Origin of the sequence: Paraburkholderia fungorum, assembly GCF_046027605.1 — a bacterium.
Classification (GTDB): domain Bacteria; phylum Pseudomonadota; class Gammaproteobacteria; order Burkholderiales; family Burkholderiaceae; genus Paraburkholderia; species Paraburkholderia fungorum_F.
On the sequence record NZ_JAQQEF010000025.1, the window covers coordinates 1 to 57671 of the forward strand.

At 60.9% G+C, this 57671-nt stretch carries 46 protein-coding genes and 1 pseudogene; 34 read left to right on the top strand and 13 right to left on the bottom strand.

Annotation, left to right across the window (positions count from 1 at the left end):
* The 8 genes from PQR53_RS30310 to PQR53_RS30345 all read left to right on the top strand — a co-directional run.
* Positions 1-148, top strand: a 148-nt coding sequence (locus PQR53_RS30310; RefSeq protein ID WP_408462673.1) for a phosphate acyltransferase, incomplete at its 5' end; no start/stop codon positions are given.
* 702 nt (positions 149-850) lie between these two features.
* Positions 851-1726, top strand: a complete 876-nt coding sequence (locus tag PQR53_RS30315) for an FAD binding domain-containing protein (protein WP_408462434.1) — start codon at positions 851-853, stop codon at positions 1724-1726.
* A gap of 3 nt (positions 1727-1729) precedes the next feature.
* Positions 1730-2218, top strand: a complete 489-nt coding sequence (locus tag PQR53_RS30320; protein WP_408462436.1) for a (2Fe-2S)-binding protein — start codon at positions 1730-1732, stop codon at positions 2216-2218.
* Positions 2211-4565 carry a xanthine dehydrogenase family protein molybdopterin-binding subunit gene (locus tag PQR53_RS30325; protein ID WP_408462438.1) on the top strand — a complete coding sequence of 785 codons (2355 nt, stop codon included), beginning with the start codon at positions 2211-2213 and terminating at the stop codon, positions 4563-4565. The genes PQR53_RS30320 and PQR53_RS30325 overlap by 8 nt, the downstream gene beginning before the upstream one ends.
* A 14-nt stretch (positions 4566-4579) precedes the next feature.
* Positions 4580-5461, top strand: coding sequence for an NAD(P)-dependent oxidoreductase (locus PQR53_RS30330; RefSeq protein WP_408462440.1), 882 nt, complete (start codon positions 4580-4582; stop codon positions 5459-5461).
* Positions 5462-5470: 9 nt separating this feature from the next.
* Positions 5471-6136: an SRPBCC family protein gene (locus PQR53_RS30335; RefSeq protein ID WP_408462442.1), complete on the top strand. Its 666-nt coding sequence runs from the start codon at positions 5471-5473 to the stop codon at positions 6134-6136.
* A gap of 68 nt (positions 6137-6204) precedes the next feature.
* Positions 6205-6516 (top strand): NIPSNAP family protein, encoded by a 312-nt coding sequence (locus PQR53_RS30340; protein ID WP_408351148.1) that lies wholly within the window; start codon positions 6205-6207, stop codon positions 6514-6516.
* Positions 6517-6597: 81 nt separating this feature from the next.
* A complete protein-coding gene (locus tag PQR53_RS30345) occupies positions 6598-7755 on the top strand; it encodes a M20 aminoacylase family protein (RefSeq protein WP_408462444.1) in 1158 nt (385 codons plus the stop codon).
* A 70-nt stretch (positions 7756-7825) separates the two neighbouring features.
* Here PQR53_RS30345 and PQR53_RS30350 read toward each other — a convergent pair whose 3' ends face one another.
* Positions 7826-8623, bottom strand: coding sequence for a DeoR/GlpR family DNA-binding transcription regulator (locus tag PQR53_RS30350; protein ID WP_408462446.1), 798 nt, complete (start codon positions 8621-8623; stop codon positions 7826-7828).
* 342 nt (positions 8624-8965) lie between these two features.
* Between PQR53_RS30350 and PQR53_RS30355 the strand changes: the two genes are divergently transcribed.
* The 6 genes from PQR53_RS30355 to PQR53_RS30380 all read left to right on the top strand — a co-directional run bounded on the left by PQR53_RS30355 (position 8966) and on the right by PQR53_RS30380 (position 15192).
* Positions 8966-9961 carry a 2-keto-3-deoxygluconate permease gene (locus PQR53_RS30355; RefSeq protein ID WP_408462449.1) on the top strand — a complete coding sequence of 332 codons (996 nt, stop codon included), beginning with the start codon at positions 8966-8968 and terminating at the stop codon, positions 9959-9961.
* Positions 9958-11307 (top strand): four-carbon acid sugar kinase family protein, encoded by a 1350-nt coding sequence (locus tag PQR53_RS30360; RefSeq protein WP_408462451.1) that lies wholly within the window; start codon positions 9958-9960, stop codon positions 11305-11307. Before PQR53_RS30355 ends, PQR53_RS30360 begins: the two co-directional genes overlap by 4 nt.
* Entirely contained in the window at positions 11304-12305 is a 1002-nt protein-coding gene (gene pdxA / locus PQR53_RS30365; protein ID WP_408462454.1) for a 4-hydroxythreonine-4-phosphate dehydrogenase PdxA, read from the top strand. Before PQR53_RS30360 ends, pdxA begins: the two co-directional genes overlap by 4 nt.
* 85 nt (positions 12306-12390) lie before the next feature.
* Entirely contained in the window at positions 12391-12993 is a 603-nt protein-coding gene (locus PQR53_RS30370; protein ID WP_408462457.1) for a TetR/AcrR family transcriptional regulator, read from the top strand.
* Between the two features lie 99 nt (positions 12994-13092).
* Positions 13093-14247, top strand: coding sequence for an alcohol dehydrogenase (gene yqhD, locus PQR53_RS30375; RefSeq protein WP_408462460.1), 1155 nt, complete (start codon positions 13093-13095; stop codon positions 14245-14247).
* Between the two features lie 42 nt (positions 14248-14289).
* Positions 14290-15192 carry an NAD(P)-dependent oxidoreductase gene (locus PQR53_RS30380; protein WP_408462462.1) on the top strand — a complete coding sequence of 301 codons (903 nt, stop codon included), beginning with the start codon at positions 14290-14292 and terminating at the stop codon, positions 15190-15192.
* A gap of 104 nt (positions 15193-15296) precedes the next feature.
* Here PQR53_RS30380 and PQR53_RS30385 read toward each other — a convergent pair whose 3' ends face one another.
* Positions 15297-16592, bottom strand: a complete 1296-nt coding sequence (locus PQR53_RS30385) for an MFS transporter (protein ID WP_408462465.1) — start codon at positions 16590-16592, stop codon at positions 15297-15299.
* A gap of 83 nt (positions 16593-16675) precedes the next feature.
* Positions 16676-17491, bottom strand: a complete 816-nt coding sequence (locus PQR53_RS30390) for an N-acyl homoserine lactonase family protein (protein WP_408462468.1) — start codon at positions 17489-17491, stop codon at positions 16676-16678.
* Between the two features lie 226 nt (positions 17492-17717).
* Between PQR53_RS30390 and PQR53_RS30395 the strand changes: the two genes are divergently transcribed.
* The 4 genes from PQR53_RS30395 to bamA all read left to right on the top strand — a co-directional run bounded on the left by PQR53_RS30395 (position 17718) and on the right by bamA (position 22354).
* Positions 17718-18593, top strand: a complete 876-nt coding sequence (locus PQR53_RS30395; RefSeq protein ID WP_408462472.1) for a LysR substrate-binding domain-containing protein — start codon at positions 17718-17720, stop codon at positions 18591-18593.
* Between the two features lie 206 nt (positions 18594-18799).
* The gene (locus tag PQR53_RS30400; protein ID WP_408462474.1) at positions 18800-19261 is read left to right on the top strand and encodes a hypothetical protein; all 462 of its coding nucleotides are present in this window, start codon (positions 18800-18802) and stop codon (positions 19259-19261) included.
* 267 nt (positions 19262-19528) lie between these two features.
* Entirely contained in the window at positions 19529-19927 is a 399-nt protein-coding gene (locus PQR53_RS30405; RefSeq protein WP_179742196.1) for a hypothetical protein, read from the top strand.
* A gap of 117 nt (positions 19928-20044) precedes the next feature.
* Complete coding sequence (gene bamA, locus PQR53_RS30410; RefSeq protein ID WP_408462476.1) at positions 20045-22354, top strand: outer membrane protein assembly factor BamA; 2310 nt, start codon at positions 20045-20047, stop codon at positions 22352-22354.
* Positions 22355-22389: 35 nt separating this feature from the next.
* Here bamA and PQR53_RS30415 read toward each other — a convergent pair whose 3' ends face one another.
* A complete protein-coding gene (locus PQR53_RS30415; RefSeq protein WP_408462479.1) occupies positions 22390-23379 on the bottom strand; it encodes a LysR family transcriptional regulator in 990 nt (329 codons plus the stop codon).
* 158 nt (positions 23380-23537) lie between these two features.
* On the opposite strand from PQR53_RS30415, the gene PQR53_RS30420 reads away from it, so the two are divergent.
* From PQR53_RS30420 to PQR53_RS30435, 4 genes are all read left to right on the top strand, one after another.
* Positions 23538-24758 (top strand): fumarylacetoacetate hydrolase family protein, encoded by a 1221-nt coding sequence (locus tag PQR53_RS30420; protein WP_408462481.1) that lies wholly within the window; start codon positions 23538-23540, stop codon positions 24756-24758.
* A gap of 69 nt (positions 24759-24827) precedes the next feature.
* On the top strand, positions 24828-26165 hold the full coding sequence (locus PQR53_RS30425; RefSeq protein WP_408462484.1) for an MFS transporter: 1338 nt from the start codon (positions 24828-24830) through the stop codon (positions 26163-26165).
* Between the two features lie 194 nt (positions 26166-26359).
* Positions 26360-27901: a UxaA family hydrolase gene (locus tag PQR53_RS30430; protein ID WP_408462486.1), complete on the top strand. Its 1542-nt coding sequence runs from the start codon at positions 26360-26362 to the stop codon at positions 27899-27901.
* A gap of 714 nt (positions 27902-28615) precedes the next feature.
* On the top strand, positions 28616-31171 hold the full coding sequence (locus PQR53_RS30435) for a tetratricopeptide repeat protein (protein WP_408462488.1): 2556 nt from the start codon (positions 28616-28618) through the stop codon (positions 31169-31171).
* An 81-nt stretch (positions 31172-31252) separates the two neighbouring features.
* Here the strand turns inward: PQR53_RS30435 and PQR53_RS30440 are convergent, their stop codons facing one another.
* The 3 genes from PQR53_RS30440 to PQR53_RS30450 form a co-directional block, all read right to left on the bottom strand.
* Positions 31253-32599: an MFS transporter gene (locus tag PQR53_RS30440; protein ID WP_408462491.1), complete on the bottom strand. Its 1347-nt coding sequence runs from the start codon at positions 32597-32599 to the stop codon at positions 31253-31255.
* Positions 32600-32679: 80 nt separating this feature from the next.
* Positions 32680-33759, bottom strand: a complete 1080-nt coding sequence (locus PQR53_RS30445; RefSeq protein WP_408462493.1) for a Gfo/Idh/MocA family protein — start codon at positions 33757-33759, stop codon at positions 32680-32682.
* Between the two features lie 288 nt (positions 33760-34047).
* Positions 34048-35103, bottom strand: coding sequence for an aldo/keto reductase (locus PQR53_RS30450; protein WP_408462495.1), 1056 nt, complete (start codon positions 35101-35103; stop codon positions 34048-34050).
* 203 nt (positions 35104-35306) lie between these two features.
* Here PQR53_RS30450 and PQR53_RS30455 point away from each other — a divergent pair, with 203 nt between their 5' ends.
* The 3 genes from PQR53_RS30455 (at position 35307) to PQR53_RS30465 (ending at position 38204) form a co-directional block, all read left to right on the top strand.
* Positions 35307-36221, top strand: coding sequence for a LysR family transcriptional regulator (locus PQR53_RS30455; protein WP_408462498.1), 915 nt, complete (start codon positions 35307-35309; stop codon positions 36219-36221).
* A gap of 176 nt (positions 36222-36397) precedes the next feature.
* Positions 36398-37252, top strand: a complete 855-nt coding sequence (locus tag PQR53_RS30460; protein WP_408462501.1) for an SDR family NAD(P)-dependent oxidoreductase — start codon at positions 36398-36400, stop codon at positions 37250-37252.
* A gap of 16 nt (positions 37253-37268) precedes the next feature.
* Positions 37269-38204, top strand: a complete 936-nt coding sequence (locus PQR53_RS30465) for an SMP-30/gluconolactonase/LRE family protein (RefSeq protein ID WP_408462504.1) — start codon at positions 37269-37271, stop codon at positions 38202-38204.
* 78 nt (positions 38205-38282) lie between these two features.
* On the opposite strand, the gene PQR53_RS30470 is transcribed toward PQR53_RS30465, so the two are convergent.
* Positions 38283-38480, bottom strand: coding sequence for a tautomerase family protein (locus PQR53_RS30470; protein WP_408462507.1), 198 nt, complete (start codon positions 38478-38480; stop codon positions 38283-38285).
* Positions 38481-38661: 181 nt separating this feature from the next.
* Complete coding sequence (locus PQR53_RS30475; protein ID WP_408462510.1) at positions 38662-39084, bottom strand: hypothetical protein; 423 nt, start codon at positions 39082-39084, stop codon at positions 38662-38664.
* Positions 39085-39904: 820 nt separating this feature from the next.
* Here PQR53_RS30475 and PQR53_RS30480 point away from each other — a divergent pair.
* On the top strand, positions 39905-41455 hold the full coding sequence (locus tag PQR53_RS30480; protein ID WP_408462513.1) for a methyl-accepting chemotaxis protein: 1551 nt from the start codon (positions 39905-39907) through the stop codon (positions 41453-41455).
* Positions 41456-41533: 78 nt separating this feature from the next.
* On the opposite strand, the gene PQR53_RS30485 is transcribed toward PQR53_RS30480, so the two are convergent.
* Together PQR53_RS30485 and PQR53_RS30490 are read right to left on the bottom strand one after the other, a co-directional pair.
* Entirely contained in the window at positions 41534-42931 is a 1398-nt protein-coding gene (locus tag PQR53_RS30485) for an amidase (RefSeq protein WP_408462516.1), read from the bottom strand.
* Between the two features lie 77 nt (positions 42932-43008).
* Positions 43009-43854: an ABC transporter substrate-binding protein gene (locus tag PQR53_RS30490; protein ID WP_408462519.1), complete on the bottom strand. Its 846-nt coding sequence runs from the start codon at positions 43852-43854 to the stop codon at positions 43009-43011.
* A 491-nt stretch (positions 43855-44345) separates the two neighbouring features.
* Here PQR53_RS30490 and ggt point away from each other — a divergent pair, with 491 nt between their 5' ends.
* The gene (gene ggt / locus PQR53_RS30495; protein WP_408462522.1) at positions 44346-45953 is read left to right on the top strand and encodes a gamma-glutamyltransferase; all 1608 of its coding nucleotides are present in this window, start codon (positions 44346-44348) and stop codon (positions 45951-45953) included.
* A gap of 202 nt (positions 45954-46155) precedes the next feature.
* Positions 46156-47211 carry a threonine aldolase family protein gene (locus tag PQR53_RS30500; RefSeq protein WP_408462525.1) on the top strand — a complete coding sequence of 352 codons (1056 nt, stop codon included), beginning with the start codon at positions 46156-46158 and terminating at the stop codon, positions 47209-47211.
* A 192-nt stretch (positions 47212-47403) separates the two neighbouring features.
* On the opposite strand, the gene PQR53_RS30505 is transcribed toward PQR53_RS30500, so the two are convergent.
* Positions 47404-48354: an oxidoreductase gene (locus PQR53_RS30505; RefSeq protein WP_408462527.1), complete on the bottom strand. Its 951-nt coding sequence runs from the start codon at positions 48352-48354 to the stop codon at positions 47404-47406.
* A gap of 549 nt (positions 48355-48903) precedes the next feature.
* On the opposite strand from PQR53_RS30505, the gene PQR53_RS30510 reads away from it, so the two are divergent.
* From PQR53_RS30510 to PQR53_RS30535, 6 genes and pseudogenes are all read left to right on the top strand, one after another.
* Positions 48904-50211 (top strand): MFS transporter, encoded by a 1308-nt coding sequence (locus tag PQR53_RS30510; protein WP_408462530.1) that lies wholly within the window; start codon positions 48904-48906, stop codon positions 50209-50211.
* A 1-nt stretch (position 50212) separates the two neighbouring features.
* On the top strand, positions 50213-51268 hold the full coding sequence (locus PQR53_RS30515; RefSeq protein ID WP_408462533.1) for an amidohydrolase family protein: 1056 nt from the start codon (positions 50213-50215) through the stop codon (positions 51266-51268).
* A gap of 208 nt (positions 51269-51476) precedes the next feature.
* Positions 51477-51620: pseudogene (locus tag PQR53_RS30520) on the top strand (transposase); the annotation flags it as partial.
* 216 nt (positions 51621-51836) lie between these two features.
* Positions 51837-53459, top strand: a complete 1623-nt coding sequence (locus PQR53_RS30525) for a gamma-glutamyltransferase family protein (RefSeq protein ID WP_408462536.1) — start codon at positions 51837-51839, stop codon at positions 53457-53459.
* Positions 53460-53584: 125 nt separating this feature from the next.
* On the top strand, positions 53585-55081 hold the full coding sequence (locus PQR53_RS30530) for an ABC transporter substrate-binding protein (protein ID WP_408462539.1): 1497 nt from the start codon (positions 53585-53587) through the stop codon (positions 55079-55081).
* A 313-nt stretch (positions 55082-55394) separates the two neighbouring features.
* Positions 55395-56579 carry a porin gene (locus PQR53_RS30535; protein WP_408462542.1) on the top strand — a complete coding sequence of 395 codons (1185 nt, stop codon included), beginning with the start codon at positions 55395-55397 and terminating at the stop codon, positions 56577-56579.
* Positions 56580-56631: 52 nt separating this feature from the next.
* On the opposite strand, the gene PQR53_RS30540 is transcribed toward PQR53_RS30535, so the two are convergent.
* Positions 56632-57648 (bottom strand): LysR substrate-binding domain-containing protein, encoded by a 1017-nt coding sequence (locus tag PQR53_RS30540; protein ID WP_408462545.1) that lies wholly within the window; start codon positions 57646-57648, stop codon positions 56632-56634.
* Between the last annotated feature and the right edge of the window lie 23 nt (positions 57649-57671).

The window sequence follows — 57671 nt, forward strand, 5'->3', positions numbered from 1 at the left end:
CGCGGGCAACAACATCGCGATTGGGCCGATGCTGCTGGGCGCGGCCAAACCGGTGCACGTGCTGACGGCTTCGGCCACCGTGCGCCGGATCGTCAACATGACGGCGCTGCTGGTGGCGGATGTTGTGGGCGCCCGCATGAACGGTTAATGGTTCGGCCGCGGTTTGATCACGCGGCGATACAGCAAAGCAATCACGCGTTGCACGATGCCCGCGAGGACACACTCGTTTCGGCAACGCGAGCTACATCTACTCGAACGACAATACGGTGCCCTCCGACGCGGTGATTGCGATGCTCGCCTTTCTACTCAGCATGCCTTCACTGCTGTCGGCGCCGGAACCCGGCTGAGCGTGGCGCGCTGCGCTCAGCCGATTTGGCGAATTCGGCGGCCCGCACATATCACTATCTAATCGCCTTCGTCGCGCCTGCGACTCACGTGCGTCCGCCCTGCGCGGCTCTCTGTGCGTGCCCGATCTCTGCAGAATTCCCACCACATTGCTCTCGTACAGCGCCTTCTGGTATCAAATCTTATCCTATCGATCGTCGCTTGACGATCACGCGTACTGTGATTGAACTGAGGGATCCGTCGGATGAAATGGCGGAAATACCCGGAAAAACAGTGAGATGTGGCTAGGCGCTCAGCGGTAACCTCAGACGAAAATTTTTTCGCATAAATTGTATGTCGTCAATTGACGATTTGTTTTCGTGCAGATATCGTTCGGGCAGTCGATGTTTTTTCGTATTGGCCAGGAGCGTTCCTGCAAGCTCGGTGAACGCGTGACCTGCCGATCAACCGCCGCCGTCTGCACCTTCGATCAGACGAGCGGTGTGACCCTGAAGGCGCCGAACGCATGAAACCCGCGGTATTTTCGTATCACCGGCCTCACACGCTTGAAGATGCGCTGTCGCTGCTCGCGCTGCACGGCTTTGACGCCAAAGTCATCGCAGGCGGCCAAAGCCTCGCCCCGATGATGAACATGCGCTTTGCGCAGCCGGCCCATCTGATCGACCTCAACGCATTGCCGCAACTCAGCGGCGTGACGCTTGCGGGTGAGTCGCTATCCATTGGCGCGATGACGCGGCATCACGAAGTGGCCACCAGCAGCACGGTGCGCGCCGCTTGCCCGCTGCTCGCGGATGCGGCCGCGACGATTGGACACTACGCGATCCGCCAGCGGGGCACGCTTGGGGGCAGTCTTGCGCATGCGGATCCGGCTGCGCAAATGCCGCTCATCGCCAGCACGCTGGGTGCGCGCATCGAAATTGTCGGACCGGACGGTAGCCGTGAGGTGCCGGCCGCAGCGTTCCTGATTGCGGTGATGACGACCGATCTCGCTGCTGAAGAAATCATTCGAGCCGTGCATTTCCCGGTTGCACGCCCGGGCGAGCGGCACGCATTTGAAATCTTTAGCAGGCGGCACGGCGACTTCGCGATTGCGGCTTGCGCACTCACCGCTGTGCTCGACGGTAACCGATTCTCCAGCCTGCGCATCGGCCTTGGCGGCGTGGCGGACGCCCCGCTAGTGCTGGACGAACTCGCGGCGGGCTTCGCCGGCGCTCCGGTCGATGCGCCGACTCTTGCCGCCATCGCCGACGCGGCGGCCGGCGCTATCGATCCATACGATCAACCGGACATCAGCGCCGCTTACCGGCGCGATCTCGTCAAGGTACTCACGGCGCGCGCGTTGCAACGCGCGACGCAGCCGGTCCGCACGACCTCGAATTGAGTCATGGAAAAGAAAACTATTTATCTCACTGTGAACGGCACCCGTCACGAAGTGCATTGCGAACCTCGCAAGCTCCTTTCGGATGTGCTTCGTGAAGATTGCCGTCTGACCGGCACGCACGTCGGCTGCGAGCACGGCGTTTGCGGCGCATGCACCGTGCTGATCGACGGCCGTCCGTCGCGCTCGTGCCTCGCCTACGCCGTTCAGATGGACGAAGCGCAGATCACCACGATCGAATCCGTCGCGCAGGATGGCCGACTCTCGGCGCTGCAGCAGGCGATGCATGAGTGTCATGGCCTGCAATGCGGCTTTTGCACGCCGGGCATCGTGATGACCTTCGAGGCTTATCTGCGCGAGCACCCACGCCCATCCGAGGCCGAGGTGCGTGAGGCGCTGTCCGGCAACCTGTGCCGCTGCACCGGGTACCAGAACATCGTACGGGCGATCCTGCTGGCGGCTGCGCGGATGCGCGGGGAGACCGCCGATGTCTGAGCCGACGTTTCGCTACCTCAACAAGGCGGTGCCGCGCACCGAAGACTATCGACTGCTGACAGGCTATGGTCGGTATCTCGACGATATCGAGATCGCGGGCGCTCTGCATGTGAGCTTCGTGCGTTCGCCGCATGCGCATGCGCGAATCGTTTCAGTGGATACCACGGCGGCCGCCGGCATGCCGGGTGTCGTGAGCGTCGTCACCGGACGGGAGCTAGCCCAGTGGACCACGCCGATGCGCGTCGCCGCGCCGGTCGAGGGCTTGTTGCCGGTCGAGTTCGCGACGATGCCGACCGACGTCGTGCGCTTTCAGGGCGATCTCGTGGCGTGTGTGGTTGCGACCGACCGCTATCTCGCGGAAGACGCGGCGGAACAGGTCATGGTCGAGTTCGAGCCGTTGCCTGTGGTGACCGATATGTGGCAAGCGCTCGAAGCCGATGCCGCGCAAGTCGACCCCGGCGTGCCCGGCAACCTGGTGTCGCACCAGACCTACTCGAACGGCGACCCGCAGCGCGTGATCCAGCACGCTTACCGCGTGGTCGAGGCGACCTTCCAGCAGCAGCGGCAGACCCATGTGCCCATCGAAACGCGCGGTTGCGCGGCAGTCTGGGACGCGGGGCGCGACCACCTGACGTTCCACATCGGAACCCAGGTGCCGCATCCTTTGCGCACGCAGCTCGCACAACGGCTCAGGCTCAGCGAGTCGCAAGTAACGGTGATCTCGCCTGACGTCGGGGGGTCGTTCGGTCAGAAGATCGCCTTGTATCGCGAAGAGCTGACCGTGGCCGCACTCGCACGTCATCTGAAGCGGCCGGTGCGCTGGCGCGAAGACCGCCTCGAGAATCTGACCGCGGCGGCCAATTCGCGCGAAGACTTCTGCCGCACGCGCGCCGCCGTGGATGAGCACGGCACGCTGCTCGCACTCGATCTGGAGATCCGCGAAGACTTCGGCGCGTATTGCTTCTTTCCGGCGAACTATCTCGCGCGCGTCGTCGCGATGGTGTTGAGCGGACCGTACCGGTTGCAGGACTACGCGTTCGACGTGAAGGTCGTGCTCAGTCACAAATGCGGCAACGCCCCCATGCGCGCGCCGATGTCCATCACCAGCTGGGTCATGGAAGGCACGATGGAAGCGATCGCGCGCGAACTGAAGCTGGATCCGGTCGACGTGCGCCGCCGCAACCTCTTGATGCCGGAAGAACTGCCGTACCGCACGGCCACCGGCGAATTGCTGGCCGACATCACGCCGTCCCAGACCTTCGAGGCGGTGCTGGAAGCCTTCGATTACGACGCGTTTCGCGCCCGCCAGCAGGCTGCGCGGGCGGCCGGCCGCTATCTTGGGCTTGGCCTGTGCAATGTGGTCGAGCCGACCACGTACGGCTCGCGCTTCTATAAATCGGCCGGTATTCCGGGCTCGGGCCACGAGGCAAGCTGGATCCGTATCGAGCCGAGTGGCGTCGTGAACGCGTCGGTGGGTCTCGGCCCCAGCGGGCAGGGCTATGAAAGCGCCATGGCCAATGCGGTGGCCGAAGGCCTGGGTGTGCTTCCTTCGAGCGTGCGTATTCAGATGGGTCACACGGATATCGCGCCCTACGGGATGGGCAGCCGGGGCGCCCGCAGCGGAACGGCGGGCGGCGGCGCGCTTTATTTGTGCGCGCTCGATGCACGCCGCAAGGTGCTCGCCATTGCCGCCGGTTGTCTCGAACTGCCTGATAGCGACGCGCTTCGGCTTGTCGATGCGCGCGTCGAGCGCCGTAGCGGCGACGCGTGGGTCGACACGGGTCTGACGCTCGCCGACGTGGCGCGGCGTGCCTATATGGATCCTACGGCGCTGCCGGAAGGCCTCACGCCTGGCCTCGAGTTTCACCTGACCTACGATCCGCCGCCGATGACCTACTCGAATTCGACGCATGGATGCGAGATCGAACTGGACGTGGCCACCGGTGCGATCCATTTTGCGCGCTACGTGATCGCCGAAGACTGCGGCACGCTGCTCAATCCCACCGTGGTGACAGGGCAACAACATGGCGCCGTGGCGATGGGGCTGTCCGGCGCGTTGTTCGAGCACACGCGCTACGACGAAACGGGACAGAACGTGACCGGCTCGCTGGCCGACTACCTGATCGCCACGTCGACTGAATTACCCAATTTCGAAATCATCCCGTTGCATACGCCTAGCCGCGCGACGGCGGCGGGCATCAAAGGGATGGCCGAAGGCGGCGTGATGGGCGCGCTCGGCGCCCTGACCAACGCCGTGAACGACGCGTTGGCGCCATTCGGCGTGGTGGCGGACCGTCATCCTTTGACACCCATGCTCTTGCGCGACCTGTTGCGCGACAAACTCTGACCGGATCAACAATCATGAATCAATCTGCAAGCAAACCCGCTGTCGGCTTTATCGGCCTCGGCATCATGGGCGCCTCGATGGCAGCGCGACTCGCCGCGGCCGGCTATCCGCTGCACGTCTATAACCGTACCCGCGCGAAGGCCGAGCCGCTCATCGAGGCGGGCGCAACCTGGCATGCCACCCCCAAGGCGCTCGCTGAAGCATCCGACGTGGTCATCACGATCGTCGGCATGCCGGACGACGTGCGCGCGCTGTACCTCGGCGACGACGGTCTGATCGCGAACGCGCGACCCGACGCCGTGCTGATCGACATGACGACTTCGAGCCCGCAACTGGCCGAAGAGTTAGCCGCGCACGCTGCAGCTCGCGGCGTGCAAATGCTGGACGCGCCGGTTTCGGGCGGCGATATCGGCGCGCGCGAGGGACGGCTGTCGATCATGGTGGGCGGCGCGGCTGACGCGCTCGCGCGCGTCGAGCCGATGCTGCGCTGCCTCGGCACGAACATCGTGCTGCAAGGCGGACCGGGCGCGGGTCAGCACACCAAGCTGTGCAATCAGATCGTGATCGCCTCGACGATGCTCGGCGTGTGCGAAGGCCTGGCCTATGCGCACAGCGCCGGACTGGATCCGCAGACCGTATTGAGCGCGATCGGCGGCGGCGCCGCTGGCGGCTTCCAGTTGAATAACCTGGGGCCGCGCATCGCCAAAGGCGATTTCGCGCCGGGCTTCTTTATCGAGCATTTCATCAAGGACATGCGGATCGCGCATGAGGAAGCCACGCACATGGGACGTGAGCTGCCGGGTCTGGACCTGGTGCGCGGTCTTTATCAGAAGCTCGCTGAGCAAGGCTTCACGCGGAACGGCACCCAGGCGCTCTTCAAACTCTACGAGCGCTGAGGTGCGCCCATGAAGTTAGCTGATCAGTGCATTCTCCCCGCGCCACCCGAAGCCGTGTGGCGTGCGCTGAACGATCCTGCCGTGCTGGAGGCGTGTCTGCCCGGGTGTAAATCGCTCGCGATGCTGGATGAGCGGCATTTCGAGTCAACCGTGCAGATTCGCGTGGGTCCGGTGGCGGCGACCTTCAAAAGCAATGTGGCGCTGTCGGATCTCGATCCACCCAGGGCTTACACGATTGTCGGCACAGGCAATGCGGGCGCGGTCGGCTTTGCCAAGGTCACTGCGCGCGTGCAACTCGAACCGGAAGGCGAGACGACCGTGCTCGCGTACGACGCGGATGTCGAAATTGGCGGAAAGCTGATGAGTGTGGGGTCGCGCCTGATTCAGTCCGCGGCGGGCAAGAATCTCGACGCCTTCTTTGGCGCGCTGAAGGCGCACATCGAAAAGGAGGCGGCGCCCGCGGCTGCTATCCAGGAGATCGAGCCGGCGCTGCAAACACGTCCGGACACCGCGCTACTGGCCGGCGGCGAGCAACCTCAGGTGCAGGGCGAGCCGAAGCCGTCCACCGTCACGCCCAAACCCGGCCCGACATCGGGTGCGCGGGTCTGGCTGGTCGGTGCGGGCTCGGGTCTGCTCGGCTTGCTGGTTGGATTTTTGATTGGGCACGCGGGCTGACGGTCCGCGTGACAGTGTGCCTGGCAGGCGTCGTTTTGTGAGCGGTTGATTTGCAACAGGAGGCAATCATGCTGGTGGAAATGCGTACGTATCAGATTACCGCAGGAAAGGTGGGTGAGTTTCTGCAAATCTACGAGCGCGAGGGACTCGAGATCATCAGTCAGTACGCACGGCTCAAGGGCTGCTGGACTAAAGACTCGGGCACGTTGAATTCGATCGTGTTCTGCTGGGGCTACGACGACTATGCGCATCGCGCCGCGCAGCGCGCAAAGCTCGCCGCCGATCCGCGTTGGCAGGCTTTCACGCCGCGCATCCTGCCGTATCTGGTGCATCAGGAGTCGGTATTCCTCGCGCCGGTACCGTTTTGCCCGGCGGACTGAAGCCGCAGAAGTGGTGCATTTTTTTGACCGCCGGACGGGCAACGTTGCTTGCCGTGCGACGGTCTGCTTGTGAGGTAATCAATGATTGAAGCTGAACTGCTCGACAGCATGGTGACGTGGCGTCGTGCATTGCATGCACACCCCGAGACCGCGTTCGAAGAAGTCTCGACAGCACGGCTGGTGGCATCGGTGCTGCGTGACTATGGTTATGAAGTGACCGAGGGTGTCGGAAAAACCGGTGTGGTCGGCACGCTGCGAAGGGGGAGTGGTCCCGCGCTTGGATTGCGTGCGGATATGGATGCGCTGCCGATGGTGGAGTACAACGAATTCGAGCATCGTTCGCAACACCGCGGAAAAATGCACGCGTGTGGTCACGACGGCCACACCGCGATGCTGCTGGGCGCCGCCGCATCGTTGAGCCGCGATACCGGTTGGCACGGCACGGTGCACGTGATCTTCCAGCCGGCCGAAGAAGTGGCGGGCGGCGGGCGCGTCATGGTCGAAGACGGGCTATTCGAGCGTTTCCCATGCGACGCGGTATTCGGTCTGCACAACTGGCCTGGTTTGCCGCTCGGCCATTTCGCGATCAACCGTGGCCCGATGATGGCTTCGTTCGATACCTTCGAGATTCTGGTGGACGGCAAAGGCTCGCACGCCGCGATGCCGGAAGAGGGGATCGACGCGCTGGTCTGCGCGAGCCACGTCGTGATCGCGCTGCAGACTATCGTGAGCCGGCGCGTCTCGCCGAAGGAAGCATGCGTGGTGAGCGTCACGCAGATTCATGGCGGCGAGGCGTGGAATGTGTTGCCCGATCGCGCCGTGATTCGCGGCACCGTTCGCTGCTTCGACGCCAACGTGCAGGAGCGCGTGCGGAGCTTGCTGGATGAAATTGGCACGCTCACCGCGCAGGCGCATGGCGCGAAAGCGACACTGTCTTACCGCTACGGCTACCCGGCAACGATCAATGCGCCCGCCGAAGCCGACGTCGCGCTCGATGCGGCGCGCGCGACCGTCGGCGCGCAGAGGGTGACGTTGGGCTGTAAGCCGTCGATGGCCTCGGAAGATTTCGCGTTCATGGCGCAGGCGAGGCCGGGTGCGTACGTCTGGATGGGTGTCGACGGACCCGAGCCTGGCGCTCCGCTTCACAACCCCCACTACGACTTCAATGACGACGCATTGGCTACCGGTGCGTCGTATTGGGTGAACGTCGTGAAGGCGTTTGGCGCGGCGCGTGTGTGACAGCTTCGCGGCCGTCGGGTGCGACCGCGTGGTCTGCAAGGGCCGTGCGGAGCCAACCCCGCAGGCCCTATCACTTTCCGTCAAGCAGGGGCTGGCGCGCCTGCTGCGCGGCGCTTTCGATCGTCACTTCGCTGTGCAGCAGGAACGTTGCCAATTCCGACGCGCCCGCTTGAGCATCGGTCACCAGGGTCCAGTCGCGCTCGAGGGGGGTCCAGTGCTGCTGGCTCGCGCGATCCAATTTGTGCGACGTCACCAGCACGAAGACATTGGCGGCCTGCCTGATGATGCATTCCTTCAGATAGGCCTGCTCGGCGGTCGCCTCGCAGAGCCCACGGCCGGCGACTACACCGTCCGCGCCAAGAAAGGCCTTGTCGACGGACAGGCGGTTCAACGCGATCTGCGCGAGCGGCCCGAGCGTGCTCATGCTCGAGGGCCGCAGGTCGCCGCCGATCAACGTGACCGGCACCTCGCTCGATGCGAGCAGGCCGATTGCCAGCAGGTTGTTGGTGACCACGCGAATGTCGCGGCGGCCGGCCAGCAGTCGGGCCATCGCAGCGGTGGTGGTGCCGCCGTCGAGAAAGATGGTGTCGCCATCCTGAACATGGCTCACCGCGACCTGCGCGATCGCATCCTTTTGCTCGCGGAAGCTTTCGCGCCGCAGATCGAGCGACTCCTCGGGTTCGTGAATCCCGACCGAGGCGGCCGCTCCCCCATACGTGCGCACGATGAGCCGTTCGTCGGCGAGCGCGCGCAGGTCGCGACGCACGGTGGCTTCGGACATGCCGAAATGCTCGCACAGCGCGCCTACGTCGTTCATGCCGGACAGGACGGCCTTCAGCATTGCCTCGCGGCGGTTCGTAACTTTCATGGTGATAGAGGGTAGCGGGTCGTCCGAATGGTGCGCGCAATAGACAGGAAAAGCGCCAACGGGCGTAAGTGTAATCAAACCGCCTGCTGGAGCAATGCTGGCGGCTCGCCGGCGCGGCACGCTTGCGTCTTCGTCGTGGCGACAAGCGCTGTGCGCGTTTTGATCGATTCGATCAATCTGGGTTCGTATCCCGTGTGGAGTCGCTTATTGCGGCGAATTTATGGGTCTGGATGGCTTGGTAATGATCGGATTGCGCATAGCCGTTGCGTCGAGTACACTCCGAATGATCGAATCAGTCAATTAATATGATTGAATCGGTCACTTTTCAAACAGGAGACAATGATGGCCCAACTTCCTATCAAACGCGCGATCGAACGCGTTCCGGGCGGGATGATGATCGTGCCGCTGCTGTTCGGCGCAATGGTCGCCACCTTCGTGCCGGACATGCCGAAGTTCTTCGGCTCGTTCACGAATGCGCTGTTTACCGGCGCGTTGCCGATTCTCGCCGTGTTCTATGTGTGCATGGGCGCGTCGATCGATGTAAAGGCGACGCCTTATCTGCTCAAGAAGGGCGGGGCGCTGTTCGCGGCGAAGGTGGGGTCGGCGATTGTGGTGGGTGTCGTACTGGGCCACTTTCTGGGTGAGCAGCCGGTTTCTTCCGGACTGTTCGCGGGAATGTCGACGCTGGCGGTGGTCGCCGCGATGAACGACACGAACGGCGGCCTCTACATGGCGTTAATGGGTCAATATGGCAGGTCTGAAGACGTCGGTGCTTACACGATCATGTCGCTCGAATCCGGCCCGTTCCTGACGATGGTCACGCTCGGCGTGGCCGGGCTATCGGCGTTTCCGTGGCAGACGCTGGTCGGCAGCATCCTCCCGCTCGCGGCCGGCATGCTGCTCGGCAATCTGGACCGTGAGATGCGCAGCTTTCTCGGCCGCGCTGTGCCCGTGATGATTCCGTTCTTCGCCTTGGCGCTGGGCGCGAGCCTCGACCTGCACAAAGTATGGCAAGCCGGCTTGCTCGGTATCGGCCTCGGCGTCGCGGTGGTGATTCTGACGGGCATCCCCCTGTATCTGACCGACCGGCTGACCGGCGGCACGGGTGTCGCCGGCGTGGCGGCAGCCAACACGGCAGGCAACGGAGCGGCGGTGCCGGCGCTGATTGCAGCGGCTAACCCGGTCTATGCCGAGGCCGCGAAGAGCGCGACCTTGCTGGTCGCCTCGTGCGTCGTCGTGACCGCGATCGTGTCGCCGATCCTCACCGCAGCCGTCGCAAAGCGGGTCGGCAAGCTTGCCGACGACCGCCGCGCGGCTGCATTGGAGGCGACCCGGTGAGCTGCACGAGCATTCTGATCATCGCCGACGACCTGTCCGGCGCCGCCGACTGCGCGATTGCATTTGCGGGTGCGGGACGCAGTACCGCGGTTACGCTGAACGCGTCACGCGCGATGGGCGCGGCGGAGGTGATCGCAGTGGATACGGATACCCGCCGCATGCCGCCGGCCGAAGCCGCACATTGCACCTGCGCCGCGTGGCTGGCGCAGCGCGGACCGGGTCGGCGTCTGTACAAGAAAATCGATTCAACCTTGCGTGGCAACTGGGCTGCGGAAGTCGCTGCATTGCAGCCCCTCGCGGGCCTCGCTATCGTCGCCACCGCTTTTCCTGCCACCGGGCGCACCGTGCATGAGGGCCGCGTATTCGTGCGCGGCGTGCCGCTCGAAAACACGGAAACGTGGAAGCTCGAACACGCCGCGCATTGCGCCGACCTCAATGCCATGGTCGAGGCCGCCGGCTTGCGCACCGCGGCTCTGGGTGTCGACGTACTGCGTGGCGATCCCACGGCATTGCGCAATGCCATTGCCGCGGTGGCGCGCGGCGGCGCGCAGGCGCTCATCGTCGATGCGGAAACGGACGCGGATTTGAGGGCACTCGCGCAGACGACGGCGTCGATGGACGAAGCCCTGTTCTGGGTCGGCTCAGGCGGTCTGGCTCGCGAACTGGCGTCGTTGAGCGACCTGTTCGATGTCGCCACGGAAGCAGCACAAGACGCGCCGCTGGCGCCGGAGCCGGAGCAGCAGAGAAGCGCGATCCTGATTCTGGTGGGCAGCCTCTCGGCCGTCTCGGAACAGCAATGCGCGATGCTGCGCGAGCGTGCGAGCGTGGACGAGCTGATCGTGCCGCCGGTCGTGTTGCGCACGGGCGCACTTCATCTGCAGTGGGCGGGCTGGCAAGCGCGCGTCGGCGCGCATCTGAGCGCGCACACCGATTTGCTGGTGCGGATTGGTCGCGACGATCTGTTCGATCCCGCCGAAGGCGCTCAACTGTCGGCGGCCCTCGCCTCGCTCGTCGCACCGTTTTTCACGCATCTGAGCGGCCTGATCGCGACGGGCGGCGAAACCGCGCGCGCGATGCTCGGTACCGCCGGCATCGACAGTCTGCAACTGCTTTCGGAAATCGAGCCGGGCGTGGCGGTGGGCCGCCCGCACGGCAACCCGCGCCTCACCGTCGTCACCAAAGCCGGCGCCTTTGGCAGCGAGCACGCGCTGTATGGCGCCTACCTTCATCTGCGGGGCACGCCGGAGTTCGCTCCCGGCGAGTCCGGAGCGGCTCACCCAGGCGGCGCAACGACAGCTTCGCCGGCTCGCGAAACGAACCAACGTCATTCAGGCAAAACATCATGAGCAACTATCTTCCAGTCATCGGCATCACGATGGGCGATGCAGCGGGCGTGGGTCCGGAAATTATCGTCAAGAGTTTGACGCACGAGTCCGTGTACCTGCAGTGCCGCCCGCTCGTCATCGGCGATGCGGCGCGACTTGAGCAGGCCAACCGGATTGTCGGCGGCAGCACGAAGGTGCGCCGCATCGCGAAGCCGGCGGATGCGTTATATGAACGCGGCACCATCGACTGCATCGACCTCGCGCTGATTCCCGCCGACTTGCCGTTCGGCGCACTGTCGGCGCTCGCGGGCGACGCTGCATATCAGTACATCGCGCGCGCCGTCGAACTCGCGAAGACCGACGAGATCGATGCGATCTGCACGGCGCCGCTGAATAAGGAAGCGTTGCACGCCGGCGGTCACAAGTATCCCGGCCACACTGAAATGCTCGCGCACCTCACGGGCATCGAGGAGGTGTCGATGATGCTGGTCGCGCCGCAACTGCGCGTGATTCACGTGACGACCCACATCGGCATTATCGATGCGATCCGCAAGATCGAACCGGGCCTCGTGCAACGCACGCTCGAGCGGGGTCATGCGACGCTGGTGAAGGCGGGCATTGCCAATCCGCGCATCGCCGTGTGCGGCATCAACCCGCATGCCGGCGAAAACGGCCTGTTCGGGTATGGCGAGGAAGAGGAAAAGATCGTTCCGGCCGTGCAGGTTTTGCGTGAACGCGGCTGGGACATCGAAGGCCCGCTCCCGGCCGACACGCTGTTCTTCCGTGCGGGACGCGGCGACTTCGATCTGGTGGTGGCGATGTACCACGATCAGGGCCACGGTCCGGTCAAGGTGCTCGGCCTCGAAGCCGGCGTCAACGTGACGGTCGGCCTCGATGTGATCCGCACCTCGGTCGATCATGGCACGGCGTTCGATATCGCAGGCAAAGGCATCGCCGACGAACGCAGCCTGCTCGAAGCCCTGCGTCAAGGCGCCGAACTCGCGACGCGCCGCGCCTGACGCGGCCTGACATCGATGTACGTGCGCGGAGCCGCCCACTTGCGTGGAACGGCACCGCGCCTTTAGGGCTGTAGTTGTAATGGTTATGCACACACGACGTACCGAAGACTTTCGCGAAAAGCTGCTCGAAGCGGGTGTCGCGCTGTTCGCCGAAACGGGTTATCACGGCACCGGCGTCAAAGACATCGTCGAGCGTGCCGGCGTGCCGAAGGGTTCGTTCTACAACTACTTCGAGAGCAAAGAGGCATTCGGCGCGGCGATCCTGGATCACTACGCGCAGGAGCAGGCCGCTGAATGGAAGCAGTATTCACTCGAAGCAGCGTCGCCTGATCCGCTACTCGCGCTTCGCGGCATCTACGCGCGCATCGTTGCGGACTATGAAGACTGTGACGACCGCTACGGTTGTCTGGTCGGCAATTTTGCCGGTGAGATCGCGCAGTCGAGCGATCTGTGCCGGCTCGCCGCGCGCAGGTCGGTCAATGAATGGCGTGTCGGCTGTGCCGATTATCTGCGGCGCGGCCAGGAATACGGCTCCGTGCGGCGCGATCTTTCAGCGGATGCAATGGCGGACCTGTTCTGGAATGCATGGGAAGGCAGCCTGTTGCGCATGAAGCTCGATGACTCGGTCGAGCCGCTGAAGGCTTGCGTGCATTCAATGTTCCAACTGTTTTTCAAATCCCCGCAGTAACGGTCGTAGCGAGTTTGAACGGCGTCTGGTTTCGATTCGGGCAGCCGTTTATTCCGTTTTAAGACGACCGGTCATATCAATGTAAGGAATAGAGATTCAATGCAGAACTTTACGTTTCATAACCCCACACGAATCATTTTCGGCGAAGGCCAGATTGCCGCACTCGATACGCACATCCCGCCTAACGCGCGGGTGCTGATTACGTGCGGCGGCGGCAGCATCAAGAGCAACGGCGTGCTCGCGCAAGTGCAGACGGCGCTCGGCGAGCGCGCGTGGCACGTGTTCAGCGGCATCGAGCCGAATCCCACTTACGAAACGCTGATGGAAGCGGTGGCGCTCGTCCGTGAGAAGAACATCGATTTTCTGCTGGCAGTGGGCGGCGGCTCGGTGATCGACGGCACCAAGTTCATCGCTGCCGCAGTGAAGTTCGACGGCGAGCCGTGGGACATTCTGGCCAAGCAGGCCCCGGTGCGCGACGCGATGCCGTTCGGCAGTGTGCTGACGCTACCCGCCACCGGTTCGGAAATGAACAATGGCAGCGTCATCAGCTATCGCGCGAAAGGCGACAAGCTGTTTTTCACGAGCGACGCAACCTATCCGCTGTTCTCGGTGCTCGATCCGACCACCACTTATTCGTTGCCGACGCGGCAGATTGCCAACGGTGTCGTCGATGCGTTCGTTCACATCGTCGAACAGTATCTGACCTATCCGGTGGACGCCAGGGTACAGGACCGTTTCGCCGAAGGCCTGCTGCTCACGCTAACCGAAGTCGGTCCGCAAGCGCTTGCCGAGCCGCACAACTATGAGGTGCGGGCCAACCTGATGTGGACGGCAACGCTGGCGCTGAACGGCCTGATCGGCGCCGGCGTGCCGCAGGACTGGGCGACCCACATGCTCGGCCACGAGATCACGGCGCTGCACGGACTCGATCATGCACAGACGCTCGCCGTCGTGCTGCCGGCCATGCTGAGCGTGCGCCGCGAGTCGAAGCGCGCGAAGCTGCTGCAGTACGCCGAGCGCGTCTGGAACATCACCGAGGGCAGCGAGGACGAGCGTATCAGTGCGGCGATCACGGCGACCCGCGTGTTCTTCGAACGCATGTCGGTGGGAACCCGCTTGCGCGACTACCAGATTGGCGGCCAGTCGATCAACACGCTGATCGCGAAGCTCGAAGAGCACGGCATGACGGCATTGGGCGAAAACGGTGACGTGACGCTCGACGTGAGCCGTCAGGTCTATCAATTTGCAGTCTGAAACAGGCCCGCATTCGCGCGGCTGATCATTTGGAATGTGATGATGAAAATTGGATTTGTAGGACTTGGCTCGATGGGTGCCGCGATTGCGAAGAACCTGATCGACGCGGGGCATGACGTGCAGGTGTTCAACCGGAGTCCGGCCCGCGCCGAACCGTTGCGCGAGGCGGGGGCGAGCGTCGCGTCGAGTCCCGCGCAGGCGGCGCTTGGCGCCGACGTGGTGTTCACGATGGTGGCCGACGATGCCGCGCACACAGAGGTCACGTTCGGCGACGCGGGTATCGCCACCACGCTGAAAGCGGGTGCGCTGCACATCTCGATGAGCACGATCAGTGTCGCCACCGCGCAGGATCACGCAGCGAAGTACCGTGAAGCGGGTCTTGCCTTCGTGTCCGCGCCGGTATTCGGCCGGCCGGATGCAGCGGCGGCGCGCAAGCTGTTCATCATGGCGGCCGGAGCGGATGAGCACCTCAAGGTTGCCGTGCCGCTACTCGAAACGCTTGGGCAGTCGGTCGGCATTGTCGGCGAGGATCCTTCGCAGGCCAATCTGGTGAAGCTGATCGGCAATTTCATGCTGTCCGTGATCATCGAAACGCTGGGCGAAGCGTGCGCCGTCGCGGGCAAGGCCGGCATCGATCCGATGCGGCTGGTCGAACTGTTGACGAGCGCAAACTTCAATGCGCCGCCCTACAAGATCTACGGTTCGATGATCGCGTCGCAGCAATTCCAGCCGCCGGGTTTCTCGTTGCCGCTCGGCCAGAAGGACAACCGCCTGATGCTGGCCGCCGCTGAGGCACTTGGCGTTCCGCTGCCGCTAGCAAGTCTCGTCCACGACCGGTTCCTGACGTTGCGCTCGCAAGGGCTCGGCGCTGACCATGACTGGTCGGCGGTGGCGCTGTGTGCGCTGTCCGATGCCGGCTTGAGCAACGCGCTTCACGGCGGCTGAGCGCAATGGGCACGATGCCGCTCGCTGTGAGCGGCATTCGACGTGTCGAACCGCGCGCGAGCGGGAATGTCGGGCCGTAACTGATTCAGGGCGAGTTCCCGGGTTCAGCTACGGCCCATATTCGGCTCCGCCGTCGTATCGCGCTGAGGTCCGGGTTTCGCGGTTTCCTTGATCAACATCACGAACGCACTGGTGCCGATCAGGCAGAGGCCCATGACCAACAGTCCGGCGGAGAACGAATTGGTCAGCGAGCGCGCGAAGCCGACGAAGTAAGGTCCGCCAAATGCCCCGATCATGCCGATGCCGTTGATCATGCCGCTGATTCGGGCCGTCACTTCGGGGGGGACGAGGTCGGTGGCGATCGACCAGAGTACGGGCTGCGATCCGTAAAGTGTCGCGCCGGCGATCACGAGCAGCGCCATGTTCGCCACGAACGGACTGGACTCAAAAGTTTCGCCGCCAACCAGCAGGGCCAGGCCGGAAATGGCCAGCGGTATCGCGGAAAAGAGCCGCCGGTCCAATTTGCGATCGGACCAGTAAGTCAGGATCGGCATGAGCACGATCGCGAATGCGTAGGGAATCGACGAGAGCCAGCCGATGTCGACCGGCGAAAGCCCCGGCTGTTGATGAATCACGCTGGGTAGCCAGATCACAAAGCCGAGGAAGCCGGTGTTCCAGAGGAGGATCGCCATTGCGAAGAGCCACACCGCCGGCCGCCGCAACTGTGAGCCGAATGACACCCGTGTTGATGATGGCGCTTGCGACGTATGCCGCTTGCTTTCCGAGTCCAGGTGTTCGAGCAGTTGCGCGCGATCGGCGGCTTTCAACCACTTCGCGTTGCGCGGCGAATCGGCCACGCCCCACAGCCACACAAAGACCCATACGAGCGGGAACACGCCTTCGACGATGAACAACGTGCGCCAGTCGCCGAGCTTCAGGATATAGCCGGCGATAGGACCACTCGCCATCGCGGCGAACGGGTAGCAAAGTTGCCAGATGCCATTTGCGCGAGCGCGCTCGGACGGCGCAAACCAGTTCCTGACGAACAGCAGGAAAGTCGGGAATATGCCCCCTTCGAAGACGCCGATCGCGAAGCGAACCGCGACCAGCTGCTGCGCATTGTGTACATAACCCTGCGCCATTTCGATCACTCCCCACAACACCATCAGCACGGCGATCAGCACTTTGCCGAAGCCTTTGTCGGCGATCCAGCCGCCTGGAATCTGCGAAGCGCCGTAGCCGAGAAACAGCACGCCTGACGCGAATCCGAGAATCGAGGTGGTCAGCGTGAGTTCCTTGCCCATCGACGGAATCGCAAAGCCGATGTTGGTGCGGTCCATGAACGCGATGATGAGGGTCATCATCATTACGGGCAGTAAGCGAAACCATCTTTGCTTCATCGTCTGTCTCCATGTTTCCGATGCATGGCGAGGAGGCGGCAATGAGCCCCGCGCCACAGTACATGTTTATTTTTGCTTTCAACTTACGTGTATCGATGCGGCGCCGGTTGCCATTTTTTCCAGAAGCCGGGATCGTGGCAGATCACCAGTTCACCACCGAAGAACTCACACAGCAGGCGCAGCCGCGCGATCGATGCGATCGCCTGTTCGGTCGTGTGCGCATTGCCGGGCGGCGAGGCGGGTTCGAGGTTGGCCGGGCAGAATACTGCGTCGCCGGTCATGATCATCAGCGAGCCCGACGGCAGACGCACCATCAACGATTGATGTCCCGGCGTGTGGCCCGGTGTTGTGAGCACGGCCACGCCGGGCTTGACCACCTGATCGCCGCGCAACAGTTCATACTCGATGTCGCAATCAAAGTAGGCGCGCTCGTACGGCCGCGCGGCAAAGCTGTCTGGTTGATACGCAAAGCGGTATTCCGAACTCTGTACCAGGAAGCGTGCATGAGGGAACAACAGATTGCCGCCGGAGTGATCCCAGTGGAAATGGCTGTTGATGACGATCTTGACGTCCTCTGGCGTGTGACCGAGCTCGGCTAGCCGGGCGCGAATGTCGTCTTGCCGGTCATAGCGCGCGATCATTTCGGAAAACCGCTTCATCGACAGGCAGGGATCGGCGCCATCAATGCGTTCGCAGTCATGCGGCAGAAGACCGGTATCGAACAGAATATGTTCACCGTCTGTCATCTCGATCAATGCGCCGGTCACGGGAACCTCGACCCGAGTGCCTATTCCGCGCCGCATCGTCAATGACGACTGGTCGTTGATCAGCGTGCCCAGGTTGAATAGCGCAACGCTTTTGACAAGCGTATCGGTTGCGCCGGATAGGCTGGCTGGCACCGTCATCGTCTCCTTCCTTTTATGAATCGCCAAGCGCCCGGTCGCGCCTTTTCTGGTCCATCAGCCATGCCAGGTGATGACATTCTCAGAACAGCCGGTTGATCGACGTCGCAGCCAGATTCGACTGGCTACGGACGCACTGGGGGAATGTTTGCGACGAGTATGCTAGGCATCGCCCCTCAGAAGAAGTAGTCTTTACTTTCTTCAAAACATAAAATTTCTTTCGATGGACTCCCGTTATCTTCAGAGCTTTGTCTACGTGGTCGAGTTTGGCTCGATCGCGGAAGCCGCCCGCCGGCTCGACCTGACGCCGGCCGCGGTGGCACAGCGCGTGAAGATGCTCGAAACGGAGCTGGGCGGGCAGCTCGTGCGCCGCTGCGGGCGCACCGTTGGTACGACGGAGGCCGGCGAGCGCATCCTCGAACGCGCTCGCAAGGTGCTGCACGAGATCCGCGATCTGAAGTCGGATCTGGAGAATCCGTCGACGCTGGGTGGACAACTGCGCCTCGGCGGCATGGGCACGATGATGACGAGTCTGATCCCCGTCATGCTTGCCGAACTGCTGGCGCGTCACCCTGGCATCGATTTTTATCTTGAGCCCGGTACCTCGCACGACCTGTACCGGAAAGTGGTCAGTGGTGATCTGGATGCCGCAATCGTCGCGCGACCGCCGTTCAATCTGCCGAAAAGTTGCGACTGGCACACGTTCAGGGAAGAGCCGCTCGTGCTGCTGACACCTGCCGCGATGAAAGTGACCGATCCGCACGTCACGTTGCAGACGGAACCGTTTCTCCGTTACGACCGCAATGTTGTCGGCGGGCAGCTCGCCGAGAGCTACCTTCGGCAACATGGCATTACGCCGCATCAACGCTGCGAGCTGGACGGGCTCGGCGCGATTGCCGCGCTGGTGGACCGCGGTCTTGGCGTCTCACTCGTACCCGACTGGACGACCAAACCCCTCACCGATCTATCACTTGCCAAATGGCCGCTGCCGTATCCCTTTCAGAAGCGCGTGGTCGGGTTGATATGGGGACGCTCCTCTGTCCGTATCCGATTGATCCAGGCCTTTCTGCAAGTGGCCTCGGAGTTTCAGTGCGGCTAAGCGGCAGAGTACCGTCACAATTGATTGTCACAATACGGCCTTGGCGATATCGCTATAGAATTGACACAACCCAACCGTGAATGTCGATTATTCGCGTGTCAGTAGGGCCGTTTCGCAACTCTCTATTCGATACACTCTCAATGTCCCATAGTACTCGCCGGCCCACGGGCCGCGCTTCTGTTGGTCGGCGTCACCAGAGCAAGCAGATGCTGCTCCCCATGACGAACCAGGCTGCCTCTGATATCTCGCTCGCGAATCACCTTGCTCTTGCGGTTTGTCGCAAAGGGCAAGGAAACGTTCATCTGATTAATGAGCTGAATAGAGTCGTATGCCTGACGTACTACTTACAAGAGGCCGGATTCGGTAATGTACCTGTCGGTTTGTATCGACAAGCGGAGGCTGCATTGGATCAGGCCGCTGGCAGGGCGCAGTATGACGGAGTGTGTCAAATCAGCGCGGAAGTCGCGAGTATGCTCGAAGAAATTCTGGCCATTCACGATCAGCAACTGACAGTGGCTGCGACCCGGCACGTGATCGAGGCCAAAGCACGGTTCTCCAGATTCATCAAAAGCGATCTTCGTTCGCCGATTCCAGATGACGCACAGACGGCTGAGCGCCGCGACGAGACCGAGCTCAACGTTTCCGCGACCGCCAGCAGCTTGCAATAGTCCGAACAGGGAACGCGCTCCGAAGTACTCGAAAAAAAGGGGCATGCCGTTCCCGCGTCGTGCAGCAGCGCTCAATTCGCGCCGCGTTCCTTTTGCTATCCGACGAGTTATGTCCCGGGTCGAGGTTGCTCGTCGGGCATATCAATTTGCTGGATTGAATATTCAGTAACAGATAGCGGCCAAAGGAAAGTTTAGTTAATCGCCGCGTAACTCAAGACATCGGAGCGCGTCCTACACTCCAGTCCTTGCTTGATTCTGGAGTGCTCAATGGCACCGCGACCCTCCCTTGCGATCGACTCCGTGCGCGGCTTCGAATTGACGGGCGACGGCCAGTATTTGATGTTGAAGGCCAATCAAACTTCCAGCATTGCGTTGCATTGCTCAGTCATGCACGAGTTGCTGGCGGCATTGTCGAATGCGATCGGCGTCTCGGAGCGGATCCGCAGCAAGAAAAAGAGCGTGAAATTCGCCATGCCGTGCGAGGCCTGGGAGGTTGGCAAGGACGCAGGCGCGGCAGCCCATCTAATCCTTACATTCCGTCTGCCGGGCGGCGCGGAACTCTCGTTTCGCATGCAACGCACTGAGGCTGCCCACATGACGGAGGTATTGGCGCTTGTGAGCGGCATCGCAAAGGTCGGTGATCTGTCCGCCATCACGGTGCAATAGAGACGGTGCAATAGAGCTCGCGTCTCAATCCCCTGCGCCCTCGATCGATATACGACACAGCGTATTGCGGTCGGTCGGGTCTCCACGTTGTGTCTCTATCATTTGGCTTCCCTTTGCATGCTTGTTCAAACTTCATCTGCACGTCGTAGCAGGGCGGTGACTCTCGTCGGTCTAAGCGTGGTGGCAATCTCGGCCCACGCTAGCGATTCGTTCGTGATCCGCGATATCCGGCTCGAAGGATTGCAACGCATCGAACCCGGTACCGTGTTCGCGTATCTGCCGATCAAGCAAGGCGACACCTTTAGCGACGACAAGGCTTCTGCGGCCATTCGCGCGCTGTACGCCACGGGCTTTTTCAACGACGTCAAGATCTCGGCCGAAGGCGATGTTGTTATCGTGCAGCTGCTGGAACGTCCGGCGGTCGGCACGATCGACTTTTCCGGCATTCACGAATTCGACAAGGACAATCTGACCAAGGCGCTGCACGCGGTCGGCTTGTCGCAAGGCCAGTACTACGACAAGGCGCTCGTCGACAAGGCCGAGCAGGAACTGAAGCGCCAGTACCTCACGCGTGGCTACTATGCCGCCGAAGTCACCACTACGATCACGCCGATCGACCGCAACCGCGTGTCGGTGCTGTTCTCGGTGGCGGAAGGTCCGAGCGCGAAGATCCGCCAGGTCAACTTCATCGGCAACAGCGCATTCAGCACGGACACGTTGCGCGACGAAATGCAGCTGTCCACGCCAAACTGGTTCTCGTGGTACACGAAGAACGACCTGTACGCGAAAGACAAGTTTACCGGCGACCTGGAAAATGTCCGCTCGTATTACCTGAATCGCGGCTACCTCGAGTTCAACATCGACTCGACCCAGGTGTCGATCTCGCCAGACAAGAAGGACATGTATCTGACGGTCACGCTGCATGAAGGCGAGCCGTACACGATCAGCAGCATCAAGCTGGCCGGCAACCTGCTCGACCGTGAGCCGGAGCTGGCCAGGCTCATCAAGATCAAACCGGGTGACCGCTTCTCGGCTGAAAAGCTGCAAGCCACCACCAAGTCAATCGTCGACAAGCTGGGCGAATACGGCTATGCGTTCGCCACCGTCAACGCACAGCCGAAGATCGATCAGGAACACCACAAGGTCGACCTGACGCTGCAAGTGGACCCGAGCCGCCGCGTGTACGTGCGCCACATCAACGTGGTCGGCAACACGCGTACACGTGACGAAGTGGTGCGCCGTGAAATGCGTCAGATGGAGAGCTCGTGGTTCGATTCGAACCGCCTGACTTTGTCCAAAGACCGGATCAATCGTCTCGGCTATTTCACCAATGTCGACGTGACCACCGTGCCGGTGGAAGGCACGCCGGATCAGGTCGATATCGACGTCAAGGTGACGGAAAAACCCACGGGCTCGATTTCGCTGGGCCTGGGCTATGGCTCGGGTGAGGGGCCCATTATCTCCGCGGGCGTATCGCAGGACAACGTATTCGGCTCGGGAACGAGCCTCGCACTGAATGTGAATACGTCGACTACCAACCGTACGTTGACGGTCACGCAGGTCGATCCGTACTTCACGATTGACGGCATCAAGCGCATCACCGACGTCTATTACCGCACGACGGAGCCCTTGTATTATTCGACCGACTCGAGCTTCCGCATCATCACGGCAGGAGCGGACCTCAAATTCGGCGTGCCTTTCTCTGAGTCCGACATGGTGTACTTCGGCCTGGGGTTCGAGCAGAACCGCCTGGATATCGATTCCACTACGCCTCAGAGCTACATCGACTACGTGAACGAATTCGGCCGTGTGTCGAACAATGTGCCGTTGACAGTGGGATGGTCGCGTGACGACCGCGATAGCGCGCTGGTTCCGAGCCGGGGCTACTACACACAAGCCAATGCCGAATACGGTTCGCCGCTCGGTGATACGCCGTACTACAAGGCAGACCTTCAGGCGCAATACTATTATTCATTCGCGCGTGGCTTCGTGCTTGGCCTGAATTTTCAGGGCGGCTATGGTAATGGATTGGACGGCAAGCCCTATCCGATCTTCAAGAACTACTATGCGGGCGGTATCGGTTCAGTGCGTGGGTACGAGCCAAGTTCGCTCGGGCCGCGCGATGCGACCACCAACGACCCCATCGGCGGCTCGAAGATGATCGTCGGCAATATCGAGCTGACCGTCCCATTGCCGGGATCCGGTTATGACCGCACGTTGCGCGTCTTTACTTTCCTCGACGGCGGCAACGTATGGGGCAGCGAAGGCAATAGCATCGGCGCGAACGGATTGCGCTACGGCTATGGGGTGGGTCTCGCGTGGATCTCGCCGATCGGTCCGCTCAAGCTGAGCTTCGGCTTACCGGTCGTCAAGCACACAGGCGATCAGTACCAGAAATTCCAGTTCCAGATAGGCACATCGTTCTGAGGCGATTGGTAGGCCGCGTTCGTTGATCCGTATCGTCAGGTTGGCTCAGACGAACTGTCCTGCGCTGGAAGCGCCCGATCGCCGACACGTCCGGCGACCGAACGCAAAATGGTGATGAATTCCTGCATGGGCTGCGACGGCAACTCGTACTTGCGCGTGACGATACCGTAGCTCGTCATGGTCCGGTTGATCGGAACGGGCAGGTGCCCGAGCAGACCCTTGCTCACATATTTTTCGACGGCGGCGCGCGGCTGCAGCGAGATCATGTCGGTCGCCTGCAACAGTTCCAGTGTCGAAAAGATTGAAGGCGTTTCCACCATGCCCACCGGCGCGGGAATGCCCGCGCCGGCGAACGTTTCATCGAACAGCTGCCGGATAGCCGTGGCTTGCGGATAGAGAATCCATGGCCACGCGCCAAGATCGGCCAACTCCAGCCGCCGCCGCTGGAGCAGCGGATGATGCTGTCCGACGACCACCCAGACCGGTTCCCCGGACAGCACCTCGAAGTCGAACAGTACTTGATGGCGCGGCTCCGTCAGACGGCCGACCATCACGTCCAGCTTCCTTTCTTCGAGCCAGACCGCCAGTTGGTCGCTGCTTTGCTCGACCAGTTTGATGACCAGTTGCGGCCGCTGCTGGCGGATCTCCCTGATGCCCGTAATCACCACCTGAGCGGCCGAAGCCGAGATAGCGCCCACGGTGAGATGACCGTAACCACCCTCGCTCAAGGTGCTGAACTCGCTCACGAACTTGCCCAGATCCGCGACCGCCGTGGTCGCGTAGCGCACGGACAAGACGCCGAGATCGGTTGGACGCATCTCCCGGGGTAACCGTTCGAACAACTGGGCGCCGAACATCGATTCGATATCACTCAGGATTTTTGTCGCCGCGGGCTGGGTGATGAGCATCTGTTCGGCTGCGATGCGCAAGTTGTGCGTGCGTCCAAGCGCATCGAGCAGTTGAAGATGTCTGAAGCGCAGCCTTGCCAGGACACTCGACGTACGCACGGTAAATTGTCTGGACATGGGGTAAACGCGCAAGAACTCATAACCGGATGGAATCGATTGTACGGAATAAGAGATTGGATGTTTATCGGTTGGCTGCCTAAAGTGGCAGCTGGGCGAATTAACGCGCGAACGGGCAGCAAGCCACGCGCGCCAGACAAACATCTGTGGAGACAGACATGACATCCCCGCTTTCACTCAGCGTAACGGACACGCTTCCGTCGGACGGGTTGTCCGGCACACTTGTCGGCCGCGCCTGGGTTCCTGCCACACAATCCATGCCCGCGGGTCCAGCCGTAGTCGTCTTGCGCGCCGAAGGCGTGTTCGACATTTCCGACGCGGCACCGACCATCAGCAGCCTGGTGGAGCGGGAAGATCCGGTCGCGACAGTGCGAGCCGCGGGTGGCCGCTGGATTGGCACGCTGGACACGATCATCGCCAATACGGTCGATGCAATGACCGGTGTGGCGCGCAACCCGGAGCATGTCCATCTGCTTGCGCCTTGCGATCTGCAGGTCATCAAGGCGGCCGGTGTGACCTTTGCGGCGAGCCTGATTGAACGAGTGATCGAGGAGCAGGCAAAGGGCGATCCGCAAGGCGCGGTGCGCGTGCGGGACCAGATCAGGTCTCTGGTCGGCGATAGCCTCACCAGCATCCGACCGGACTCCGCCGAGGCGCGCAAATTGAAGGCGCTGCTGACCGAGCAGGGGTTATGGTCCCAATACCTGGAAGTCGGAATCGGCCCTGATGCGGAAGTCTTCACAAAAGCGCCGGTGCTGGCCGCTGTAGGGACGGGCACGGAGATCGGGCTGCATCCGAATTCGGTCTGGAACAACCCGGAGCCGGAAATCGTGTTGTCGATCGACAGTCGCGGCCGCGTGCTTGGCGCGACCCTGGGCAACGACGTCAATCTGCGTGACTTTGAAGGACGCAGCGCGCTCCTGCTCGGCAAGGCGAAGGACAACAATGGCTCGTGTGCTATTGGCCCTTTCCTGCGGCTTTTCGACGAGACTTTCTCGATCGACGATGTGCGGCGTGCGACGGTCGATTTGCGCGTGGAAGGTAGCGACGGTTTTGTCTTGCGAGGGTCGAGTTCGATGGACCAGATCACGCGCGACCCGCTCGATCTCGTTTCGCAGACGATCAGTTCGACCCACCAGTACCCCGATGGCGCGCTGCTGTTCCTCGGGACGCTTTTTGCACCAATCGAAGACCGCGACGCCGCTGGAGCTGGCTTCACACACAAGCTGGGCGATATCGTGAAGATTTCGAGCCGTCAGCTCGGCACGCTGGTCAACCGGGTCAACCACAGCGACCGTATCGAGCCTTGGACCTTCGGCGTGCGCGCGCTGATGGCGAACCTGGCTGCGCGAGGACTGCTCGGCACCGCCGCTCTCTGATCACGCTTGAACCCGCTCTACCCCGCCATAACAGACCGGCATACCCGGCTTCCCATGGAGACAGACGAGATGCAGACTCAACACGTTACGCAAGACCCGTTGGAAAGCGCAGTGCGCAAGGCGCGCCTGCGCCTCGCGCCCTTCCTCGCGCTGATGTTCGCGCTATCGATGCTTGACCGTTCGAACGTCGGCTTCGTCAAACAGGCTCTTCAGGTCGATTCGAACATCGGCAACGCGGCATTTGCGCTCGGGGCCGGGATCTTTTTCATCGGCTATGCGGTGTTCGAGATCCCGAGCAATCTGATGCTGCATCGGGTGGGTGCGAAGCTCTGGTTGAGCCGGATCATGGTCACCTGGGGGCTTGCGTCGGCCGCCATGATGTTTGCACACAACGAGACCTCGTTCTATGTGCTGCGTTTTATTCTGGGTGTGGCCGAAGCGGGCTTTTCGCCAGGCGTGATCCTCTATTCCACGTACTGGTTTCCCGCGCGTGAACGCGGCAAGGCACTAGGCATCTACTACTTCGGTTTGCCAGTGGCGCTCGTGCTAGGTAGCCCGCTGTCAGGTTATTTGATGGAAGTCATGGGTGGCCGCCTCGGGCTGCACAACTGGCAGTGGATGTTCCTCATCGAAGGTCTCGCTGCGTCGACGGTCGGCATCATCGCGTTCTTCTATCTGGTTAGCAAACCGCGCCAAGCGAAGTGGCTGACGCCGGCCGAAAAGGACGCCCTGGAAAACGCCATTGCAATGGAAGACCGGGACAAGGTCGCGCACGGGCCGGCTACTGCGCTGACTGCGCTGCGCAACTGGAACGTGCTTCGCTTCGTAGCGATTTATTTCGCCATTCAGGTCAGCGTATATGGCGTTATTTTCTACCTGCCGACGCGGATTTCTGAGCTGACCGGTACCGCTATCGGCTCGAAGGTTGGTTTTCTGACCGCGATTCCGTGGTTGTGCGCACTCATCGCACTGCGCTTTATCACCGGCTACGCGGACGCGAAAGGAAAGCATCGGCAGCTTGCGGTGGCCATGCTGGCGATGGCCGCAGCAGGGATCGCACTGTCGACGCTCGGCAGTCACATCGCACCGGTGCTTGTCGCATTCTGTATCGCGACGGTTGGCTTCGTTGTCGTTCAGCCGCTCTTCTGGACCTTGCCGACCGCCTACCTGAGCGGCACCGCGGCAGCGAGCGGTATTGCAATGATCGGCGCGCTCGGTAATCTCGGCGGCTTCATCGCGCCGACTTTAAAGACGGCGGTGGAGACGCTCTTCAACAGCCCGCGTGCGGGCATGTTCATCCTGGCGTTTGCGGGCGTCGTCGGCGTGCTGCTGCTTATGAGCATCGGCTTACAGTCACGCCGCGTAACCGAGGCGCCGATTGGCACGGCCAAAGCGACGCTTCGCTAGGTACGTGCAGGCACGCTGAACACGATTTAACCGGACATTCACATGAGCATTCTCGGACATCAATACATCGGCGAACGACGCTGCGCCTGCGCATCCAGTAGTGCGCTCTTCAGCCTTGATGCCGTAACGGGCGACGCAGTGCGCGCAGCGCAGATCGAGAGGGCTACGTCATGAGATTCGACGCCGAAAACACAATGGACGATTCTTCGGCAACCGTAGAACCAATCGTGCAACTGCATCCAGATGACGATGTCGTCATCGCGCGGCACCAGCTTATCGCGGGCATGCGCATCCGCAATAGTCTTGCCGTGCGTGGGTTGATCCCGGCGGGTCATAAGCTTGCCGTCCGCAGTGTCGAAGCAGGCGCGCCAGTGCGGCGCTATGGGCAGATCATCGGCTTTGCAACACGTGTCATCGAAGCCGGCGAGCACGTTCATACGCACAACCTCGCGATGGGCGACTTCGATCGGGACTACGCTTTTGGCGCAGATGCGAAGCCTGCGTCGACGGTCGCAGCGGCGGCACGGTTCATGGGCATCGTACGCGCTGATGGACGTGTCGCGACGCGCAACTACATCGGCATTCTGACATCGGTCAATTGCTCCGCAACGGCGGCTCGCGCCATTGCAGATTACTTTCGTCGCGATATTCATCCGCAAGCGCTCGCGGACTATCCAAACGTTGATGGCGTGATCGCGCTGACGCACGGTCAAGGCTGCGCGATCGATTCCGAAGGCGAAGCGCTGGAACTGATCCGGCGCACCCTCGGTGGTTATGCACGGCATCCTAATTTCGCCGGTGTACTGATCGTCGGGCTGGGCTGCGAAACCAACCAGATCGACGGGCTCGTGCAAAGCCAGGGTCTTACGCCCGGCGCGGCGCTGAAGACGATGACCATTCAGGCGACCGGCGGCACGGCGCGCACGGTGGCGGCGGGCATCGAACAGGTCAAGGCGATGCTTGCGGAAGCGAACAACGTAAGACGCGAGCCCGTCGACGCGAAGCATCTGGTGATCGGCTTGCAATGCGGCGGCTCAGATGGCTACTCCGGCATTACCGCCAATCCGGCACTCGGCGCGGCGGTCGATCGTCTGGTGTTGCATGGTGGAACGGCGATTCTCTCCGAAACCCCCGAGGTCTACGGCGCCGAACATCTGTTGACGCGGCGGGCCGTGTCACGTGAAGTCGGCGAAAAGCTCATCGAACGGATTCATTGGTGGGAAGCTTACTGCGCGCGCATGAATGCTGATCTGAACAACAATCCGTCGGCCGGGAACAAGGCTGGTGGGCTGACAACGATCCTCGAAAAGTCGCTTGGCGCCGTGGCGAAAGGCGGCACGACCAATCTCGTCGACGTGTACCGGTATGCTGAATTGGTCCGCGCACACGGTCTCGTTTTCATGGATACGCCGGGCTACGATCCGGTTTCGGCGACCGGACAGGTCGCGGGTGGGGCCAACCTGATCTGCTTTACAACCGGTCGCGGGTCCGCCTATGGTTGTGCGCCGTCGCCATCGTTGAAACTGGGAACCAATACCGCTTTGTGGCAACGCCAGGAAGAGGACATCGACCTGAATTGCGGGTCGATTCTCGACGGCGAACGAACGGTCGACGAACTCGGTGAAGAGATCTTCCAGCTCATGCTTGCAACCGCGTCGGGCCAGGCATCGAAAAGCGAGATTCACGGATACGGCCAGAATGAATTCGTGCCCTGGCAGATTGGGGCCATCACGTAACGTGGTGTTTCCTTTGGTTGAGCATTGTGCGGGCTCAGCGGCCTGAATACTGGGGCTAAAGAGCGTCCGTTCCTTAGTCGGAACTGGACGCTCGCAAGTTGCATCCGAACGACAGCGACGGGTCAAGGGCGTGTGAGAACGCCCCGATCGCCTGATATGCCGAGAGGGAGATCGCCTTGGATTTCTCCATACCAAATGCGCACTGATATCTCTCCTGCGCTTCGAATCGAGCCAGCAGTATTTCGCGCTCAATCACTCCTGTAAAAGCTCACCTCGGACACACGATGCTTGATTTATTCAACGCAACTAACGGTCAAGAACGGCCGCCGTCCCCCTCACAGGTCGAAACCAGTTCTGCAGACGCTCGGGCAGCGTAACTCCTCCGTTCGATTGTGGCGTCTTCCAGTCGACCTCAGACCGAAACGAATCGGTAAGGGGAGTTTGCTGCCTAAATGCCGGCGTTGGCCCTGGCATCTTCATACGCGCCTACATACGACCTCGATCGATCCCGGAAAGCACGGCTAAGAATTTCGCCCGATCGATCGTTTTACCGTTTAGAGGCGCCACTGCCGTCTTGTCGACCAGGTAAATTCCTGCTCCTTATCACGTAGTTCATCTGCCTGCGGCCAGTCCAGACAAAAGCTAGCACGGTGGCCGTGCCGGAATTCGGGTGTAACGTGCTGTCATCGAATGACAACCGCGGAGGTGACGCCAATGTCGGAGCACACGAACGACAGCGCTTCCTCAACCACGGTGCAGTCGACGGAGCACCCATCACCAAAACCGGAAAACGCGGGAAGCAAAGCGCGTCTGCGGTGGCAACGTATTACGCGTTGGGCCAGGCGAATTGTGGCGGCCACAACGACGCTTTCAACATTGGCATTTGCCGGATGGTTTATTGCGTTAGCCATTGCGGCTACGTTTCGTGGCCATAGCATTAACTTGCAAGCTATCCCCGTACCCAAAACGTTGAATGACGATGGCTTCAGTTCCGTCGTCGCCACGCAACGTCTTCGCGATGCGATCAATGCGATTTACGAACGCACTTATCCGAGAGTGGCAAAGACGGCTTTGCCACTCCCGCAGGAGCCGCCGAACATCACGATCCCTACCGCGGGTATCTCTGTCGAAAATGTGGCCACCACGATTCGCGGCATGTTGCCGGCGAGCTGGCAGCACGAGGTGTCGGGGGAACTCACCCAATCTGGGGAAGTGGTAGCGATGCGCTTGCGCGTAAACGGACGGCTGGTGTTTTCCGGTACTGCCACCGGAACGAACGCAGTCAACGAACTCGTCGACAAAGGCGCATTCGAAGTTGTCGCGGATACGCAGCCGTTCGTTGCTGCGGTAGCGCTGTTCGATCGAGACGAGCTTGAGCGCGCTGATGCAGCCGCGGACCGGATCATCGCCAACTCTCCATCTGGCGACAAAGTCGTTGCAATGGCTCACACGCTCAAAGGATCCATAGCCCAGTCACGTTACGTTCCATCGGCGAAAGTTGATGATCAACCTGGGAGCAGAGACCGGTTGGCTGACGCGATAGCCGAGTTTCGCGAAGCAATCAGAATCGACAGGAAATATGAGGAGGCGCATTTAGGCCTCGGCGAGGTCTGGCACGCATTGGGTAACGACGGCTCCGCGGTCGCGGAATATCGTGAGGCAATCGCGCTCGATCCTACGTTTGCGCCGCCGCACAACGCGCTGGGCGCGGTTTTTACGAAACAGGGCAAACACGACGCCGCCATCGCCGAATACCGCGAGGCAATACGACTCGATGCGAGGTATGCGTCGCCCCACGTCGGTCTCGGCATCGTCTGGCACGCGCTGGGTAGAGATGCTGACGCAGCGACCGAGTACCGAAAAGCGATCCGGCTCAGCCCGAAGGATGCGGAACCGCATACTAACCTTGGCAATGCTCTGGACTCGCAGGGCAACGAAGAAGCGGCGATCGCGGAGTACCGCGAGGCAGTCTGGCTGGATCCCAAGGACGCCACGCCTCATAGCGACCTCGGCGACCTGTTGGACCGGCAGGGTAAGGAAGAGGAGGCGCTAGCCGAATACAACACTGCGCTAAGACTTGCGCCGGCGAGTGCGCAGGCACACAACGGCCTCGGCGCAGTCCTTGATAAACAGGGGAAGCAAGGGGAAGCGCTGGCCGAGTATCACGAGGCGGCGCGGCTTGATCCAACCTACGGCGGGGCGCACTTCAACCTCGGAACCGTCTATGACAGGCAGGGCAACGAAGACGCAGCTATCGCCGAATACCGTGAGGCGATCCGCCTCGATCCGAGGAACCCTCATCCGCGTAACGGTCTGGGCGTCGTTTGGGACAACCTTGGCAAGCAGGATGCTGCCGCCGCTGCGTACCTCGAGGCCATTCGGCTCAATCCCAGATATCCCGAGCCGCATAACAACCTCGGCGTCCTCTGGCTGACCATGGGCAGGACGGATGACGCGGGGCGTGAATATCGCGAGGCGATACGGCTGAACCCGAGTCTTGCAGAGGCGCACAACGGCCTCGGGAACGTGTTGGCATTACAGGGCAAAGACGACGAGGCGACTGCCGAATACCGAACAGCGATGCGGCTGGCCCGCAACTCTGCCGACCCTCACAACAACCTCGGCAACCTCTTGAGCGATCTGGGCGAGATGGACGACGCCATCGTCGAATATCGTGAGGCGATAAGGCTGAACCCGAAATTCTCTTTGCCGCATAACGGTCTCGCTAACGCGCTGGACGCACAGGGCAAGGATAGAGAAGCCGCTGACGAATACCGTCAGGCAATCCAACTGGACGCAAAGCGAGCGCAGCCACACAACGGTCTGGCCAACCTCTTAGACAAGGAGGGCAAGTACGAAGAGGCGGTTAGAGAATACCGCGAGGCGCTCAGGCTAGATCCGAACTTTGATCTGCCGCACAACGGTCTGGGGAATGTCTTTGCCAAAGAGGGCAGGCAAGACGAGGCAGCAGCGGAATATCGTACGGCCATGCGGCTCGATCCGAGCGATTACCGGCCACACAATGGGTTCGGGAATCTCCTCGCCAGGCAGCTCAAATTTGCCGAAGCGGTTGTCGAGTATCGGCAGGCAATCAGGCTCGCGCCTAACGTAGCTGTCACCCACAGGAACCTGAGTATCGCTTTGTCGAGGGAGGGAAATACATCTGACGCAAGTGCGGAATACGAGGAGGCGATCCGGCTTGATCCGACGCAAGCACCGTTGCGGTATCACGGTGGGTCCAAAAAATTGGCCTACCAATCGATGCATTAGAGAGCCCGCGCAGTAGATCGCGCCGGCCGGGTGAAAGAATTCACGAGCACCGGATTGCCGAACCCCTCCTCGTAGTTGAGCCTAGTTCGACTGCATGACCCGGTACGTGTCCCGCTCACGCTTCTTCGGGGGCACGATCATTTCGATTTTGCCGACGAGGAAGATATACGAAAGGATGCCCAGAACGGCGACGATCGAGACGTACCACATCGCATAGTGGAAGTTATGCGTGCGCTGCAGGATCATGCCGAAAACGATCGGCGTGGTAATGCCGGACAAATTGCCGAACAGATTCAGGAAGCCGCCCATCGTCCCGATGAAATTGCGAGGAATGACGTCTGTAAATACCACCCAGCCGAGGTTCGCGACGTTGTTTCCAAAAAAGGCCAGCGAAAGGATTCCGATTGCGATGACGGGTTGGTTCTCGAAAAAATTGACCGCGACGATCATGGCCGTCAACGCGAGGCCAACGATCACCGGCAGCTTGCGCGCGAACGTGACCGATTTACCCCTTTTCAGGAGGCTGTCACTGAGGAAGCCGCCCGCCAGCATGCCGAACATGGCCATCAGATAGGGAATGGAGGCGCCCAGTCCCGCTTTGGAAAGTGTGAGATTCAAGGCCTTTTCGAGGTAGACGATGAACCATGTCATGAAGAAGATCAGCGTCGAGTTGTAGGCGAACTGGGTGATGAATAGGCCCCAGACAGTTTTATTCTTGAGGAAGTACAGGATGTCGTCTTTGTCGACCACGGTGCTGACCGTGGATTGATCCTGAGATCCGTAGCCACCGCCGGCCTTGATGAGATCGAGCTCGGCCTGAGCGGTTTTCCTGCTGTCTTTGGGGTCGCGATAAACGATCAGCCAGTAGATCCCAAACACGATCCCCACGCCACCCGTTGCATAGAACACCATTTGCCAGCCATAACGGCTCGTCAGAAAAGTCAGGACGGGCGTGAACAATGCGAGGCCGATGTATTGCGAACTGATATAGGTCGCCGTCGCCCGTGCGCGTTCGTTCTTCGGAAACCAGTTCGCGACGATTTTCGTATTCGAAAGGTACGACGGTGCTTCAGCGAGGCCGATCAGGGCGCGGCAGACCAGCAGCACCGCGAACGAGGCACCCAGGGTCGCGAAAAGATGATGCGAAGCAAAGCCCATCGCGAACGTACATGTGCTCCAGACGACGATGGCACTGCCGTAGAGAACCCTCGATCCGATTCGATCAAGGAGATACCCGACGGGAAGCTGAGCGGCCGCATACGTCCATGTGAACATCGAAAAGAGTAAGCCGAGCTGGGTCGGCGAAAGACTGAATTCCCCCTGGATCCTGCTGCCCGCGATCGAGAGGTTCGCGCGATCCATGTAGTTGATGGCCGTGACTACAAACAGTAAAAAGACAATGAAATAGCGGGTTTTTGTTGTTTTCATGATTTTGCATTCAAGAAGCTGTCTGGATGACCGTCCAAACATGCATTGCCCGCCGGAACACCGGCGACTCGTCGTCCCGCTCAGAGTGGGAGTTTTACAACCGCATTGCTCTGCGTGCTGCGATAGATGGCCGTGAACAGCTCTACGGTCTTCCGGCCGTCGAGTCCGTCGATCAATGGCTTCGTGCCGTTGCTGACGGCAGTCAGGAAATCATCTATTTGCTGCTCGTGATAGAAGTACAGGGAATCCGCGGAATTGAAATGCTCCGCATCCGCTTTTCTCCATTCGGCGAGCATTTCTTCTTCGCCTTTGATCGTCCAGATATCGTTGTAAGGCGGTTCGGTGATGGTCGAGACGCCGGCGATGAACATCGCGCCGCCGTCCGTCTGCACGCCGACCGACGCGCCGTTATCTCCGTGAACATGGACCTTCCCGTACAAAGCAGGATTCTGTGAATTGCTGACCAGAATGTTGGCAATCGCGCCGCTTTTGAACTTGATGATCGCCGCCGCGGTGTCTTCAACCTCGATGTAGTCGTGGTTGACGTTCTTCCACACGCCGTAGATCTCATCGATATCGCCCATATACCAGAGCAGCAGATCGAGCTGATGAGGGGCCTGGTTCACGAGTACGCCGCCTCCTTCGCCAGCCCACGAGCCACGCCAGGGATCGCTTTCGTAATACTGACGGTCGCGCCATCCGAGCATGACGACGTTGCCGATGGCAGGGCGGCCGATCTTGCCCGCATCGATGGCCCGCTTGATTCGCATCGCGGACGGATAAAAGCGCCGCTGGCACACGACGCCGACCGTACGCCGGTGTTCTTCGGCGCACGAAAGGATGGCGTCGCAGTCTTCGAGCGAAGAAGCGAGGGGCTTTTCTATGAGAACGTGACTGCCGCTTTTCAAGGCGGCGATCGCAACGGAAGCGTGCTGAGGGTGCGGAGTGCAGATGCATACGACGTCGACCTGCGCGGCTTCCACCATTTCTTCGACGCTGTCGAACGCGTGCACGCCGTATTGTTTGCCGAAGGCTTTTGCTCGATCGAGAGAGGTGCTGCATACCGCGACGAAGTCTGAGTCCTCCAGTCTGGAGAGCGCCCGGGCATGGAAATGACCGACCTTTCCGCAACCGACGATGGCCGTTCTAAGTTTTTTCATGGTGATTCGGTGTTACGTTGTTGATTTGAAGGCGAGCGAGACGCTGCTGCCACCGGTCGGTAGGCAGCGCACAATGTCGATCGCGGATTGCGTGACGCGGGGCGTGAAGAGGCCTCCATCGGCTTTCTTGCACAGCAGGCTCGTGACGGCGCGCTACAGTCAAGTGAAGTCACTGCGAGCGCGAGTCGACTTCGCGATGGGATGACTGCGATCCGGCCAGGGTAGACGTCTGTGGATGACGGGCAATCTTTCAGAGCGGCCGGGAGTCGATGCCGGCCGCATCACACCCTACGCCGTGAGATGAGGTCCCAGCAGCGACAGGTCTGCAACGGAAAGACGATCATGCGCGGTCCGCGCCTGATGCCAGTACGGGTACAGCAGGGGCGGTGCGCTCACCTTGTCGAGCCGCTCGCGCTGTTCGGCGCTCAGCCTGAGATTCGCCGCGCCGAGGTTGTCGAGCAGTTGCTTCTCGTTGCGCCCGCCGATGATGATGGAGGTGACGGCGGGGCGCCCCAGCGTCCACGCAAGCGCGACCTGAGCGGCCGAGACGTTCTGCTCGCTGGCGATCTCGACAAGCGTGTCGACGATCGACCACAGTCGTTCGGCGTCGCGGATCGGCGGCTCCGTCCAGCCGGCGAGCTGACGCGTGCCCTCGGGCGTCGTGTCGCGGCGGTGCTTCCCCGATAGCAGGCCGCCCGCGAGCGGGCTCCAGACGAGAATGCCCAGGCCTTGATCGAGCGAGATCGGCGCGAGTTCGTATTCCGCTTCGCGTGCTTCAAGCGTGTAATGGATCTGTTGGCTCACGAAGCGCGGCAGGCGATCGCGCTCGCTGACATGCAACGCCTTCATCAGATGCCAGCCTGAGTAGTTCGAGCAGCCGACGTACCGGACCTTGCCATGCCGGACAAGCAGGTCGAGCGCTTCAAGTGTTTCTTCGAGCGGTGTGAGTCCATCCCATTCGTGCACCTGGTAGAGATCGATCACATCGGTTTTGAGACGGCGCAGGCTCGCCTCGCAGGCTTCTATCAAATGATGTCGTGACAGACCCCGGTCGTTCGGGCCGTCACCCATGGGAAAGCGGGCTTTCGTCGCAATCAGCACGCCGCCTTTGCGCTTGCCGCCGAGCGCCTCGCCGACGATTTCTTCCGACGCACCGTTCGAATAGACGTCCGCGGTGTCGATCAGGTTGACGCCCGCGTCGATGCACATGTCGATCTGCCGGCGCGCCTCGTCGAGACCCACCTCGCCGACGCTCGCGAATTTGCCTTTGCCGCCCATCGTCATCGTACCTAGCGTGATGGTCGACACCTTGAGGCCTGATCGGCCCAGTTGACGGTAGTCCATGATGAAGCAATCTCCATGTATGTTGCGAGGATTCACAACTGGCGTGCAGTCGTTGAGGCCCATTGCGCCCGCATTTCGTGCCCGGCATCTTGATGTCACCAGACGTCGGACGATAGCGGAGATTGAATTACCATTCCAATAGAAAGATGTGATCCAATTGTGCGGTTTTCGTGATTAATCGTCTCTGCAGAAAGAGTGCCAACGTGGATTTGAAGCAACTGGAACATTTCGTAGCGGTCGCGGAAGAGCGGCATTTCACGCGCGCGGCGCGGCGCCTCAACCTCGTGCAGTCCGGATTGTCTGCATCGATCCGCCTGCTGGAAGAGGATTTGGGCGGACCGTTGTTCAATCGCAGCACAAGGCGAGTCGCCTTGACGCCGGCCGGCGAAGTGCTGTTCGCAGAGGCGCAGCGGGTTCTGGCTGCCGCTCGCGACGCGCGGCACGCCGTCACGCAGGTTCACGGGCTCGCACGCGGCCGGCTGAGTATCGGTGCGATTCACGGTCTCGCGCCTTTCGTCGACCTGCCTGCTACGCTGGGACAGTTTCGGGCCCTGTTTAGTGGGATCGACATTGAATTGACACTGGACGGCTCGCGCGCGTTGATTGACGAGGTCAGGGAAGGGCGCCTCGACCTCGCGTTCACTCAGCCACCGGATGCGCCGCTCGACGATCTTGGATCGCACATGTTCGCATGCGAAGGAATGGTCGTCGTCTGCGCGGCACATCATCGGCTTGCGGGTGCCAGTGGACTGGAGCTGGCCGATCTCGTCGACGAAACATTCGCCGACCTGCGCCCGGAGTGGAGCGTCAGGCGGCTCGTCGATCGGAGCTTTGCGGCGGCAGGGTTGCAGCGCCGGACCAGCTTCGAGGTCAACGACATGCCAATGTTGCTTGAACTGGCCGCACACGGGCTTGCGATCAGCATGGTGCCCGAATCCGTGGCCGCCGCGAGGGGGAGCAACACGCGCGGGGCGCCGGTCGCAACGGCAAGCCTGTGCGAAGCCGATGAACCTTGTTGGGAACTCGCGGCGGTTTTTAAGGGAAGCGCGGGAGAACCGCTCATACCCGTCACTCGTGCTTTTCTGGACTTGCTCAAATTGCCCGCGGTGGCGACCTGACGCTCGACTGGCAGCGCGCGGCGATATGACACCATGCTTCGGATCACTGACCAACGGGAACCCTGTCGGTCAAAAAAAAAAGTTCATGCTAGGATCATCGGCTCACTGTTCCAACGGATCGGGATCGTAGTCGCCGGTTGGCGTCGTGATTCCGGCACGCATCAACGAGGATTCTGATGACTCATTCTGCCCTGACCCCGGGTGCCGTCGCCGTGATCACCGGCGGCGCCGCCGGCATCGGCCTGGCTGCTGCCAAACGTTTTGCGCAGCTTGGGCTGCGCATCTGCATTGCCGACCTCGGCGCCGAGCGCGTCGCGCGGGCGGTGGAAGAAGTCGCCGCGCTGAGCGCAAACGGCACGCAAGACGTCTTCGCGGTTGAGACCGACGTCAGTGTCGTCGACGAAGTTCGCCGTCTGCACGCAACCGTTGTCGAACGTTTCGGCGGAACAGATGTATTGATGAACAATGCCGGCATTCAGCCCGGTAGCGGGATATTCGGCCCAACCGCGAACTGGGAACGCGTGCTGGGTGTCAACTTGTGGGGTGTGATTCACGGCACGCAGGTCTTCGTGCCGGACATGATCAAGCGCGGCCGTCCGGGACTCGTGATCAACACCGGTTCAAAGCAAGGCATCACGACGCCGCCGGGCGACCCCGCATACAACGTTGCGAAAGCCGGTCTGAAAGCGTTCACCGAAGCGTTGCAGCATGAACTGCGCAACACCGCCGACTGCCGCATCAGCGCTCATCTGCTGATTCCTGGCTTCGTGTTCACGGAACTGACACGGCACGGCCGCGTGGAGAAACCCGTCGCCGCATGGACGCCCGAGCAGACCGTCGATTTCATGTTCGAGCGTCTCGAAGCAGGCGACTTCTACATACTGTGTCCCGACAACGACGTGCCGCGCTCGCTCGACGAATTGCGCATTCAATGGGCGGCGGGCGATATCGTCGAGAACCGGCCCGCGTTGTCGCGCTGGCATCCGGATTACGCCACGGCATTCGAAGCGTTCATCAAGCAGCCCCGTTGACTCAAGGGTCAGCGCTATGTGGCAACAAAGTGAAACCTATCCCGATCCCGCAGTGGAAGTGCTCGATCCGCGCTTCCTGAAATATCGCATCACGAACGCGGCGGTCGAGCGGCTTGCGACCGGCATGCGCTTTGGCGAAGGACCAGTGTGGTTCGGCGACGGCCGCTTCCTGCTGTGGAGCGACATTCCGAATAACCGCATCATGCGGTGGGACGAGGAATCCGGCGCAACCTCGGTATTTCGCAAACCCTCGGGGTACGCGAATGGCAATACACGGGACCACCAGGGGCGGCTCATCACCTGCGAGCACGGCAACCGGCGCGTGACGCGCACCGAGTACAACGGCACGCTGACCGTGCTGCTCGACCGCTTCGACGGCAAGCAGCTGAACTCGCCGAACGACGTGGTCGTGAAGAGCGACGACAGCGTCTGGTTCACTGATCCGCCGTTCGGCATCTCTAACAATTATGAGGGTGTCAAAGGCGAGCCCGAACTGCCGACCAACGTCTACCGCCTCGACCCGGCCACCGGCCGGGCGGAGGTGGTCGCCGACGACATCGTCAATCCGAACGGCATCTGCTTCTCGCCCGACGAACGCCGCCTCTACATCGTCGAATCGGGCTCGAAGCCAAGGCGCATCCGTGTGTACGATGTCGAGGACGGTCGGCGCCTCGTGCACGGACGCGTGTTCGTCGATGCGGGCGAGAACGGCGCGCCAGACGGTTTCCGTTGCGACACGGACGGTAACCTGTGGGCCGGTTGGGGCACCGGACCGGGGTTGAACGGTGTGATGGTATTCGCGCCGGACGGCAGCGCGATTGGCCGCATCGCTCTGCCCGAACGCTGTGCGAACGTCTGCTTCGGCGGAGCAGCACACAACCGGTTGTTCATGGCGGCCGGGCAGTCACTGTACGCGCTCTACGTCGATACGACTGCCGCGGTCGCAACCTGAGCGCGCCGGCGGATTACTTTCGCGCCCGGTCGGCGGCGCTACGCACACCGGGCGGTCACGATGCAGATTGATGCGGGTTCAAGCCGTGCGCTGGCGCTCGCTGAACGGAATGCCGCCTTTTGACTTGGAGTCTGCTGGAGACTCCACGATCTGCACGACAACCTGTTCAGCGAGGACACCGAGGCTGTCAACCACAGCTTTGGTAATCCCCGTCATCAGTGCTTTCTTTTGCTCGGGTGAGCGCCCTGCTACTGCGTAAACAACGACTTCCGGCATGACGTACTCCAGTGGATTGGCAAGGTACTGCAGGCGCAATCATAACGTCACTGGGCGGCGTGTGCTCAAGCCTGTGCAATAGAAACGCTGCATGAATGCTAGCGGCTTTCTTTCAAAAAATTCCTTCGTGCAGGTACCCCTGGTTCCACTTACTCCGGCCAACCTCATCGGCATGGCGGGCTCACGCGGCGTTCGTGAGTCGGTCGGCGTTGAGGCCGAATTGGCGCGCGATCGATTGCAGCCTGTCGCCCCATTCCCAGAAGCCGAAGACGTCATGCACGTTTTGCAGGCAGCTCAGCAGGCTGACCGTCTGCGGGTCGTATACGTTGATTTTCGAACGCAGTAGCGCTCTTTTCAGCGCGGCGACGCCCACATCCATATAGGCCGGCACTTCGTTCTTTTGCTTGCTGACATAGTGAATCGGCACCCCTTCCATTGCTGTCATGTAGTCGCGTGGCTTGATGAAGTTGCCGATCGGACAGCCGCCGCAGTACCCGCGATACGCGCCACCGCCGCGCGGCAGGAGCGCTGTTCCACGCTGCTGAAAAAGATGCCGGACCGCCTGGTCGAAAATGAATTGATGGCTTAAAAATTCGAGGGTCATTCGGTTCTCCTGCCGCACTCGAGTTTGCACAGTAGTCGGTTCTTGCTGCGTTCCGACAACGGTCCGTCGTAGCGACGGGTGTTGAGTTGGATGCGGGGAAGTGTGACTACCACGGCCTGTGACGACCGCAATCCGAAGACAACCCGCTCGCTGGTTCTGTCTGAGTGAGAGAAGAGTAGGTTTTGCCGGAGCGCGAATCTACTCTACGGTGGGATATGCCAATGCCGCGTTAGCGTAATTTGCTTATACGGAGGTATAAGCGCGGTGGCCAACGCCACGAAAACCCGCGATCCAAGGCCGTTCATTGATAAATAAAAATTAAGACGAGGTTAAATTCATCTGAACTATAGATGTGAAATTGCAGATAGACTTCGCACCCGGTTTTCCTCGGTTGTCGGGACGTTCGTTTTGAAGGCTCAGGTGAAAAAGGGTCGTGGGCCGATGATTTTATAATAGGCAGGATGCCTTATTGAGTCACGTAATGTGGTATCGCGATCAAAATGCCGCCCATCGAACAACCCATCCACACGCTTCTTGCGCATTACCACTCATCAGTCCATTGGTCCCCGCAACTTCTGACCGAGTCACCTTCGCTATTTACACCAGAGCCGCCGTGACAAAATGAAGCGCCGTTTCAGCTCGGTGCGTTACCTGCAACGTTTCACTTCAGTTCACGACCAGGTAGCCAATCTCCTTTCCACAAGTTAGCACTCGGGAAATTATGCAGACGATTGCGATCGTCTCTAAACCTATTTAAGTACTTGCCGTAAGCAAGCATGAACGGCTGTGATCTGCACAGCGGCGTCTTTGGGGAAGAAAAATGAAAGCGGGGAAAGCAGTGATTTCGCTGCAGGTGCGTATTGGCTTGACGATGGGGTTTCTTGCTGTCTTGATGGTGGCGATCGGTGTTCTGGGTTTGCTCGGCACCAGCCGGGCCAATCGCGCGAACCAGAATACTTATGAGAACAAGCTGACCGCCGCGACGAACATCGGCAACGCGGAAATTTATATTGCCCGTACTCGCCTCGTGCTGGACCGCGTCGCCTTGCATCCGGATGATCCGAAGGATGCCGGCCTGATCGAACGTGCCAACGGCTATTTCAACGAGTCGGAGCAATGGTGGCAGAAGTTCGTCGCACAGGCGCACGAAGCCGACGAGGCAAGCGTGATCGATGATGCGAGCGAGCGGCGCAAGGCCATGCGAGGTGGTATTTCCGCATTCATCGATGCGATCCAGGCGAATGACCATGTCCTGGCCGACAAGATCACAATGACGCAATTGGGTGATCTCTTCAACGACATGAACATTGCGAACCAGAAAGTCAAGCTGACGCTGTACACCAATGCCAAGAGAAATTACGAGGCGGCGGAGTCGAGCTTTCACACGTTCATTACGCTGTCGATTCTGATGATCGTGGTCGGCGTCGTGTCCGCCGGTCTGAGTTGGGTCGCACTGCGCCGCGCGATCATGAGTCCGCTGAACCAGGCGCTCGAACATTTCGATGCGATCGCAGAGGGCGATTTGACCCGTCGCGTCGAAATCGCCAAAGAGGATGAAATGGGCACGCTGCTGCGCGGCGTGGAGAAGATGCAGACGAGTCTCGCCAGGACTGTGCGAGCCGTGCGCGGCAGTAGCGAATCGATTGCGAGCGCAACGGCGCAAATCGCTTCGGGCACGATGGACTTGTCTTCACGCACCGAAGAGCAGGCGGCATCGATCGAGGAAACCGCAGCCAGCATGAGCGAATTGACGGCAACGGTGAAGCAGAACGCAGATAGCGCTCGCACGGCGAGTTCGCTCGCCGATAGCGCCTCGCTGGTCGCCACCCGCGGTAGTGAAGTGGTCGAACGTGTGGTCGGCACCATGGGCAGCATCGACGCGAGTTCCCGCAAGATCGCCGACATCACGGGGATCATCGAAGGCATCGCCTTTCAGACCAATATTCTTGCACTGAACGCGGCCGTTGAAGCCGCGCGCGCGGGCGAGCAGGGACGCGGTTTCGCGGTGGTCGCCTCGGAAGTGCGCAGTCTCGCGCAACGCTCTTCGTCGGCGGCCAAGGAGATCAAGGATCTGATCGCCGAATCGGTACAGACCGTGACGGTCGGCACTGAACTCGTGGCGGACGCGGGCAAGACGATGCAGGAAGTCCTGCATGCCGTGCGTCAGGTCACCGATATTGTCAATGAAATCGCAGCCGCTGCGGAAGAGCAGCGTTCCGGCATCGAACAGGTTGATACCGCCGTCAGCCAGATGGATTCCATCACGCAGCAAAACGCCGCGCTCGTCGAGCAGGCGACTGCCGCCGCTCAGGCGCTCGACGAGCAATCCCGTAACCTGCACGGTTTTGTCGATGTGTTCAGGCTGGCCTGATTTTTTTCGTTCGCCCGCGATTTCAAATACCAGGTGCAACAAGCCACGGTGACCAGTGGCTGAACTAGCGCTCGCTGCTCATTGCCCGACAGCGGGCGGCATCCGCTCATGCCAATCCGTTGCCTGCTGATAGGCCTGGCCGATACGCAGCGCCAGCGATTCTTCATATTCACGGCAAACGATTTGCAGCGAGCTCGGCAAACGCTCGGCAGTGAAGCCGTTCGGCAGGGAAAGCGCGCACATATCGAGAAGATTGACGAAGCGCGTGAGGCGGGTCGGTTGCCCGTTTTGATCCACCTCGTTGAGCGGTATGGCCGCCGTCTCCGCTGTCGGGGTCAAGAACGCGTCCACCCCTGCCATCGCGGTTTTCATCGCCTGCTTCATCTGGTCCCGGCGTTGCAGCGTTGCCAGATAATCCTGAGCCGAGATGCGGGATGCAGCAAGGATGCGAGAGCGGACCACTTCGTCGAGCGGCTGGCGCGGATCCTCGACGACATGACTGTGGGTGAAATAAGCCTCCGCCATCGTGATGCTGGTCATTGAAATGAATTCAACGAGACTAAACGGCAGAGCGATATCGACGATCTCCGCGCCGAGCCCGCTCAGTACCGTAAGTGAGCGGTCGTAAGCGTCCAGCACATCGGCCGCCACACCTGCCCTTTCCTCGGACGGCAGGCGTGCGAGCCGCAGACCGCGGACGCCATGCTCCAGCGTCGAGAGGGGATCGGCCGGCAGGTGGCCGCGCGTGCGAGGATCGAGCGGGTCGGGGCCCTGCAGAAGATCGAAAAGCAGTGCCACGTCCCGAACTGTACGGGCCATCGGACCGGGCGTATCAAGGGTGGGGCTGAGCGGCAGGATGCCATTTGTGCTGATTCGGCCCATCGACGTTTTCAGCCCGGTAATGCCGCACCACGCAGCGGGCTGGCGAATCGAACATCCGGTATCGGTGCCCAGTGCCCAAGGCGCGAGGCGTGCCGCGACGGCGACGCCGGAGCCGCTGCTCGAGCCTCCTGGCGTGCGCGGCACTTCAGCGTCCCACGGATTCCACGGTGTGCCGCGATGCTGGTTCATCCCCCACGCGCCACAAGCGAATTCCACCGTGTGCGTTTTGCCGAGCACGATCATCCCTTGGCTCACCAGGCGACGCACGACCGTTGCGGTCGCCGTCGCGCGATGATCGAGCCGGCTCGCGGAGCCGCCTGTCGTGATCCGTCCTTCGATGTCGATGATGTCTTTGATGCCCACCGGGATACCGTGCCAGGGGCCCACGGCATGGCCCGAACGAATCGCCTTATCCGCTGCTTCGGCGGCGAGTCTCGCCTCTGGTTCATAGACCTCCACGAAAGCGTGCAGTTTCGGGTTGTGCGTTGCGATACGCGCGAGAAGGGCATCCATCAAGTCCACAGGCGACAGACGCCGTGCCGCGATTTCGCGCGACAGGACATACGCGGGTGCGAGAGCAATATTGTCAGTCAAGTCAGAATCTCCACTTCATGCCGAGTACAGACCCTCGACGGGATGGTATGGGCAGCGCGGAGCGCCGCACTTCGGTCTTATTGCATATTAACCAGAGTCAGATCGGTGAACCAGGACTGCGCGGGGACGAAGCCGTGCACCCTTTTGCTGAACGCGCGCGGGTTCAGATCGTGCACGATGTACTGCCAGGGCGGGTCGTCCACCAGGCGTTCATTCGCTGCGCGGTAGGAAGCCGGTGGCGGCACCTCGATCCAGTCCACCTGACCCGAGCGCAGCGCCGCCAGCCGGGTATTGGCCTCCGGCACCGGTAGCAGCAGCACGGAATCGAGCTTCGCCTTGTGCGCCGCATCCCAGTAGCCGTCCCAGCGGGCCAGCGTGACGGATTGGTGCGGCACCACCCGGGCGATGCGAAACGGCCCCGTGCCGGCGGCCGGCAGCGTGGCGACACGGCCCCAGTCATGTCCCGCCTTCTCGAACGAGGCCGGCGAGGTGAACAGAATGTAGACCACCATCGAAGGGAAATACGAGGCCGGCGTGGTCGTGGTGAGCGCGACCGTGCTGTCGTCGATTTTCCTGTAGCTGGCCAGCAGCGGCACGCGCGAGCGCGTGATACCGGCGCCTCCCGCCTCGAACTGCGGGCTGTTGCTCTTGAAGTAGCGGTCCAGATTCCAGATCACCGCATCGGCATTGAAGTCGGTCCCGTCCTGAAACTTCACGCCGTGCCGCAGATGGAAGATCCAGGTCTTCTTGTCCGGTGACTGTTCCCAGCTTGTGGCCAGGCCAGGACGCAAGCTGGCAAGCCTATCCGTATGCGACAGGTCCCACAGGATCAGCCCTTCAAAGACCGGATAGCCGAGGAAGCGCATGTCCTCCCAGCCGTTATTGGGCATACCGGTCGTGGTCGGGATATCGGCAGCCGTCATCGCGATGCGCAATGTTCCCGCAGCCCAGGCTTGCGACTGCGACAGCAGCGCCGACCAACGCTACAACCAAAGCAAAAATAGAACGACGAAAGATCATCACGGACTCTCGGATAGTCATGGTGTTAAAGCGACACTCGCGGGTCGACCCTAGGCGCGCACATCTATGGCCGCGCGCAACCCGTCGGACGCCGAATTGGGACGGAATGGTGTGAGGGCAGTACGACGTAGGGACGAAACGGGTTGCGCGCCAGGCAACGCGTCGCCTCTCCCAGGACGTGGCCAGATTCTGCGCAAGGGCGCATATGCACGAGATTGCAGCATGTCGCACCGGTGAGGTGCTTTACGGATGGATGACCACTGGCGTGGGTCGTCAGCGGTTTGACGCATAATGCTTTTTGAATGCAAAATGCATCTACATATCAGATCACGATACTGCGTGCTGCATCGCGACCTGACCGGCACGGCACACTAGCTACCTGTCTCGAGAGAATATGCAAGCGGATCAAAGCGCTTTTTGGGCCTTCCCGTACACCTCACAGCGTTTTCCGCTGCTCGCCGGAAACGTCGTCGCCACGTCCCAGCCGCTTGCCGCATCGGCCGGCTTGCAGATGCTGGTACGCGGCGGCAATGCAGTCGATGCGGCGCTGGCGACGGCAATCGCCCTCACGGTGGTTGAGCCGTGCAATAACGGCATCGGCGGCGATGCGTTTGCCCTCATCTGGGATGGAAAAAAGCTTCACGGCTTGAACGCGTCGGGCCGCGCGCCGGCCGCATGGACCCGCGAGTATTTCTCGAAATACAAGGAGATGCCGAAACGGGGCTGGGACTCGGTGACCGTGCCGGGTACTGTCTCAGCGTGGCGTGCCGCGTGGGAGCGCTTTGGCAGCCTTCCGTTCGAAGTCCTGTTCGAGCCGGCGCTACGCTATGCGCGAGAGGGTTTTTTCGTTTCGCACACGGTACATCGCCAATGGAAAAAACAGATCCCGGAACTGATCGACCAGCCGGGCTTCCGCGCTGCATTTGCTCCCGCAGGCCGTGCGCCGGCTCAGGGAGAGCGCTTCATTTGCCCTGGGCAGGCCAATACGCTCGAGCGAATCGCGCGAACCAAGGGCGACGATTTTTACCACGGCGAACTCGCCAGCGCGATTGCTCAGTACGCGCGTAGCACGGGCGGCGCGCTTACCGAAGCTGACCTGGCCGCGCACCAGGCGGATTGGGTCGAGCCCATCAGCATCCGCTATAGAGACGTTGAACTGCATGAGATCGGACCGAATGGTCAAGGCATCGCGGCGCTGATGGCGCTAGGCATGCTTGAACATTTCGATTTGAAGAGTATGGATCCTGACTCCGCGCTAGCGATGCATCTAAAGATCGAAGCGATGAAGCTCGCGTTTGCTGACCTGCACGAATATCTTGGCGACGCAGAAGGCATGACGGAAGTCACTACCACTGATCTGCTCAACCCCGCCTATCTGGCAAAACGCGCCAAGCTGATCGACGTCGATCGCGCAGCGCCGGCTCTCGCCGGCAAACCAGATAGCGGCGGTACGGTCTTCCTCACCGCAGCGGACAGTAACGGCATGATGGTTTCGTTCATTCAGTCGAACTTCAAGGGATTCGGGTCGGGTATCGTCGTGCCGGATACCGGCATCGCCTTGCAAAATCGGGGCTGGGGTTTCAATTTGCGTCCGGGCCATCCGAACGAAGTGGCGCCTCGCAAGCGCCCATTTCACACCATCATCCCCGGCTTCCTGACGCGCAGTGGCCAGCCTCTAATGAGCTTTGGACTGATGGGCGGATCGATGCAGGCCCAAGGCCATATGCAGATGGTCACCCGCATTGTCGACCAGGGACTGAATCCGCAGGCAGCGAGCGACGCGCCACGCTTTCGGGTGCTCGACGACAACCACGGCGTTGCCGTCGAATGGAACATGCCGCAGTCTACGATCGAGGGACTGGCCTCACGTGGGCATCCGGTCTCCGTCTCGCCGCGCTTTGATGTCGAGTTTGGCTGCGCGCAGGCAGCACAGCGTCTTGACAACGGCGCGTACGTGGCCGCGTCCGATCATCGCAAGGACGGATATCCGGTTGGATTCTGACGCAACACCAGCCGATACCCTGACTCTCCGTCCCCCGGCACCGTCCGGCGTGCATTGGCTGTCGCACTGATGAGGAGGCGCTGGCGCCGCGCATTAGCGACGCCAGCCAGGCGACTGACTGGCATGAGCGCTTGCCGCCCGCGCGGCCAGCCGGTACCGAACGTGTCCCTCCGCTACGCGGCTACGAACTGAACTGACTCAATTGAAACCTCATTGCATTGATCTTTATAGTGATACCCAGACCCGACCCACGGCCGGCATGCGTGCGGCTATGGCGCAGGCAGTGGTCGGCGACGAGCAATCCGACGACGACCCGACCACACTGCAACTGTGCGAAAAGGTAGCGGACCTGCTGGGCAAAGAGGCCGGCGTGTTCATGCCGTCGGGCACCATGTGCAATCTGGTGGCCATTCTTACCCACACCCGGCCAGGTGACGAACTGATTTGTGATCATCAATCGCACATCTATGGGACCGAAGCGGCGGGTGCGGCCGCGCTCGCCGGCGTGTCGATTTGTGCGTTGCCGTCGCCGCATGGCATCTTCGACGCACAGCAGGTCGTCAACGCGATCCGACCGCGTACCCGGACGGCACCCCGCTCGACCCTGCTCAGCGCCGAGCAGACGACGAACTTTTCTGGCGGCGCTGTCTGGCCCTTGGAGCAACTGCAGGCGGTGCGCGATGCTGCCGCCTCAAACGGACTGAAATGTCATCTCGACGGCGCCCGACTGCTGAACGCGACCGCGGCCACGGGTATCGCCGCTGCGGACTACGCCGCCGGTTGGGATAGTGCCTGGATCGACCTCAGCAAAGGGCTCGGCTGTCCCGTGGGAGCTGTCTTGTGTGGCAGCGCCGACTTTGTGCGTGATGCCTGGCAGTGGAAATATCGTCTGGGAGGAGCAATGCGGCAATCCGGCGTGCTCGCAGCCGCGGGGCTTTATGCATTGGAGCACCACATCGAGCAACTTGTGGCCGACCATGCGCACGCGCAATCGATCTGGCGCACGCTGTCGGCCTGCGATCTGTTCCGCTTCGACCCGGCGCAACCGGGTTCAAACATCCTGCGCTTTTCCTTCGACCCGGAAGCCATCAACGCCGAAAAATTCGCCGAACTCTGCCGGTCCGAAGGCGTACGTGTGCGTGCAATCGGAGGCAACTTCATTCGCGTCACCACGCATCTGGACGTGACCGCCCAGCAAGCCGCGATGGCGTCGCAAATCATGGTGTCCGTTGCGCGGGCGATGGCCATTCGCGCTTGAGCCCGTCTCACGCAGGACCCGATCCGATAACAAAACACCATGCGGGCAGCTTTTTAAAGGCCCAGCCGGATTACTCAGCATTCGTGGTGCCGAAATACATTCGCCAAACGATGGCGGCGAAATAATCGCAGCGCGTTTCGTCGGCTGGGTCGGCTGGTACACGCCGACGGCACCCGATCTGGCCGGGCCGCACTACGGGCGCAAGGCTACCCGAGTAAGCTCTTCGCACACTTGCCATAAGCGGCCGGCAGTCGAAGCGTCCGTTGCCTGTCTGGCGACGCTCGCCTCGCCAATCCTGCTTCCGCGTGCCTCCAGAAAGCCTTGTGGACCATAGTAGCCACCGTCGCTGACGTCACGCGAAGTAGCGGCGTAAAGGGTCGGCAGGGCACCTGCGTAATCGGTGTTCAGCACGGCGCCGATGAAATGGCTAAGAAGCTCGCGAGCAGCGCCTGAAATCGCGGAGCGATTACCGCCCCGAAATAGATTGGTGTTGGCGACGCCAGGGTGAGCGGCAACCGACATGATGGGCGAATTCGCCGCGCGCAAACGCCGGTCGAGCTCGAACGCAAACATCAGATTCGCGAGCTTCGACTGCCGATAGGACTGCATTGGCGAATACGTTCTCCTGGATTGGAGGTCGTCTAAATTGATCTGGCCATGCTTGTGCGCGATGGATGCGATCGTGACGATGCGCGGCCGGTCAGGCGAACCAGTCGCAGCGAGTTTGAGAGCAGGCATAAGGAGCGCAGTCAACGCGAAATGGCCGAGTACGTTGGTGCCAAACTGCAGCTCGAAGCCGTCGGAAGTCTCTAGCCGTTTTGGCGGCGCCATGACGCCAGCGTTGTTGACCAGAATGTGAATGGGGCGTTGCCCGGTTAGCTCCCTTTGCGCGAACTGGTGTACGGACTCGAGGGATGCGAGATCGAGAATCGCGAGTTCGGCACGAGCGTCCGGTGTCGCGGCGTTCAGACGGGCTAAGGCCTCTTCCCCGCGTTGTTTATCGCGGCACGCAAGTATGACTTGCGCGCCTTTGCGCGCCAGCGTCAATGCGGCATGGTAGCCAATGCCGCTGTTCGCACCAGTGATGAGAACCCGCTTGCCGATCTGAGGCGGAATGTCGGTTATGGTCCACTGTTTGTTCATATTGCTTCGGCTCGGCATAGTGATGGTCGGGTTCGAGCCTACCATTAGTGAGTCTGGGACGTCGCTATAGGCCAGGAAACAGTTTCGGGGAGGCTGGTCATCGTGGCCTGTTCAACGCAATAGAAGCGACCGGCCTGCGATCAGGCAGCAGGGAATACTTTTGGGCTTATTTATACGATGACCGCATTGACAGAGAGGCGGCCATCGACTTATAGTCGAGTAAGCGCTTACAATTTGGCCTGAATCATTCGGATTGCTTTCGATCGATCGGGTTGGCGAGTCGCGCTGCAAGGTCTCTGTAACGGGATCTAATCCGATCACGCGTCATCCATTGTTCGCATTCATTCCCGGCGATTGCCGGCTCTCTTCACGCATTGTGAGGGGACGTTTTAACCGGACTGTGATGCATTGCCATCGAGTAGGCCAGAGTCGGTATCATCTATTGTTAATACATAGTAAAACTAAGCGATTATTTGGCTATCCAGATGTCGAAAGCACGTTCGCCGACCGATCGTTCTGCCAGGGAAAGCCAATCACATTGGAGGAGACATGAGTTGGAAGGCCCGGTACTGGGTGTACCTGATGTTGTTCGTGCTGGCGATGATCAATTACCTGGACCGGGTTGCGCTTTCCGTAGGCGCCGGACAAATGTCGGCTGATCTATCGATCAGCAAGGTCCAGTTGGGGTATCTGTTCTCATCGTTCTTGTGGGGTTACACGCTATTCCTGCTGCCGGTGGGCCTTCTGATCGACCGCTTCGGCTCCCGCTACGTCATTGCGATAAGCATGACGGTCTGGTCTCTCGCGACCATGCTCACGGGAGCCGCCGGCAGCGTGGGCTCCGTGCTCGCCGCGAGAATGGTGATGGGCGTCGGCGAATCCAGTTGTTATCCGTCGGCGGCCCGGATCGTTCGCGAATGGGCGCCAGCCCGTGAACGCGCCACGGCGATGACCATCTTCAATTCGGGAGCTTATTTCGGTCCGGCGGTGGGCGCGTTCGTGCTGTCGTGGCTCGTGTCCGTCTCGGGATGGCGCTGGTCGTTCGCGATTTGCGGCGCGGTCGGCTTCATCTGGGTGGCGGTATGGCTGATCTTCTTTCGACAGCCCGAAAACACGGGATGGTTGAGCGTCCACGAACGGCAGACGATTGAACGTGAGCGTGAAACGACGGTGCAGGCGCGCGCCGATACGGCGCCAATCGGGCTGCGCCGACTGGTGCGTTCGCGAACCATGCTGGGACTGATGCTCACGCAAGGATGCAACGTCTATGCCCAATATCTGTTTCTCACCTGGCTGCCGAACTACTTGCAGACTGAACGCGGCATGACGCTGCTCGGCAGCGGAACAGCAATGGCGATGCCGTATCTGGGATCGATCGTGCTTGCGATGGCGCTGGGAATCCTGAGCGATCGCATGCTCACTGAAAAGGCCGTGGAGAGCGGACAGCGCAGAAGGCTCGTTGGCGCGGTGATGGTCGCGGGAGCGGTGATCGTATTCGTGCCAGTGGTTTCAAATGTCTGGATCGTTCTCGGCCTGATCACGATCGCGCTCGCCAGCGCATCGTCGGCCGTTGCCTTGAACATCGCCCTGCTGGGCGATCTGCTGCAGTCCCGCGGAGACCTCGGACGCGCCGTGGGCCTCTTGCTGATCGGTGGAAACGTATTCGGCTTTCTCGCGCCCATCGTGACGGGATACATCGTCCAGGCGACAGGACATTTCGCCGCCGCCATCGCCACGGCAGGCGCTTTATTCATAGCCGGCGCGCTGTCGTCATGGTGTCTCACGCATCGCGCCATCGGTGCGGGCGCTGCATCCACGACCAGCGGCGCCATGTCATCGCAACACGCAGGGAGCTGAAATGAGTCTGGAGAACGGCGGGCATCAACTCGCGAACACCCAACCTCCGCACATAACGATACGGCCCGACTGGCTGGCGTTGCATTCGGAAGCGGCGCTCGAGCCTGAGCGGCCGATCATCGATGCGCATCATCATCTGTGGCATTTTCCCGAGAAGAGCTACTTGAACGCGGACTTGCTCGACGACATCGGCTCAGGGCAAAACGTTCGCGCGACCGTGTTCATCGAGTGTAAAACGGGGTATAGAACGGAGGGGCCGGTCGAATCTTCGTCCGTGGGCGAAATAGAGTTCGTGCTGCGAGAGATCCGTGCGGCCGAAGAGCGTGGTGCGCGAACGAAAGTCGGCGCGGCCATAGTAGCCTTCGCCGACCTGTCCCTGGGCGCGAGAGTGGGTCCGGTGCTCGACGAACTGATATCCGTGTCGGGTGGACGGGTGAGGGGGATCAGGAATATCGGCGTCTGGCATGCCGACCCATCCGTTCGGGCGTCGGCGGCAACACCGCCGCCGCATCTGCTGATGGATCCGCGCTTCAGAGAAGGCTTCGGTCAACTGGCGCCGCGTGGCTTGAGCTTCGACGCCTGGGTGATCCATACGCAAATCGATGAACTGTGTTCCCTGGCGCAAGCCTTTGCGCAAACACGGATCGTTTTGAATCACGTCGGAGGACCGCTTGGAATTGGACCTTATCGGGGACGGCGCAGTGAAGTTTTTGATCACTGGCGCAAGGCGATGAAAACGCTCGCCAGTTTTCCCAACGTATCGATCAAGCTTGGGGGATTTGGCATGACTCTGTTCGGGTTCGACTTCCATGAAAAAGCTCGGCCGCCGGGATCCGACGTTGTCGCCGAGGCGATTCGGCCTTACGTGGAAACATGCATCGAATTGTTTGGAACGAGCCGATGCATGTTCGAAAGCAATTTCCCGGTCGACAAGGGCAATTTCGCATACGGGGTGCTGTGGAACGCGTTCAAGCGCATAACGAGCGGCGCTTCAGATGCAGAGAAGGCAAGCCTGTTCCACGATACGGCCGCCGATTTTTATCGGATCAGCGTGTGACAGGGAGTCTGCCAAGAGAGCTCAGCCGCATTTTCTACCGGTTCACCGGATGGTCGCCACTGAACCAGGCTTGCGATATGCGAACCTGGTTCGTGCTGTCGCTGGTCGTTGCCAGGAGCGGGTTGGCCGCCACCCATTAGTCCTTTACTAATCCCTCATAAGCCGGCGAACGCGTGAAACCCGACCGGCATGACGCCATCAAGCGCACCAGCTGATGGCCTGGGTCGGCGTGTGGCGATTGGAGCAGTCGTCGGGACGCAAGCGCCGGCAGCGCAGCGTCACCAAGACCGGTAACAGCTACGCCAGAAAGCTGCTGGTCGAAGCCGCGTTGAGTTACCGCCGCCCCGCCCGCCAATTTGCGGCGGAAGATGACGGCAGGCTCATGCGGCGGCCCTCTGCGATGCGGTATCCAACGCAGATATCAGTGTGATCCACCATCCACGCTATTGCTGCGGCACCGTCCTGGTTCCGTAAAGAAAACCTTTATCCCCATAGAAATAAATTTTGGTCATTGAGGAAAAAATGGCGTTTCATACTGCGTTGCCAATTCATCATCAAGTGAACCTCGATGCAATTTGACTGGAGCAATCCCTACCCGTCCACTGCCAAGCCGTTCTTCGCGCGCAACGCCGTAGCGACGTCGCACCCGCTCGCAGCACAGGCCGGATTGCAGATGCTGCTCGCCGGCGGTAACGCAGTCGACGCGGCGCTAGCCACTGCCGCGATGCTGACAGTCGTGGAACCCGTATCGTGCGGTTTTGGTGGAGATGCCTACGCGATAGTGTGGGACGGACACGCATTGCATGGACTGAACGCGACAGGCGTGGCTCCGCGCGCGTGGTCGCTCGATTTTTTCCGAGCCCGCTACGGCACTGACGCCAAGGGACTCGCTCAGCAACCCATGCGCGGGTGGGATTCCGTCACCGTGCCTGGCGTCGTATCCGCGTGGGCGGAAATGCATCGACGCTTCGGCACTCTGCCGCTTGCCGATATCCTCGAACCCGCTGCCGTGATCGCCGAGCGCGGGCATTTGATTGCGCCAGCCGTCGCGCGCAAATGGACTGAGTTGGCACCCGTGCTGGAACAGCAACCCGGCTTCGCGCAAACCTTCATGCCGCACGGGCGCGCGCCGCATATGGGCGAGAAATTCCAGTCGCCCGACCATGCCTATACGTTGCGGTTGCTCGGCCGTGAAGGTGCGGCAGTGTTCTACGAAGGGGAACTGGCCGAACGCATGGTGGCCTTCGCTCGCGAGACTGGGGGCGCTCTTGATCTGACCGATTTGCGCGAGCATCGAGCCGAATGGGTCGATACCATCAGCCGCGATTACCGCGGCTATACGGTGCATGAACTACCGCCCAACGGCCAGGGCATTGCAGCGCTGATCGCGCTGGGCATTCTCGAGCGCTTCGACTTGCGAGCATGGCCTGTCGATTCGGCACAGTCACAGCACTTGCAGATAGAAGCAATGAAGCTCGCGTTTTCCGACGTGTACGAGCTTGTCGGAGACCCGCGCTGTATGACGGTCTCGCCGGCCGAAATGCTTGACGACGCGTATCTCGATGCGCGTGCCGCGTTAATCGACCCGCACCGTGCGGGCTCTCCGGCGCCCGGCCTGCCGAAGCCAGGTGGCACGACGCAAATCAGTACCGCGGACGAACGCGGCATGATGGTCTCGCTGATTCAGTCGAACTACCGCGGTTTCGGTTCCGGCGTGGTGGTCCCCGGCACCGGCATCAGTTTCCAGAACCGCGGCGCGGGCTTCTCAATGGATCCCAAGTCGGTCAACGTGGTGCGGGCGAGCAAGCGGCCGTTCCATACCATCATGCCCGGTTTCCTGATGCGCGACGGCAATCCAGTGATGAGCTTCGGCGTGGTGGGTGCAGAGGTGCAGCCGCAGGCCCACGTGCAAACCCTCGTACGGATGCTCGACTACGGGCAACAGCCGCAGGCTGCGTGCGACGCACCACGCTGGAAGCTCAATCGAGATTTCACGCTCGACGTCGAAAGTGCGGTCAATCCCGGCGTGTTGAGGGATCTGCAGGAGATGGGGCACACGTTGAAGCCGCACGGAGACCAGCGCGTGGATTTCGGCTCGGGCCAATTCATCTCGCGGCTCTCGAACAATCCGGATCATGGGTACGTGGTGGCAACCGATGGTCGGCGCGATGGCCGCGCGGTGGGATATTGAAATGCGGATTTGATCATGCCAGATCGATCAGGAATCCCACCTGATCGGTCACGCATGCATGGTCCCGAGGTATCAGGCTGGACGGCAGCTCGTCAATCAATGTAGAGCGAATAGAGGATAGGATCATGCGGAAGGTAGCAGTTGCAGGAATCTTAATGCTGGGAGCTGGTACAGCGATGGCGCAAACCCTGCGCATCGGGCTCGAGGACGATATCGGCACGATCGACCCGCACCGCAGTCTGCAAATGGTGGACCGGATGGTATTTGCATCGATGTGCGATTCGCTGATTTCCATCACGCCGGACCTGAAGTTGACGCCTAAGCTGGCCACTTCCTGGACGGTCAGTTCTGACGGAAAAACCGTTACGCTGAAGTTGCGCAAGAATGTTTCATTCCAGGACGGAGAGCCATTTAACGCCGCCGCAGTGAAGTCCAATTTCGACCGCGAATTGACGTCCCCTGTCAGTGCCCGCAAATTGGAACTGGCATCGGTAGACCACGTGAGCGTGATTGACGAGTCTACGGTTCAGCTCTCTCTGAACCATCCGGACGCTGCGCTGCTAAGTATGCTGTCGGATCGGGCGGGAATGATGCTCGCGCCGAAAATCCTGTCCAACGACGACGAGATCTCACGACACCCGATTTGTGTCGGCCCTTATCAGTTTTCTCAACGAGTACAGAACTACCGCATCGTACTCAACAAGTCGCCTACCTACTGGGATGCCGCGGCGTATCCGATCCAGCAGGTGATCTACATGCCGGTTCCGGACGGAACAGTACGGCTTGCCGACCTGCGCTCGGGTTCGATCGATATCGCCGAACGTATCGGCACATCCGACGTCGATTCCGTGAAGCGCGATGCGAGCCTGCGCTTCGTCATGTCGAACGGTCTCGGCTTCATGGGCATGACCTACAACCTTAATAATGGACCGTCGGCAGTCGGCCCATGGCGCGATGCCCGCGTGCGCGAGGCGCTCAGCCTTTCTCTGGACCGCGGCGTGATCAACCAGGTAGTCGGTGCCGGCATGTTCGCACCGGCTGTGCAGGCTATTCCGCCGACAAACCCCTATTACGACAAGGCGCTGACAATTCCGCCACGCGATGTCGCGCGAGCACGCGCTCTGTTGACTGCGGCCGGCTACCCGAACGGTGTCGATATCCAGCTGTTACTGGGCAATAACACCTCGGCCATGCAACTTGCGCAAGTGATTCAGGCGATGGCGGCCGAAGCCAACATACGCCTGAAACTGATTCCCGCCGATTTTTCAGCGGCTCAAGCGGCCGCGATCGGTGGCAAGTTCCAGGTGATCTTGCGGCCGTGGTCGGGACGCATCGACCCTGACGGCAATCTGCTGCCGTTCGTGTCGTGCAAAGGTGCCATGAACTATGGCCACTTCTGCGACCCGCAGGTCGACTCCCTGTTAGTGCAGGCGCGCAGCGCTTCGGGCCCGGCGGAACGCAAGTCGCTATATGACCAGGTGTTCCAGCTCATCGCCAGGGAACAGCCGATCACTTACCTCTATTTCCCGCCTTTGCCGTTCGCCTTAAGCAACAAGGTCGGAGGGTTTGTCGCCTATCCAGATGGGTTGATTCGTCTGCGTGGCATGACGCTCAAATCGTAACTGCCCATGCGCTAGAACCTGAGATCAGGCGCGAGCGGAAAAGCATCCGGTCAAGAAGGTGCGCGCCCCTCTGCGGGGCGCCGGCGAGCGCTGACCGAACCGTACTGGCGCAGCATCATAAGACGAGCGCTTTAGCGCCGCAATAAGGGCGGGGTTCGACAAGAGCGGCCAGAGTCTACTGTGTCGTCCGCAGGCGCAATGTACCCATACATTGCGCAGGGATAGGCTCGTCCATTCGAATAATTTAGGACTATTTATTTGCATATCGGCATTAGCAAGCGCAATACAGGAAAATCTCAACCGGAGAAACATAATGAAAAAGAAGATGTGGATGGCCGCCATTTCGGCCGCGGGGGTGGTCTCGGCAGTACCGGGGCTCGCGCATGCCCAAAGCAGTGTAACGTTGTACGGCATCATCGACACCGGCATCAACTATGTCTCGAACGCTGGGGGACAGCACCAGTACGCAATGAGTAGCGGTTACAACAGCGGCAGCCGCTTCGGCTTTCGCGGTACCGAAGACCTCGGTGATGGTCTCAAGACCGTGTTCGACCTCGAAAACGGCTTTGACAACACAACCGGCAAGGCATCGCAGGGGGGCTTGCTGTTCGGCCGCCAGGCGTATGTTGGTTTGTCGTCGCGCACCGCAGGTACCGTGACGCTCGGGCGGCAGTACGACCTCGTGGTGGACGAGGTGGGACGCTTCGCCTTTGCCGCGCTAGGTGGCGGCAGCTCATCCGCGCATTCGGGCGACATTGACAATCTGCACAATACGTACCGGATCAATAACGCCGTCAAGTACGTGACGCCGACGATCGGCGGCTTCCGTTTCGGTGCACTGTATGGGCTTGGCGGAGTCAGCGGCGACGCGTCGCGCAACCAGGTTATATCAGCCGGCATGCACTACGTGTACGGGGCGTTTGCGGCAGGGGCCGGCTACGTGAACGCCCGCAACCCCAATATCAGCTTCTTCGGAACGAGCTCGCAAACCACGTTGACCGCCGCGACGACAAACGCGACCTCGCCGGCCTTCAGTGGCTTCCTGTCGGCGCATACGTATCAGGACATTGCGGCGGGTGCCAGCTATCGCTTCGGTAAAGCGACAATCGCCGGCACGTATTCGAATATCGCGTTCAAAGGGGTTGGGGATACGACCTCGGGGCCGAATCCGTCCCACTATTCCGGTACTGCCGTGTTCAACGATGCCGAGGTCAGCGTTCAATACGACATAGAGCGCGCGATCAGGGTCGGGATGGCGTACGACTACCTGAAAGGCAACGGCATCGATTCAAACCCTGGCGCTATCTACAACCAGGTGGCGGCGAGTGCCGCATATTATTTCTCAAAGCGCACTTCGGTGTACCTGGTCGGCGTCTATCAGCACGCATCGGGCACCGACTCTCGCGGTAAGGCCGCGGTCGCGGCCATGAACCAGCAAACGGCGTCCACGTCCGCTAGCCAGTCTCTGGTGCGAATAGGATTACGAACGGTGTTCTAATGCCACCTGTACGGCACGGCCCGCCGTCCTGTTAAGGAGGGCACCGTGTCGGCTATGTGTCAAAGGCGTCCACGGCGCCGACGGCAGTGCTTCTTGCCGCGGGCATGGTCAGGCGCTCGCGGAGCGCCTGCATGAGATAGGGGCGCATCACGTCGGTGCGCGCGAGGATGCCCACCTCGCGCGGGGTGCTCGGGACTGGCAGCGCAATGATGCGCAGCAGGGGATCGTTTTGCCACGTCGCATTGCGCAGCAGTGGCACGATGGCTACGCCGATATCCTGGCGCACTAGTTCGATGATGGTCTCGAGCGAATCCAACTCCACGAGTTCGTTGACGGCAATGCCCTGGCGCTGCACCGCAAGCTCTATCAACATGCCTGTGCGCTGGCTGCGATCGAAGGACAGGAACGGACGGTCGCGTAACAGCCCGGCCGCACTGCCCGCCCGGGCTGTACGTGTTTCGCGGTGAGCTACCAACACAAGCGGTTCCTCATACAAGGTGCGCCAATCGAACGGCTTTGGCAGGCTTTCCTGCAACCGCACGATAACGGCCGCGTTGATCTCGCGCGCATTGAGACGCGCGCGCAACTCCAACGATTTGCCAGTCACCAGACGCAGGTCCAGGCGCGGGTGAGCCGTCTTCAATTCGGTAATCTGCGTGGCGAGCGCTCCCATCGCCGAAACCACCGAACCGAGCGTCACCGATCCGACCAGCATCTCGTCTTCCTCCCAGGCGTCGCTCAGACCATCGTAAAGGGCGACGATCTGTTCGATGCGCGGCAGCAGAGCCAGCGCATTGCGGCTAAGTGCGGCAGTACGCCCCTGACGGTCGAACAGCGGGATGTTGAGCTGCTGCTCGAGGGATCGCATTTGCATGCCGACAGCTGCCTGGGTGACTGACACGTGTTCAGCCGCGGCAGCAAACGAGCCGTACTGCGCGATCGCAATAAACGTCTTGAGAAATCGGATGGAGCTCATTGGGAGAAAGCCCATGTGCCGCGCCAATTGACGCGGCAGATTTGAATCCGGCGCCGCGAAGCCGCCAAGAATAAAGATAAGCTTTGAATACACCGAAAATAATTCGATACATTTAA

What these genes read in the sequence shown, in the direction of transcription:
- PQR53_RS30535 (WP_408462542.1), top strand. Translation starts at nt 55,395, where the DNA reads ATGAAAAAGAAGATGTGGATGGCCGCCATTTCGGCCGCGGGGGTGGTC.
- PQR53_RS30490 (WP_408462519.1), bottom strand. Translation starts at nt 43,854, where the DNA reads ATGACGGCTGCCGATATCCCGACCACGACCGGTATGCCCAATAACGGC.
- PQR53_RS30515 (WP_408462533.1), top strand. Translation starts at nt 50,213, where the DNA reads ATGAGTCTGGAGAACGGCGGGCATCAACTCGCGAACACCCAACCTCCG.
- bamA (WP_408462476.1), top strand. Translation starts at nt 20,045, where the DNA reads ATGCTTGTTCAAACTTCATCTGCACGTCGTAGCAGGGCGGTGACTCTC.
- PQR53_RS30510 (WP_408462530.1), top strand. Translation starts at nt 48,904, where the DNA reads ATGAGTTGGAAGGCCCGGTACTGGGTGTACCTGATGTTGTTCGTGCTG.
- PQR53_RS30350 (WP_408462446.1), bottom strand. Translation starts at nt 8,623, where the DNA reads ATGAAAGTTACGAACCGCCGCGAGGCAATGCTGAAGGCCGTCCTGTCC.
- PQR53_RS30430 (WP_408462486.1), top strand. Translation starts at nt 26,360, where the DNA reads ATGGACGATTCTTCGGCAACCGTAGAACCAATCGTGCAACTGCATCCA.
- PQR53_RS30320 (WP_408462436.1), top strand. Translation starts at nt 1,730, where the DNA reads ATGGAAAAGAAAACTATTTATCTCACTGTGAACGGCACCCGTCACGAA.
- PQR53_RS30435 (WP_408462488.1), top strand. Translation starts at nt 28,616, where the DNA reads ATGTCGGAGCACACGAACGACAGCGCTTCCTCAACCACGGTGCAGTCG.
- PQR53_RS30525 (WP_408462536.1), top strand. Translation starts at nt 51,837, where the DNA reads ATGCAATTTGACTGGAGCAATCCCTACCCGTCCACTGCCAAGCCGTTC.
- PQR53_RS30405 (WP_179742196.1), top strand. Translation starts at nt 19,529, where the DNA reads ATGGCACCGCGACCCTCCCTTGCGATCGACTCCGTGCGCGGCTTCGAA.
- ggt (WP_408462522.1), top strand. Translation starts at nt 44,346, where the DNA reads ATGCAAGCGGATCAAAGCGCTTTTTGGGCCTTCCCGTACACCTCACAG.
- PQR53_RS30395 (WP_408462472.1), top strand. Translation starts at nt 17,718, where the DNA reads ATGGACTCCCGTTATCTTCAGAGCTTTGTCTACGTGGTCGAGTTTGGC.
- PQR53_RS30385 (WP_408462465.1), bottom strand. Translation starts at nt 16,592, where the DNA reads ATGAAGCAAAGATGGTTTCGCTTACTGCCCGTAATGATGATGACCCTC.
- PQR53_RS30335 (WP_408462442.1), top strand. Translation starts at nt 5,471, where the DNA reads ATGAAGTTAGCTGATCAGTGCATTCTCCCCGCGCCACCCGAAGCCGTG.
- PQR53_RS30470 (WP_408462507.1), bottom strand. Translation starts at nt 38,480, where the DNA reads ATGCCGGAAGTCGTTGTTTACGCAGTAGCAGGGCGCTCACCCGAGCAA.
- PQR53_RS30325 (WP_408462438.1), top strand. Translation starts at nt 2,211, where the DNA reads ATGTCTGAGCCGACGTTTCGCTACCTCAACAAGGCGGTGCCGCGCACC.
- PQR53_RS30420 (WP_408462481.1), top strand. Translation starts at nt 23,538, where the DNA reads ATGACATCCCCGCTTTCACTCAGCGTAACGGACACGCTTCCGTCGGAC.
- PQR53_RS30355 (WP_408462449.1), top strand. Translation starts at nt 8,966, where the DNA reads ATGGCCCAACTTCCTATCAAACGCGCGATCGAACGCGTTCCGGGCGGG.
- PQR53_RS30330 (WP_408462440.1), top strand. Translation starts at nt 4,580, where the DNA reads ATGAATCAATCTGCAAGCAAACCCGCTGTCGGCTTTATCGGCCTCGGC.
- PQR53_RS30400 (WP_408462474.1), top strand. Translation starts at nt 18,800, where the DNA reads ATGCTGCTCCCCATGACGAACCAGGCTGCCTCTGATATCTCGCTCGCG.
- PQR53_RS30465 (WP_408462504.1), top strand. Translation starts at nt 37,269, where the DNA reads ATGTGGCAACAAAGTGAAACCTATCCCGATCCCGCAGTGGAAGTGCTC.
- PQR53_RS30440 (WP_408462491.1), bottom strand. Translation starts at nt 32,599, where the DNA reads ATGAAAACAACAAAAACCCGCTATTTCATTGTCTTTTTACTGTTTGTA.
- PQR53_RS30425 (WP_408462484.1), top strand. Translation starts at nt 24,828, where the DNA reads ATGCAGACTCAACACGTTACGCAAGACCCGTTGGAAAGCGCAGTGCGC.
- PQR53_RS30445 (WP_408462493.1), bottom strand. Translation starts at nt 33,759, where the DNA reads ATGAAAAAACTTAGAACGGCCATCGTCGGTTGCGGAAAGGTCGGTCAT.
- PQR53_RS30315 (WP_408462434.1), top strand. Translation starts at nt 851, where the DNA reads ATGAAACCCGCGGTATTTTCGTATCACCGGCCTCACACGCTTGAAGAT.
- PQR53_RS30475 (WP_408462510.1), bottom strand. Translation starts at nt 39,084, where the DNA reads ATGACCCTCGAATTTTTAAGCCATCAATTCATTTTCGACCAGGCGGTC.
- pdxA (WP_408462454.1), top strand. Translation starts at nt 11,304, where the DNA reads ATGAGCAACTATCTTCCAGTCATCGGCATCACGATGGGCGATGCAGCG.
- PQR53_RS30345 (WP_408462444.1), top strand. Translation starts at nt 6,598, where the DNA reads ATGATTGAAGCTGAACTGCTCGACAGCATGGTGACGTGGCGTCGTGCA.
- yqhD (WP_408462460.1), top strand. Translation starts at nt 13,093, where the DNA reads ATGCAGAACTTTACGTTTCATAACCCCACACGAATCATTTTCGGCGAA.
- PQR53_RS30460 (WP_408462501.1), top strand. Translation starts at nt 36,398, where the DNA reads ATGACTCATTCTGCCCTGACCCCGGGTGCCGTCGCCGTGATCACCGGC.
- PQR53_RS30480 (WP_408462513.1), top strand. Translation starts at nt 39,905, where the DNA reads ATGAAAGCGGGGAAAGCAGTGATTTCGCTGCAGGTGCGTATTGGCTTG.
- PQR53_RS30530 (WP_408462539.1), top strand. Translation starts at nt 53,585, where the DNA reads ATGCGGAAGGTAGCAGTTGCAGGAATCTTAATGCTGGGAGCTGGTACA.
- PQR53_RS30450 (WP_408462495.1), bottom strand. Translation starts at nt 35,103, where the DNA reads ATGGACTACCGTCAACTGGGCCGATCAGGCCTCAAGGTGTCGACCATC.
- PQR53_RS30505 (WP_408462527.1), bottom strand. Translation starts at nt 48,354, where the DNA reads ATGAACAAACAGTGGACCATAACCGACATTCCGCCTCAGATCGGCAAG.
- PQR53_RS30340 (WP_408351148.1), top strand. Translation starts at nt 6,205, where the DNA reads ATGCTGGTGGAAATGCGTACGTATCAGATTACCGCAGGAAAGGTGGGT.
- PQR53_RS30380 (WP_408462462.1), top strand. Translation starts at nt 14,290, where the DNA reads ATGAAAATTGGATTTGTAGGACTTGGCTCGATGGGTGCCGCGATTGCG.
- PQR53_RS30370 (WP_408462457.1), top strand. Translation starts at nt 12,391, where the DNA reads ATGCACACACGACGTACCGAAGACTTTCGCGAAAAGCTGCTCGAAGCG.
- PQR53_RS30415 (WP_408462479.1), bottom strand. Translation starts at nt 23,379, where the DNA reads ATGTCCAGACAATTTACCGTGCGTACGTCGAGTGTCCTGGCAAGGCTG.